We start from the raw sequence: 57402 nt of genomic DNA, 5'->3' as shown, positions 1-57402 counted from the left end.
GCCTTTATCAGAGTCAACCATCGCTAGCTCAGGACGTGTTTTGTAAACGTCTTGAATCGCTTGTTTGATCTCTTCTTGTTTCGCTTCTGGAAGGCTTTGGATCTTGTCGTAAACGCTGCCTAAACCGTTGTTTGGGTTAACGCCGATTTCTTTGAAAAGCTCACCGTATTTTTCGAAAACGTCTTTGTAGAAAACCGTTACCGCATGACCAAATACGATTGGGTGAGAAACTTTCATCATGGTTGCTTTTAAATGCACAGACCACATGACGTTGTCTTCTTTCGCTTCTTGCAATGTTGCTTCAAAGAAGGCGCGAAGCTTTTTGGTGCTGATGTTCATGCTGTCGATGATTTCGCCAGCTAGAAGAGGAAGTGATTTTTTCACTTCTACGGAGCCATCTTTTGCAACGAATTCGATTTTAACTGTTTGAGCAGAATCCATAGTAGTGGACTGCTCAGAAGAGTAAAAATCGCCATCACGCATGTAATCAACGTGAGAAACAGATGTTTTGCTCCATTTGCCCATTGAATGAGGGTTTTTACGAGCGAAACCTTTAACGGCTGCAGGTGCACGACGGTCAGAGTTACCTTGGCGTAGCACTGGGTTTACCGCACTACCAAGTACTTTGGAGTAACGAGCTTGAACGTCTTTTTCTTCGTCTGTTTGTGGGTTTTCTGGGTATTCAGGAAGGCCGTATCCTTCAGCGTTTAATTCTTTGATTGTTGCGTAAAGTTGTGGCAAAGAAGCACTGATATTAGGCAGTTTAACAATGTTTGCTTCTGGGGCTGCTGTTAGATCACCTAGGAATTTTAGGCCGTCTTCAGCCTGTTTGTCTGCCGGAAGTAGGTCTGAAAAAGCAGAAATAACACGACTAGCCAAAGATATGTCTGTCAGTTTTAGTTCGATGTCTGCTTCTTTGGCGAAAGCGCCAAAGATAGGAAGTAGAGACGCGGTTGCCAGAGCTGGCGCCTCATCCGTAAATGTATAGTAAATGGTTTGTTTCGTTGACATGTAATTCCCCTAACATTTCAGGCATTAGCCTATTGAATCGAAGATGACTTTTAGCCGCCATTCCCTAATTTAAACTGCTCTTACAGGTTAACCCGCACAGGTTAAAAATTTGTACGATATACTACATAAAAAACCAACATAGAGATATTGGCTCTCAGATATAGTGGAAATTGATTTCAATTATTCGCTGAGTATTTTGCTAAACAGCTTCAATCATCAACTTCTAATTAAAAGATTATTTATTAGGCATAAAAAAAGCCCTGTCGGACCTTTTAAATATTAGTTACGTGATTCTAAAGCATTCAATAATGCTTTTCTTTTAAAAATCAAATGCCAGCGTTTTCCACCAAGTTGTCGCCATAGCATGGCGGCTCGAATCCCCGACATTAAAATAGCTCTTACTTGGTTAGCAACTTGCGGTTGCTGTAAAAAACGACTGTCGCCATGGACTTGAATGCGAAAGGGTAGCTTGCTCAAGGTGTCCTGATACATGCCAGAAATCGACGCCAGCATGTTTTCGTGTAGAACGCTCTCATAATGGGCTTTTTTCTGCTCGATTTGAGCGATTTTTTGCCCAATGGTTGACAACATTTCTGGTGCTTTAGCTAGTTTGTTCTCAAGGTGAATTATGCTAAGCGCGTATCTAAGCGTATCTGGATTAACACTACTGCGTTCTTTGCCTAAGGCCTGACGAGAGATTTTTCTACCTAAAGCAAGATTGGTTGAGTAATCCCATTGACCGCCGTAAATATCTTCAGTAGAGGCTGCGTTAACCATTAATAAGCTGTCTAGTAATGGTTGTAAGCTGGCATTATCTACCTGACCTGTTTTCGCTAAAATCGACACTAATTCTGCCGCTTGAAATATGGCGGATAGGGCGATAGTTTGCTCTTTTTCTTTGCTACTCACGCTTTCTCTCTCAATGATTACTTGTTGAAGGCGACGTTAATGATGCCGCCACCAAGACAGACTTCGTCTATATAAAACACCACGGATTGGCCTGGTGTGATTGCTCGCTGCGGTTCCACAAAGGATACTTCAACGCGGCCATCGTCTAATTCAGTGATGGTACATTCTTGATCTGGCTGACGATAACGGCATTTTGCTTTGCACGTTAAAGGGAAGGTTGGTTTTTTTCTTGCAACCCAATCGAAGTTGTCCGCAATTAAATGCGTTTTAAACAAAGATTCGTGCTGACCACCTTGTGTCACGATCAATACATTTCGTTCTAAGTCTTTCTCAACCACATACCATGGATCGTCAGAGTATTTGGCTAGACCGCCAATACCCAAACCTTGGCGTTGGCCAATAGTGTGATACATCAAACCATGATGGCGAGCAATTTTGTCCCCCTCAAGGGTTTCTATATCACCAGGTTGAGCGGGTAAATATTGCTCTAAAAAGTCTTTGAAGCGGCGTTCGCCGATGAAGCAAATACCGGTACTGTCTTTTTTGTTGTGAGTGACTAGACCAAACTCTTCAGCCAAGCGGCGCACTTCTGGTTTTTCCAGTTCACCAACAGGGAAAAGTGTCTTTGCGATTTCGTCTTTGCCAACCGCATATAAAAAGTAGCTTTGATCCTTGTTGCCATCTAAGCCTTTTAGCAGTAGTGGCTCACCGTCTTTTTCGCCGCGACGAACATAATGGCCGGTTGCTATGTAATCAGCATTCAATGCCATGGCGTATTCTAAAAATGCTTTAAATTTTATTTCTTTATTACACAAAATATCTGGGTTTGGCGTACGGCCAGCTTTGTATTCGGCAAGGAAGTGTTCGAAGACATTGTCCCAATATTCTGATGCGAAGTTAGCTGTATGGAGCTTGATACCGAGTTTATCCGATACGGCTTGAGCATCCGCTAGGTCGTCTTTCGCGGTGCAGTATTCTGTGCCATCGTCTTCGTCCCAGTTCTTCATGAACAGACCTTCAACCTGATAACCCTGTTGCATCAAGATAAGCGCAGATACAGAGGAGTCGACACCGCCGGACATGCCGACAATGACTTTTTTTGAGCTGTTTGCGTTGTTCGCAATAGGGCTTTCTTTCATGAGCTGTGATTTCTCGACTATTATTTTCGCAAAGCGAAGAGGCGTTGCCTCAAATGAATGTAATGTTGGTTATTGTATCACTTTCTGATTATTGGCATAGGCCGAAGAAATTGATCCGATACAAAAGATAAGGAGATAATGGGGTTATTAAATGAATCTTCAATGCAGGCTTTAATTAATGGGCTGCGATGAGGTAGTGCCATGATTTCTTCGTAAGTTAACCAGTGGCTAGAAACAATATCTTTATCAAGTGGCTCGTTGGTTTCACTAACAGGTTCGCATAAAAAACATAGGCGATGGTAAGTGTCAGCGCCTTCGTATGGTGTAAAAGCATACATGCCAAGTAAGCCGATAGGTTTCACAATCCAGCCTGACTCCTCTTTTGTTTCACGAATCATCGCTTCTATGGCGCTTTCGTTATTTTCTATGTGACCGGCTGGCTGGTTTAGTACTAGGTTTCCGTCTTGCCACTCCTTCACCATGAGGTATTTTGTTTTCTTTGGATCCGAGTTGTCTTTTTTGACCAGTGCTGCGACGGTTAGGTGAGGCAGCCTTTCTCTTTCTTTGCTCTTCAAACTGAGTAACCTCTTTTAGTAAATTGTCGGTTGGTGCTATGTAGTTCCATTGGCCTACTGTTGTGTTTTCTAGAGTATAGGGGCCGATGGCATAACGAATTAACCTGAGTGTTGGGAAGCCTACAGCGGCCGTCATTCGGCGCACTTGTCGATTTTTACCTTCGCGAATCTGTAACGATAGCCAGCTGGTGGGAATAGCTTCTCGATAGCGAACGGGAGGATTTCTTTCCCAGATGTTTGGTTCTGACATACGCTCTGCTTGGGCGGGCTTAGTGAGTCCGTCTTTTAGCTCAACACCTTGTCTGAGTTTTTCTAAAGCTTGGTCTGAAATCTCGCCTTCAACTTGAACCCAGTAGGTTTTGGGGAGCTTAAAATCAGGTGAAGCGATGATGTGTTGTAAAGCACCTTGATTGGTTAAAAGTAAAAGACCTTCAGAATCAAAGTCTAATCTTCCAGCAGGATAAAACTCTGGTGTTTCAATATATTTGGCAAGAGTGGTTTTATCGCCTTCTGCAGAAAATTGGCTAAGTACTCGAAAAGGCTTATTAAATAAAATTAAATTAGAAGGCATGAGCTCAATGTGTGTTTAAAAAGAACGGAAGGAGTAAAAATAGAGTCAAAAAATGACCGTCTTACTCCTCATAATGAGGAGTAAGATAACAAATCCGCTTGAGGATAGCGATGATCTAGCGGTCTATGCTGGCTGAGTTTTTTTAGTGTCTGAATGAGTGTCCTCTTGTATAGCGCCTTGTTTAGTTTCTTCTTTAGATAATGTCGGATTGATTTCAATAGCGTGTAGGCCTCGCTCTCCTGGTTCGACGTCAAATGTTACCGCCTGACCTGCTTTTAGCGTTTTGTAGCCTTCGACATTGATCGCAGAATAATGAATAAATAAATCTTCATTAAAATCTTCCGACACAATAAAACCGTAGCCTTTTGCATTGTTAAACCACTTCACTGATCCGTGATGCATGAGTCACTCCTTATCCACTCAGTCGATATTTGCTTATGTCTCTCAAAATGAGTAATGATGACGGTAAGCGCGTTAAAAAACATAGCTCGGATAGCGCAGATTACTAAATAGGTGCAAATTGTTTATGACGAATCAATGCTAGAATTTCAATTGTAAACATTGATTGCACATTTGGTCACCCCAATAAAGAGCGTAGAAGCCCTTTTGGTATTTGTAAAATCCAAGTGGTAATCTATTACTCATAAAAAGTCGTATATAAGTTGTAATGCGTCACAATATTGGCAAATTACGTAAAAAATTGTAGCCTCAGAGGCATGGGATGATTACAGATCAACAAATTAGACTAGTATCAGAAGATGATGAGCAGCATGGGCATTCTAGTATTGCAATCGCTCCTGAAGAAACAGAATTAAAACCACCATCAATGTATCAGGTGGTGTTGTTTAATGATGACTATACGCCAATGGATTTTGTCGTATTTGTTCTACAGAGGTTTTTTTCTATGGATGGGGAGAAGGCTAATCAGGTAATGTTAGAAGTACATCAAAAAGGGAAAGGCGTTTGCGGTATTTACCCTTTTGATATTGCTGAAACCAAAGTGGCAATGGTACAACAGTTCGTGGAACAAAATGAGCACCCCTTAATGTGCGACCTACAAAAGGTTGACTGATTCAGAGTGAGGGAATAGCAATGTTAGATAAAGAACTAGAACAAACCCTGAATACGGCTTTTAAAGCGGCGCGTGACAAGCGCCATGAATTCATGACGGTTGAGCATTTATTATTAGCTCTTATTGAAAATGGCGCTGCTTCAAGCGTCCTCAAAGCATGTGGTGTGAATTTAGATACCTTAAGTAAGGAGCTTGAGGAATTTGTTGATAGTACAACACCTCTAATCCCTGAAGATGACGATGAACGTGAGGTTCAGCCGACTTTAGGTTTCCAGCGCGTATTACAGCGTGCGGTTTTTCATGTTCAATCTTCTGGTAAGCGTGAAGTAACAGGTGCCAACGTATTGGTGGCTATTTTTAGCGAACAAGAAAGCCAAACCGTTTACCTATTAAAACGACATGGTGTGGCGCGGATTGATGTGGTCAATTATGTTGCTCATGGCATTTCTAAAACGGGTGAAGCGTCTTCTCAAAATATGGATCATGATGACGAAGCAGAAGATACAGCGACTGCGCCGTTACAAAAATTCGCCACAAATCTTAACGAAGAAGCTAAAGCGGGTAAGATCGATAAATTAATCGGTCGTGAATACGAAGTAGAGCGAGTAATACAAACGCTTTCTCGTCGTCGTAAAAATAATCCTTTGTTGGTTGGTGAGTCTGGCGTTGGTAAAACAGCCATTGCTGAAGGTCTAGCACGGCGTATTGTGGATGGACAAGTACCAGACGTTATTGCTGATGGTGTCGTCTATTCCCTAGATCTAGGTGCCTTGCTGGCTGGAACCAAATACCGCGGTGATTTTGAAAAACGACTTAAGCAATTGTTAGGCGAATTGAAAAAGTTACCCAATGCGATTCTTTTTATTGATGAAATCCATACCATCATTGGTGCAGGTGCTGCGTCTGGTGGGGTGATGGATGCCTCTAACTTGCTTAAACCTGTATTGAGTTCTGGTGGCTTGCGTTGTATCGGTTCGACTACATTCCAAGAGTTCCGTGGTGTGTTTGAAAAAGACCATGCCTTGGCACGTCGTTTCCAGAAAATCGATGTAAATGAGCCAAGTGTTGATGATACTTATCAAATCTTGAAAGGCATCATTGGTGCATTTGAAGAGCATCATAAGGTGAAATACGAAGAGTCAGCTTTACTGGCTGCTGCAGAGCTTGCTCAGCGCTATGTGCCAGACCGTCATATGCCAGATAAGGCAATTGATGTGGTGGATGAGGCAGGGGCTTATCAACGCTTGCAGCCAGAAGATAAACGTAAAGCTACCATCACGGTTGCGGATATTGAAGATATTGTCTCTAAGATCGCTCGTGTGCCTGTGAGGGCGGTGAACTCGGATGATAGACAAGTGCTATCCAATCTAGAGCGTAATTTGAAAATGGTGGTCTTCGGTCAAGACAATGCTATTGATGCTTTGTCGGCTGCGATTAAGTTGTCTCGTGCAGGTTTGAAAGCTGAACAGAAACCTATTGGTTCATTCTTGATGGCTGGTCCAACAGGTGTTGGTAAAACGGAGGTTACTAAACAGCTTGCCAAGCAATTGGGACTTGAATTGATTCGCTTTGATATGTCTGAGTACATGGAGCGTCATGCAGTGTCTCGTTTGATTGGTGCGCCGCCGGGCTATGTTGGTTTTGACCAAGGTGGTTTGTTGACCGAGGCTGTTACGAAGAATCCTCATAGTGTCGTGTTATTGGATGAGATAGAAAAAGCTCACCCAGAAGTCTTTAATTTGCTTTTGCAGGTAATGGATCATGGTACTTTGACTGATAATAATGGACGCAAGGCGGATTTCCGTAATGTGATCTTGGTGATGACATCGAATGCGGGGGCTCAAGAACTGGCTCGTCGTTCGATTGGCTTCTCTAGTCAGGATAACTCAACTGATGGTATGGAGGTTATTAATCGAACCTTTACGCCTGAGTTTAGAAACCGCTTAGATGCTGTCATTCAGTTCCAGCAATTGGATGAGCGTATTATCTTTAACGTGGTAGATAAATTCTTGGTAGAGCTGCAAGCTCAGCTTGATCCAAAAGGTGTCTTGCTGGAGGTCTCGGATACCGCTAGAGGCTGGTTGGCCAATAAAGGTTATGATCGTCAAATGGGTGCTCGTCCAATGGCTCGTGTCATTCAGGAGCATCTAAAGAAACCATTAGCGGATCATATCCTCTTTGGTGATCTTCATGATGGTGGTCATGTCAAAGTGGCTTTGGATGAGAAAAGTGACGAGTTGAAATTTGAAGTGATCAAAGAGGCGGTTGTTCATTAAACTGTCACAAAACGAACTCCGTCGATCTTGTAGGTCGTGCTTTAGCGCGTCAAGGTTTTTGGTTTAGTGTTATCGGTCTTTTGACGGCCTAAAGGCCGACCTACAGGTATTAGCGACATAAAAAAACCGGACAATGTCCGGTTTTTTTATGTCATCTATTTAAACTGCCCAGTTATGGGTTGCTTAAATTAACGGGCGCGGTAAACGATACGACCTTTTGAAAGATCGTAAGGTGTTAACTCAACTTTTACCTTGTCGCCAGTCAAAATGCGGATGTAATTTTTACGCATTTTACCAGAGATATGTGCAATTACTACGTGTCCGTTTTCTAATTCGACACGGAACATGGTATTAGGCAACGTATCAATGATAGTGCCCTCCATTTCTAAGCCTTCTTCTTTTGCCACAATATGTGTCCTATGGTGTTAACTTACTATTATTTAGTAGACGCCGACCATACCTAAGAGGAGGTCTGCAGACGAAGAGGGAAGATGTCCCTCTTTGGTCAATTGAGCGCTAAATAGCTTAATCATGATTGTGTATTTAGCGACGCCTGAATTTTGATCGAGCGTATTTTGCCTAAAAACGCAGCGTAAGGCAAACCTAGTTACGTTTTCATTACGTCTATTTTTAGCTTAAATAGGTTGTTTTTCAGCTTTTTTGCCAATATTTATGAGAACTGAGTTCTTTTTTATACTTAGAATGAGTAGCTCTAAGATGTTGCAAAAATCTTTTCTTGGTAGTTTTTTTGCGCCTAGTGATAACAAATGATCGGATTCTACTTGGCAGTCTATCAATTCAATTCCACAGTTTTTGGCTAGTTCGCAGAATGTTTTTAGGGCTATTTTGGAAGCATTTGGCACGAGTGAAAACATCGACTCACCAAAAAACATATTCCCCATCGCTACACCATAAAAACCGCCGACAAGTTTGTTGTCTAGCCATATTTCAATGGAATGCGCGTAACCTAATTTATGTAGCTTTGTATAAGCATTTTTAATGTCTTTCGATATCCAAGTGCCTTCCTTGTCAGCTCTTAGTGCAGAGCAATAGCCTATCACAGACTCAAACTCTTTATTGATTGAAAAAGACCAATTGCCTTTCTTGATGGCTTTTTGAAGTGATTTTGATGCGTGAAAATGGCTAGGTGTTAACACGCACCTTTGTTCAGGGTGCCACCACAAAATAGGATCTGGGTCACTAAACCAAGGAAAAAAACCTTTGCTGTAGAGGTGAAGTAACCGTGTTGAAGAAAGATCTCCGCCAATAGCTGATAAACCTTCCGGATCCTCTAGCGCCTTACTTGGGTCAGGTGTGTCGTATGGTGATTCTGAAAGTAATATGAGTTCGTGATTTTCATCGTTAGCGGAAGCTGACATGAGGTGATTGTATTCCTAGTTTTTTTACAGATCGTTTCTATTTATTGATTATAGTTTTTTTCATCTTAAAAACTATCTTCAAGTGTTTTTTATAAAAAAACTAAAGGAAAAAAACTATTAACCGATAAGTGAAATTAAGGAAGAAAAAACATTCCACTTGCGACTTGTTGACACAATGTTATTCTTATTTCACTTTAATGTGCATGAATAGCTTAAAAAAAATGTAGTTTTGGGTTCTTGTTGGGTGTTTTTTGTCCTAAAAAGGGTGCAAAATGAAAAAAAAAAGAAAAAAAGTGCAAGGAGTGCTTGACCCGTAATGGGAAACTTGGTTTTAATCGATGCAGTCCTAAGCGGTAATTCGAAAAGATAAGTCGAATGCGGTATTCGGAACTACAAGATATTTTGCTTTTTTGATAACTGTCATGAAAGTGAAACTGATAGGTTTTAAGATACACGAATCGTTGATTTAACAACGTTTCTTGGTGAAATGAAAATCGATCGATAGGTCTACAAGACCATATAATATAATATAAAGGGGAATCTTGAATGAAAGCGATTAAACTTGCTTCTGTGTTTGCAGTATCTGCTGTTGCGGCTGCTGTTTCTACTGCTACTTTTGCTGCTGAGACAGTTTTTACAGGTACTGCTGGTCTAGAATATCAGTGGAACCAAACTGGCCAAGATCAGTCTGCTTCTCGTGGTGAAGTAAATATCATTGGTGATACTGGTCTGGTTTACTTTAAAGTTGATATGGAGGGTTCTTCAAATAAAAAAGGTAGTGGTACTACCGAGAATGATCCAAATGAAGATACAACTTTTAGTTTAGATGCTATTTATGTTAAACAAGGCGCAGTGCAATTCGGTGACTTCGATGGTTCTTTGATTGACAAAGCTGCTTTCAGCGCTGGTGTTGAAGAAGATAATGATGATGCTAAGTATGTTCTTGGTAACAAACTGGGTGTTCGTTACGCTGTAAACGATAGTCTAACTATTGCTGTTGAATCTAAAGAAAATGACAATATGGGTACATTGTCTGCCTCTTATAAAACAGAGTTTAGTGGTTTGACGCTTGGTGTATCTGGTGGTTATAAAATGACCAGTGACGATGCTAAAGAAGGTAAAATCCTTACTGTTGGTGTTAGTGCTCCATTAGGTATGGCTACACTAACTACTTTTGTTCAGGCTGGTACTCAAAATGATCTAGATATTTTGAATACAGGTATTGGTCTTGATGTTGCTTTGTCTGAGCAATTGTCACTTGCTGTTCAGTATTATACTGAAGGTGGTGAAGAGCTTGATACAACAACTGGTAACGCTGTAGATCTAGAGGATAAAGGTATTACTGAGGCTACTGTATACTACACTGCTGGCGATGTTACCTACTATGCTTCTTACTTGGCTTACGAAGCAGATGATTCTGACTACTCTGTAGTTGGTGCTAAAGTTTCTTTCTAAGACTTTCTCTAAAGGCATTCTTTGAAAAAGAGGATATCTTTACTAGTTAAAGCGAAAGCCAGCCCTTTGGGCTGGCTTTTTTTATGGTAAGCTTAGCGAACTTATGACTCCGTTATATGGGGCATGTTTTGTTTTGATTAGCATAAGATAGGAAGGCGCGTTTTGTCAGAAAAAATGAGTGAGTCGGTACGATCACCAATTTGGGATATGTTTGCCAAGCAGGCGGCGTTTATTGCAGCTTTGTTATTTTTATTCTTTTTTGGTTTGGCGACCTATACCTATAACCCGGATGATGCTGGTTGGTTTTATTCTGGTAGCGGTGCTGCCACTCAAAACTCTATGGGCCCAATTGGTGCTATTTTAGCCGATTTGGTGTCTGGTTTTTTTGGATCTTTGTTTTATTCTTTACCCCTTCTGTTTTTCTGGGTCGCTATCATTATATGGCGTAACCCTCATTCTTTATTGCCTCTTAATAATGCTTTGTTATGTACTATCGGTAGCATCTTATATTTATCATTTGGTTCTGTGTTGTGCTTTTTGCATACGGTTGGTGATCCTTCACTTCAGTATGGGGCGGGCGGCATCCTAGGGCGTGGTCTTGGCGTCTTGTTATATAGTTTTATTGGCTATGACGGTGCAACCTTGGTCAGTTTAGCCTTAGTGGTTTTGGCTTTTACCTTATTGTCGCAAGTGCATTGGTTGGGTTTAATGGATCGTTTAGGTGAAAGGGTTTACACTTTCACCATGTATGTACGTCAAAAATGGGCTGATAGTCGTGAAGCAAAGGCCAATAAGAAAGCCGACGCAGCTGAACTTCTAGGTATTGATGACGAAGCCGAAGAGCCTGCAATAGTTAGAAAGAGACGAAAGGCAGCAAGTGAGCCGACGAAAGTTGAACCTGCGACTAAAAGTAAGTCCAAAACGAATGTTTTATTTGAGGATTCTATAAGCGAAGACTCTTCTCAAGAGGAAGGTAAAAAATCCAAGTTTAGTTTGTCTTCGCTGTTTTCAAAATCTAAGTCTGCGAAAGCGGATGAAGCCTCCTTTGATTCATCGACTTCTCACAGCGAGCCTGAGTTCGGTGGTTTAGATGATCTGTCTGTTGGTGGTTTATCCTTTGATGATAAAGACGTCAATTTTGGTGATACTCTCTATATTGAAGAGTCTTGGTCAGCACAACGAGATGACATAGCAAAAGAAAGGGTTGCACAACCTAAGCAAACTGTAGCTGCCAAACCTGTTGAATGGGAGGACGAACAAGATATTGCTCCTTCGAGCATTTCTAGAGAGCAGGCTGATGCCATGCTGTTTAATAATGACAAACAGCCTTCAACTATTCCTCCTGCTCATAAACCTGCATTTCGTACTTTGTCAGAAGCTAAACAGCTGGATTCGCTTAGTGGTCCTTATGCAGATGAAGTAGATAGTAATAAAAAGATTGAAGCTTACTCTTTACCGGATCGCTCTGTTCTTACTAAACCAAAACCAAAGCAGGGCGGTTATTCGGAAGATGAACTGTTGGCATTATCTGAATTGTTGGAGCAACGCCTTCAGGACTTTGGCGTAAAAGCGGATGTGGTCGAAGTGAATCCTGGTCCTGTTATTACCCGTTTTGAAATTCAACCCGCGCCAGGTGTTAAAGTCTCTCGAATTACCAATTTGGCCAAAGATCTTGCACGTTCTTTGAGTGTAATGAGTGTGCGAGTGGTCGAAGTTATTGCCGGTAAATCCACTATCGGGATCGAGATTCCTAATCAGGTTCGTGACACCGTGTATTTTTCTGAAGTGATTAATTGCGATGCCTACGATAGATCGTCTTCGCCACTAACTTTATCGCTTGGTCATGATATTTCAGGTGAACCTGTTGTTGTTGATTTAGCAAAAATGCCTCACGTGTTGGTGGCTGGTACGACGGGCTCGGGTAAGTCTGTTGGTGTTAATGCCATGATTTTAAGTATGTTGCTGAAATCGACGCCCGATGAAGTGCGTATGATCATGGTCGACCCCAAAATGCTTGAACTGTCGATTTATGAAGGTATTCCGCATCTTTTGACGCCGGTTATTACCGATATGAAAGATGCTGCCAATGGTTTGCGTTGGTCGGTCGATGAAATGGAGCGCCGCTATAAGCTGATGTCGAAACTAGGTGTGCGTAACATCGCGGGTTACAACAAAAAAGTACGTGATGCTATTGATGCGGGTAAGCCAATTCAAGATCCATTATGGCAACCTGAAATGGCTATGTTCTCGGAAGATGGTGTTGCTCGTACTGTGCCGTATTTAGAGCCTTTGCCTTATATTGTTATCATAGTCGACGAATTTGCTGACATGATGATGATTGTTGGTAAAAAAGTGGAAGAGCTGATCGCTCGTATCGCACAAAAAGCGCGTGCGGCAGGAATTCACTTAATTCTAGCTACGCAACGACCTTCTGTGGACGTTATTACCGGCTTAATCAAAGCAAACATTCCAACTCGTATGGCGTTTCAGGTTTCCTCGAAAATTGACTCGCGAACCATTCTTGATCAAGGCGGCGCCGATCAACTTTTGGGTATGGGGGATATGTTGTATCTACCAGCGGGTTTACCAACGCCAATTCGTGTGCATGGTGCTTTTGTGTCAGATGAAGAAGTGCATGCGGTGGTAGAAGAGTGGAAACAGCGGGGCGAGCCAGATTATATTCAAGATGTTGTTGTTAATCCTGAAGATCTAATGACGGATGGTGGTGGAGAAGATAAAGATGCACTTTATGATGAAGCTGTGAAAATTGTCATTGAAACACGTAAAGCTTCGATCTCCTCTATTCAGCGTCGATTAAAAATAGGTTACAACAGGGCGGCTAACTTGGTTGAATCAATGGAGGCTGCAGGTCTGGTTGGCCCTATGGGAACCAACGGGCAGCGTGATATTTTGATTCCAGAATAAAAAATGATAGTTCGAGAGTTCTTGTTTTCGGAGCTCTTATTTTTAATGTTTTTTTTGGAGATACATTTTGTTAAATAAATTAGTCACTATGGCTATGCTTACAATTGTAACCGTTTTTCAAACAGCGATGGTGCAGGCCGCTGATGCGACCAGCTCGATAGAAAGTTTGTTAGAATTGAACCGCAATATTGAAGGCGAATTTCGTCAGGTGACTTATGACGAAAAAGGTAAGCAGCTGCAAGTAAGTGAAGGTGTTTTTCTTCTTGCGAAGCCTAATCAATTTGTTTGGGATAGTGTGACGCCTTTTGCACAACGTATTATCTCTGATGGTAAATATATTACCGTCTGGGATGTGGATTTAGAGCAAGCGACGAAAAAACCTTTGTCTGGTGCGGTAGGGAATTCCCCAGCAGCACTACTAGGTCAGCCAGCAGCAGAAGTGCTTCCACACTATAATGTCACGACACTGGGCAGCGAAAAGTTCCGTTTAGCGCCGAAAGAAGATCAGGACTTATTTCAAACATTGACTCTGTCTTTCCGCGATAAAGTTATTAGCGCGATGAGTATCTTAGATGCGCTAGGGCAAACGACGGTGATTGAATTTAAAAATGTTGAGACGCATGAAGGCGTGGCGAAAGAAAATTTTATTTTAGACTTGCCAGCTAACGTGGATGTGATCGAAGAAGGTCAGTAATGAAGGATCTTTTTTCGGACATACCAACAGGAGGGTATCAGCCTCTTGCAGCCAGAATGCGGCCCGCTAGTCTTGATGATTATATTGGGCAGTCGCACTTGGTTGGTCCGGGAAAGCCGTTACGTAGAATGGTAGAAACAGGCCACTGCCATTCTTTTATTCTTTGGGGGCCTCCGGGAGTTGGGAAGACTACTTTCGCTCAGCTTCTATCTCATGCGCTAGATGCCCAGTTTATTGAAATCTCAGCTGTCATGTCTGGCGTTAAAGAGATTCGTGCGGCAGTAGATCAAGCAAAACAATTGCGCGCGATGAACGGTACTCAGACCGTTCTATTTGTTGATGAAGTGCATCGTTTCAATAAATCGCAGCAAGACGCTTTTTTGCCTTTCATTGAAGATGGTACCTTTTTGTTTATCGGTGCAACCACAGAAAACCCTGCCTTTGAATTGAATTCTGCTTTGCTGTCGAGAGCACGCGTTTATCGTTTGAAAACGCCGAGTGTAGATGAGGTAAAGCTTGTTCTTATGCGAGCTTTAGGAAATCACGAAAAAGGCATTGCAGCTTACTCTCAAGAAAGTGGCTTTCAAATAGACGATTACTTTTTATCTGTATTGGCTCAAGCGGCTGATGGTGATATTCGTCGAGGCCTTAATTTCTTAGAAATATTATCCGATCTTGTGGAGCCGGGAAGTAAGGTGACGCAAGAGCAGTTGGAGGATGTCTTAGGCGGTAGTGTTCGTCGCTTTGATCGTAAAGGCGATGTGTTTTACGACCAAATCTCAGCGTTTCATAAATCTGTTCGTGGTTCATCGCCTGATGGTGCCTTGTACTGGATGGCGCGAATGCTGGATGGCGGCTGTGATCCTTTGTACATCGCTCGTCGCTTGCTGGCTATCGCATCGGAAGATATTGGTAATGCGGATCCGCGAGCCTTGCAGATTGGCTTAAACGCTTGGGATGTTTTTGAGCGCGTTGGTCCGAGTGAGGGGAATCGTGCTATTGCGCAGGCAGCCGTCTACATGGCGTGCGCACCTAAGAGTAATGCCGTTTATAAAGCCTTTAATCAAGCAATGTCTGATGTCGCGGCGCAACCTAGTTATGAAGTGCCTGTACATTTGCGTAATGCACCAACCTCTTTGGCGAAAAGCATGGGGCACGGCGATGAGTATCGCTATGCTCACAATGAAGAGCATGCTTATGCCGCCGGTGAAAACTATATGCCAGAAGAATTGGCCGATATGCGTTACTATCAGCCGACAGGTCGCGGCCTAGAGAAAAAAATCAATGACAAGCTGGCCTGGTTGTCTGATTTGGATAATCAAAGCCCGTTACAGCGTTATGACTCTTTTTACCAGCCTCAAGGCTTATCTCAAGGGGATGAAGAATGATGTATTTTATGATTGCCATTGGTGGCGCGTTTGGTGCACTGAGTCGTTACGGCATGACAAAATGGATTAATACCTACTGGAATCATCATTTTCCCTTTGCGACTATGGTGATTAATGTTCTAGGCTGTGTGTTGATGGGCGTGGCGTTTGTAGTGATAAGCGAGCGCATGCCATCCCTTGAGCCTTATCGACCTCTGGTTATGGTGGGTTTTTTAGGGGCATTTACCACTTTTTCCACTTTTTCGTTGGAAATTGTCTCTCTTATTAACATGCAGGCTTGGCTAAGTGCAGTAAGCTATTTATTATTGAGCTGTGTTTTGGGGATTGCTGGTTTAGCAGTCGGTATGGCCGTTACTCGTTTTTTTTGATCCCTGTTATTGTTTGAAGACACCCTAATTTATTTATACACACTGATTGAAGGATATTGTTGCCCAGATGTTAGACATTAAAGCATTACGCGCTGACCCGGAAGCCATTGCGGCTCAACTTAAAAAGAAAGGCTACGAGTTGGATGTGGCGACATTTTCTTCCTTAGAAGAGCGTCGTAAAGCCATTCAAGTAGAAACCGAGCAGCTGCAACAAGCCCGAAATTCAGTGTCCAAAGAAATTGGTCAGGCGATGAAGTCTGGCGATAAAGACAAAGCGGCTGAGCTAAAAGCACAAACGGCAACCCTAGGCGATGATCTAGAAGCGGCTAAAACACAGCTGACACAAGTTCAAGAAGAATTGGAAAGCTTGTTAGAAGGCATTCCAAACCTGCCTCATGCTTCTGTTCCAGAAGGTAAGACTGAAGACGACAACATTGAAGTTCGTCGTTGGGGAACACCTAAGCAATTCGACTATGAGCCAAAAGATCATGTGGATCTTGGCGAAGCGATGGAAATGCTGGACTTCGAAGCCGCGGTAAAAATTACTGGTTCTCGTTTTGCTGTTATGCATTCTGATTTAGCGCGTTTACACCGTGCTTTGACTCAATTTATGATCAACACTCATGCTGATTTGCATGGTTACACAGAAGTGTATGTGCCTTACTTGGTAAACGCTCATTCCCTAAAAGGAACGGGTCAGCTACCTAAGTTCGAAGCAGATTTGTTTAAAGTGCCAGTAGATAAAGACAGCGGAAACAATGACCTGTATTTGATCCCAACAGCAGAAGTGCCTGTAACAAACTTGGTACGCGATGAAATTTTAAATGACGCAGATTTGCACAAGAAATTTGTCGCTCATACACCTTGTTTCCGCAGCGAAGCAGGTAGTTATGGTCGTGATACTCGCGGCATGATTCGTCAGCATCAGTTTGAAAAAGTTGAGTTAGTACATGTTTGTCGTCCAGATATTTCTGAGCAAGTGCTTGAAGAGTTGGTTGGTCACGCAGAAGTTATTTTGCAGAAACTGGAGCTTCCATACCGTACGGTGATCTTGTGTGGTGGCGATCTTGGTTTCTCTGCACACAAAACTTACGACATTGAAGTATGGTTGCCGGGTCAAGGTAAATACCGTGAGATTTCTTCTTGCTCTAACATGTGGGACTTCCAAGCTCGTCGCATGCAAGCGCGCTGGCGTAACCCAGAAACAGGTCGTCCTGAATTGGCACACACCTTGAATGGTTCTGGTTTGGCTGTAGGTCGTACGTTAGTTGCTGTACTTGAAAACTATCAAAATGCTGATGGTAGTGTGCGAGTTCCTGATGTATTGGTACCTTATATGGGTGGCAAGACCGTATTGAAAAAAGCGTAAGCTAAATTTTCTAATAAAAAAGCCTCAACGGAGGCTTTTTTTGTATGAATGGATATTGGAAGTTATGACGGGCAAGGTCTATTTGATTGGTGCGGGTCCAGGTGATCCAGAGTTGTTGACGTTAAAAGCATATCGTTTATTAAAAATGGCCGATGTGGTTTTGTACGATCGCTTAGTTGGCAAAGAGATTATTGATCTCATTCCAGAGTCGGCAGAAAAAATGTACGTGGGTAAAGCCAAGTCTTTGCATAGCCTTCCACAAGAAGAGATTAACAGTCTGCTCGCTGCCAAGGCCAAAGAAGGTCACATGGTGGTGCGTTTAAAAGGCGGCGATCCTTTTATCTTCGGGCGCGGTGGTGAAGAACTTGAAGAGTTGATTGAAGAGGGCGTGCCTTTTGAAGTGGTTCCGGGTGTGACTGCAGCCGCAGGTTGTGCAGCTTATGCAGGGATTCCGTTAACGCATCGTGATTACGCTCAGTCGGTTCGATTCTTAACTGGTCATTTGAAAGATGGCACAACAGAATTACCTTGGGAAGAGTTGGTGCATCCAGCGCAAACTTTAGTGATTTATATGGGGTTAACGGGTCTTAAAGACATATCTCAGTCGTTGATTCGCTTTGGTATGAGTCCCTCTATGCCAGTGGCGATTGTTGAAAAAGGCACAACCAACGAGCAACGCGTTTTTACTTCTACTATTCAAGATGTCTATGAAGTGTCCATGGTGAACGAAGCGAAATCCCCTGCGTTATTGATAATTGGTGAGGTGGTGACTTTGCAGAAGAAATTAGAGTGGTACGGAAAGTACTAAATTGCTTAAGGCGTTTGAATAAAAGCGGAGCTTAAATGGCTCCGCTTTTTTTTGTCTCTTTAAGATCTTGAATGTTACAAGCAATTTGCCGGTTTTGGCAGGCCAGCAATTTTTGCGGCTAACTTAGGTGGGCTGCCGGGGAAGAGTGTCATTAAATAAATGCTGCGTCCTTTTTCTGCGCCTAGTTTTTTTGATACGGCTTTTACTAATGGACGCATAGCGGGAGAGACTTCAAATTCTTCATAGAAGTCGCGCAATAAATAAATAATTTCCCAATGAGCATCGCTTAGCTCGATTTCAACGTCTTTCGCCAGTTGATTGGCAAGCTCTGGTGTCCAATCTTGTAGGTTGAGCAAGTAACCTTCTTCGTCTAGAACTGCTGTGTTGTTTGTCATATTGATTACCAACTAATGTTTGCTTCCGCAGTAAAGGTTAAATCGACCCATTCTTCTTCTGAGAGGGCTGTGCCTAATTGTGGTGATAAGCCATAAGCCCTTGCGTCGCTTTGTCGATAATAGATTTCGGCGTGCTTTTCTTTGGCCAGCGTTTGCATTGTGTTGGCGTGCTGAATCAGTCTTAAAAAGCCTTCTTCAATCAGCAGTATTTGGTCGCCAGTTTGCACGCTATTTTGCCACGTTGTTTCTAGTGTTGTTGGGTAATCGAGTTGATTTATTTGGTGAAGTCGCATAATTAAAACCGAAAAACTTGTTGGTATTGTGAAAACATTGTCTGCCACTCGTCATGACTGAGTGCCTGAACGCCTTGCCATGTTGGGTTGTCTTCAAGCCAAGAGCGGTTCTTTTCTATGTAGATGTTTTCAATATCGTAAAACTCTAGCCCAGCGAGCAGCTTGTGTAGGTTTTTGCCTTGCTCTGCTGTTGGAGCTTGATTGTCGGTCAAAAGTGCGAGTGCTGCCCCAGATAGACATAAGTCCACAGGTTGCTCAAAAGTCGCCAGAACCAGAGCAAGATCTAAACCTTCCTTGCAAGCTAAGCTGGAATAGGGGCTGGAGTTTAGGTGAATTAGTGTGTATTTCATAAGATTACCTAAACTGAATGACTTTGTTTGTGGTGTTCATTAGATCAACAAGAGTTCCCAAACCTTCAAGTTGAAAGTGCTCAGCAAGCGTGTGTTGTTCTAACTCATAGCGACGGCTTTCACTTTCGTTAATGACGCCGCGTCTTACCGCTGCTGCAATACACAAATACAAAGGGATGCTGTGTTGCTCTGCTATTTCTTGCCAAGCTTTAGTTAAGTTGATTTCATCTCTTGGCGGCTGTGCTGTTTGGTTGCCAATAAGCACAGCATTCTCATAAAAAAATACGCCCTTGATGCTGTCAGGGTGTTTATTTAGAGCGGCACGGATAAAGCGCAGAGCTGTGTGGCAAGCCTTGCTTTGATATGGAGAGCCTGTAATGAGCAGAGTGTATTGCATCAAAAATAACCTTGGTAAGAGATGTGGCAAATTTTACACATAAAAAAGGCCGCAGTCAGCGGCCTTTTCGTGTTGATTGTAACGGATGATTAATCGCGAGACATACCAAGAAGAGACAATACGCTTAGAAACATGTTGTATAGGGAAACATACAGAGTCACTGTTGCAACTATGTAGTTGGTTTCACCACCACGTACGATTTGGCTCGTTTGCAGCAAAATAACCGCCGCAGAGAAAAGCGCAAAACCAGCAGAGATGAAAATTTGCAATGCAGGCATTTTGATGAAAATACCAGCAATCACAGCGAACAATAGTACAAAGAAACCAACAGTGATGAATCCGTTAAGGAAGCTGAAGTCTTTCTTTGAAACTAGTGCATAAGCAGATAGGCCTAGGAAGGATAGGCCTGTGATGCCTAATGCGCTCATGATTAAGCTACCGCCACCAGGCATATTCATATACATGCTTAATATAGGCCCAAGGGTAATGCCCATAAATCCAGTTAACGCAAACACACAAAGAAGACCTGCAGAGCTATTTTTAAATTTGTGTGTTAGGAAAAGTAAACCATAAAAGCCTACTAGTGTAATAATTAGGCCAGGATGGGGTAAGTTGAAAGCCATGCTCATGCCCGCAGTGAAGGCGCTGAACAATAGGGTAAGCGACAACAGTCCGTAAGTATTGCGGAGCGTTTTGTTTGCCGCTTGTGACGAATGTGTCGAAAGGGCTTCTGTGTAACGCATGAGATTACTCCTTTAAGGTTTAAGACTATCAATAGACTTAATATGCGGCTGAAAGTTCCAAACTTCAAGCTAGATTGTTTATCTAGGCAATAAATACAGAAAAACACCGCAGAATCGCAGTGTTTTTCGAAATAAGTAAGGGACTGTTAAGCGGTTTTAAGTAACTAGTGTGTCGTCACGGATTTGTGATGGGCACTGGATTGTTTGGTTTTGTGTTTATCTATTTGCTTGGCTAATTTATCGACCATGTCATCAATCGCGTGAAATAATCTGTCTTCAGAGGAGGCTGTGGCAAATATTTCTTTGCCTGGAATATGTACTCTTGCTTCCGCTTTTTGGCTCTTGCTATCCTTTAGTAAGGTGACGTTGACTGACGTTATTTGGTCTGTCAGCTTTGATATTTTGCTGAGCTTTTCGTTGATATGGTCTTTTATTGCAGGGGTTACATCGATATGGTGTCCAGAAATTTTGGTAGTGTGCATACTACTTTCCTCCTGAGGGATGTTTGCGGAACCGACAATACAAAATACTCTTTATTAAGCTGACTATTATGGATCTGTCATTACTCTTTCGTTTTTACTTACTAAAGAATCGAATAAAAAAGCATTGTCGTAACTTGAGCATAGGAGTGTTATTTAGCTCTGTCAAAATTGCTTAACAGTTGTTTTGTTAGCGAATAAAATCCCTATATTGCTAAAGTCTAATGGTCAGTGGGAATAGCGAACGTCATTCTGTACCGATAGTAAGGTTACTTTAAGGTTCTCGTGCTAATGGGAACGGCTTTTGATAGACTGTCATGCTAAATGTGTGAAGCGAGATTTATGTTGGATAACGACTATTCATTACCGATATCATTTTCAATGGCAGCCCAGATCGGGTTAGAAGAAACCGTATTATTGACCTTTTTGAAGCAGCAGGCTTATCTCGTTGGCTCCAATGCTTTACGTGTTGAAATGAGCCGACTTAGTGTTCAGTTGCCGTTTTGGACAGTGCCTATGTTGATGCGATTGTTGGCGAATTTACAAATTAGCCAACTATTGAGCTTTCAGCGACAAGAAGAAATACTTGAGGTTCATTTAGCATCATCTCAAAAAGCGGCGCAAACCATTAAGCCAGCTGCAGAAGCGTCTTCTAAAGACGATTCCTTGATGAGCAAAATGGATCGGTTGCACAAAGCGTCTCGGGAGAAAACCGAAGAATTTACACCGCAGCCTAAAAGTTATCCTGCGAAGCAACCTGTTCGACAATACGAAGCACCATCACCGCCAGTAGTAAATGATCGTCGCGGTATCACGGATTTTGACTTGTATCTGGAGCAAAAAGAGCGAGCTCGACAACCAGATCAGTGGCAACCTGAAGAAGCGACGTTAGAGCAAATTGGCCAAGCTGGCATAGCCCGTGAATTCGCTTTGTCTTTGCAAACTGAGTTTTTGCTTAGAATCAAAGAGCAGCGGAAAAACGTCAGAACTTGGAACAGTGAATTTTTTAAATACGTAAAACGTCAGTGGCAATACAAACAATCGGATAGGTCTTCATATGAAGGAACCTCAGGCAGTACAAAATTTAATAAAACCTCTAGAGAGCAGGTTAGCGACGCCCTCAACAACATCCACGACACAGACTGGTGAGTATGGTTCTGGCAATCCTGGGTACAATAACTCGGGATATGCTAACGCTGGTAATACGAGTCGCGAATCGGGCCCAACAGAGGCTGAGCAGCAAACACGTATTTTGGTTAATATGCTGTTCGCCCGTTTTAAAGCCATTTACACTCATAAATTCGCCTCTGCTTACAGCACAACGGATGAGGTTAAGCTAGCTAAGCGCGAATGGGCGATTGCACTGAAAGGCTTCCAAGAGCCGTTGTTGGCTTACGCTGTAGAGCGTACGAAAGAAGAGCACACATGGCCGCCAACCATTGCCGACTTTTTGAAGCTGATTAATACCGCATATAAAGCTTATGGTTTACCTGATCCACGTGCAGCGTATCTTGAAGCCTGTACTTGCCGAACCGATCCTTTGCAATATAAATGGAGTCATAATGCGGTATTTTTTGCAGGCTCTCAGGCGGGTTGGTACAAATTAAAGTCCGAAGAAGAACGAGTAACTTGGCCTTTGTTTGAGCAAAGTTATTTGAAAATCGTTGATCGAGTGATTGCTGGCGAGCGCTTAGTGATCCCCAAAGTCATTATGATCGAAGACAAGCAAACGCTCAGTGTGAAAGATTTGTCTAGTAAAATTGCTAGTGATCTATCTGTAGATGAAGAGCAGATTGCGCCTTTACTCTATTACACCCAAAAAACACATGGGTCTGGCGTGCGAGCTCGTTATCGCGAAATTAGTCAAAAAAAGCTTTTAGAAATGGGATATAAAGAAAAACTGCCAGAATAACGGTGCGTTTCTTCTATTTGTTATATAACATAATTTTTTATTAGCAGGATGCTGTAGGCGCGATTTCATTCTGGGTACGATAGAAATCGACACGATGCGTAGGAAAGTTTTGGTGAGGTTGTTATGTTAAAAGTATTGATTGTTGACGACCATGACGTGGTTAGCCAAGGTATTAGTCGTGTATTACAGGATGTAAAAGGTGTTGAGGTAGTAGGTGTTGTGCACAGCGGCGAAGAGGCCATTATTCAGTCCAAGATATTATTGCCTGATATCATTTTGATGGACGTGCATATGCCGGGAATCGGCGGTTTAGGTGCAACGAAAGAAATAAAGCGCATTTTGCCGAAAACCAAGATCATTGCTTTGTCTGCGCTGGATGACAATTTATACCCAGTGAAACTATTGGAAGCGGGCGCGTCTGGTTATCTGACTAAAGGTACCAACACGTCAGAGCTATTAGAAGCCATTCAAATGGTGTCGAAAGGCGAGCATTATATTTCCAAGAGCATTGCTCAGAAAATGGCGTTGTCTAAGTTTTCAATCGATGGGCAAGGTTCACCATTGGGGCAGTTGTCAGACAGAGAGTTACAAGTGGCTCAAATGATCGTGGATTGCAAAAAATCTAACGAAATTGCCGAGCACTTAAATGTAAGCCCCAAAACCGTGAGTACTTACCGTACTCGTATTTTTACAAAGTTGAACATTGAAAGCGATGTCGAGCTGATTCACTTAGCGGTACGTTACAATGTGCTTGGTATGGGCTAGGCGAAAAACGAGGTTTGTTTGAGCCATTCAGAATTTGATCCGAAGCATTTTGTTAGCAACTTAACCACACGTCCAGGCGTTTATCGCATGTACGATGTAAAAGGTGAGTTGTTGTATGTCGGAAAAGCAAAAAATCTAAAAAATCGTGTCGCGAGTTATTTTCGCGTGACAGGATTAACGACCAAAACCATGGCCTTGGTTAGTCGTATTCACACCATCGAAATTGCTGTCACCAAAAGCGAAACGGAAGCACTGCTTCTAGAACAAACACTTATTAAACAACATCGTCCACCGTACAACATTCTGCTACGTGACGATAAATCTTACCCTTATATTTTATTATCTAATCACCATCATCCAGCTTTGCTGTTTCGTCGCGGTGATAAAACCGATAAAGGCACCTTGTTTGGCCCCTTTCCAAGCGGCAGCGCTGTAAAAGAAAGTTTGAATACCATGCAAAAGGTCTTCAAGGTGCGCCAGTGCGAAGACAGTACTTATTCGAATCGATCTCGACCTTGCCTGCAATATCAAATTAAACGTTGCTCAGGGCCTTGTGTGAACTTAATTAGCGATGAAGAATATGAGTTAGACGTTCGTCACGCCCGCATGTTTTTACAAGGTAAAGATCAAGAACTGACTGCCGAAATTACTACGCAAATGAGCGCCGCTGCCGCAGATATGGAGTTTGAGCGGGCCGCAGAGTTACGCGATCAAATTATTCAGCTCAAACACATCCAAGAGCAACAGCATGTCTATGGGCAAACGGGCGAAGCAGATGTTATTGCTTCTATTATACAGCCTGGCGGTTTGTGTGTTCATGTGATGATGATACGCAAAGGCAAAGTGGTTGGTAGTAAAAGTTACTACCCAAAAATGCCCATCGAAATCACAGAAGGCGAATTATTATCGTCTTTTATCGCTCAATTTTATCTTGGTGGTATTCAAGAGTTACCTAAGACGCTTATCATTAGTCACGAGCTAGAAGATGGCGATGCGCTGGTGGAAGGTATTTTTGAAACCACGCAGAAAAAAATTGAAGTACTTAGCAATGTAAGAGGTCAGCGTGCGCGTTGGCTTGAGCTAGCAAAACTCAACGCAGAGCAAGGCTTACAGGCGCGATTATCGGATAAGCGTAATCACTTTAGTCGTATAACCGCATTGCAAAAGTTGTTAGGCTTCTCTGAACCGCCAATGCACATGGAATGTTTTGATATTAGTCATTCTAGTGGCGAAGCAACTGTAGCGTCTTGTGTGGTGTTTGGGCCTGACGGACCGGATAAAAAACGCTATCGCTCCTTTAACATCGAAGGTGTTGAACCGGGTGATGATTACGGCGCCATGAAACAAGCGCTGACTCGACGTTACAAGCGAGTTAAAAGTGGCGAACTAGAAGCGCCAGACGTGTTGCTTATTGACGGTGGTAAAGGGCAATTAACGCAAGCGGAAGCGGTGTTAAAAGAGCTAGGTCTGGTCAATATCTTTTTATTGGGTGTGGCAAAAGGTGATACTCGTAAACCGGGTCTTGAAACCTTATATATCGGCTCCAAAGAAGATGAAGTAGTGTTGCCGCCAGATTCGGCAGCATTGCATTTGATTCAACATATTCGCGATGAAGCTCATAGGTTTGCGGTCAAGAGTCATCGCCGTAGACGAGACAAGAAACGTCGGCACTCGGTATTGGAAGATATTCCAGGTATCGGGCCAAATCGACGCAAAGAGCTGCTGACAGCCTTTGGCGGGTACCAAGAGTTGCTCTCAGCTAGTCAGGAAGATATTTCAAAGGTCAAAGGGATTAGTGCCAAAAAAGCGGAAGAAATTTATCTCTACCTTCATAAAAATTAAGCTTGGCTAGATGTTGGTGCATTTAGCGTAATAATTAGGAATAAGATGAACATACCAAATATATTAACTTCCGTGCGGATCTTCATGATCCCAATCTTGGTGGTTATTTACTACTTGCCGTGGGAAGGGCGCTATTACACCTGTGCGATTATTTTTGCCTTGGCAGCCATTACCGACTGGCTAGATGGCTACTTGGCAAGAAAGCTTGACCAAAGTACCGCGTTTGGAGCGTTTTTTGATCCAGTGGCCGACAAACTTATGGTATCGATTGCCTTAGTCTTATTAGTAGCAAGCTATTCTAATCCACTGCTGACGTTAGCCAGCGCTGTCATCGTCGGCCGCGAGATCGTTATTTCGGCATTGCGTGAATGGATGGCAGAAATGGGCAAGCGCGCCAGCGTAGCGGTTTCATACATTGGCAAACTGAAAACCACCATGCAGATGCTGGCTATTTTCATCTTGCTAGGAAGTCGACCAGACACCATGGTCGCTCATGTGGGAGAGATGGTACTCATTGCTGCAGCCTTGCTAACCCTTTGGTCTATGTATATTTACTTAAAAGCGGCTTGGCCTGAACTAATGTCCAAAGAGTCGAACAAAAACTAAACAGATTTAAAAAAAGTGCCTAAGTTAGCTATTTATTTGGATTTTTTTCTTGACGTGAAAGCTCAAATACATAGAATAGGCACCGTCTTTTGAGACGCGGGAATAGCTCAGTGGTAGAGCACAACCTTGCCAAGGTTGGGGTCGCGAGTTCGAGCCTCGTTTCCCGCTCCAATCAAAAGATGTATCTGATAGAAGGCCGGATGGCAGAGTGGTCATGCAGCGGACTGCAACTCCGTGAACGCCGGTTCGATTCCGACTCCGGCCTCCAAAATCAGATATGCCCGGGTGGTGAAATTGGTAGACACACAAGACTTAAAATCTTGCGCTGAATAAGCGTACCGGTTCGATTCCGGTCCCGGGCACCATTTATGGTGCCTTTTTTTATGCCTGCACTTTCTTATCTTGCTCAATCCCTTTAAATATCTACTCTCCAGCATTTTCTTAGTGTTGCTTCAAATTGTAAGCTTTTCCGCTTATATGCTATCTTTTCTGAAATTCTGCACCGAAACTGCACCGCACATTGCACCGGAGAATATTCAGTGGCGTCTATTTTTAAAACCGATGATGGATCATGGCGCGCTCAAGTGAGCGTGAAAGGTAAGCGTAAGACGAAGCGTGGCTTCTCTACAAAGCGCGACGCACAAGCGTGGGCGTCTGAATTAGAGCGTGAAGCCAAAGAAAGCACCTCTTCTGATATTCCAGATCGTCCTTTTAGTGAAGCGCTAGAACGCTACCGTGATACGGTCAGTGTGACCAAGCGTGGTCAAAAATTTGAAATCCGAAGAATAGAACGTTGGTTGGGCAAAAACGTCGACGAACCAGCAGACCCGCTTTGCTTTTTTTCCCTTCAAGACCTTCAATCAAAACACTTTGCCGAATGGCGAGACAGACGCCTACAAAAAGTAGCCGTTGGCACTGTGTTACGTGAATGGACCGTGCTTTCTTCTATTTGTAGCCAATGTGCGAAGGAATGGGGCTGGTTGAAAGAAAACCCAATGACAAGGGTGAAGCGTCCCAAAGAACCAGAAGCGAGAACAAGACGGCTGTTGCCTGGCGAATTTGAACAACTGATGATCGCCACACAATACAACATAGACATACCACCAGAATCCAAAAGCGAGCGCATCGGCGCGGCCATCGTCTTTGCCATAGAAACCGCTATGCGTGCCGGTGAAATTTGCGGCATAACATGGGAAGACGTGAATATAGAAAGACGCACTGTTCACCTACCCAAAACAAAGAACGGTAACCCTCGTACCGTGCCGCTATCCACCACAGCGGTGAAAGTGTTGGAAAAGCTCAAAACACTAGATGACTGCAAGCTGAAAGCCTTTAACTTAAAGTCAGATTCGCTTGATGTGAATTTCAGAAAGATACGTAACAAGTGCTTAATAGACGATCTTCACTTTCATGACCTAAGACGGGAAGCATTAACCCGACTAGCCACCAAAGTGGACGTACTTAACCTAGCGAAAATATCAGGCCATACAGACCTAAGAATCCTGCAGCGGGTTTACTACGCACCAGATATGGGTGACATAGCCTTGATGCTGGACTAGTTGGCGCCATCGTGTATGTATTCATAATTATCAAACAATTGCTTATAAGGTTTTTGTAAAGTAATATTTGCACGCTTTTCACTCAGTTCGACAATTGTGGAAGTTTGCCTCATTCAATGCCCAGCCATTGAATTTTAATAAATGGATATTAATATAAAGTAAGTTAGGTATGGCAAAAGCTCCAAAAAAATCATCACAAAAAGTTACTTGGGCTCATGCCTTTAGAGATATCGTTTCGAAAGCAATGGATAGAGGTCAATTATTTCCTCTGTTTTTCTTCATCGGTGCTTTGACTTTAATTTTTAAAATGCCAGAAGAGCATGTATATGATGCCTTTTTAAGTGTTCTTTCAGGATTTAAAGATTTTTCCTTGATCGGTTGGTTAGGAATGGGGCTTGTATCTATACTTTGGGCTGGTCATGCAAGAGCTATGAGAAGAAGTCACAGCTCAGAATACAAAAGAATTGGAATTGAAAAATCAAGACTGCAACAGCAGCAAGTCAACAATGGGCTTGGCTCTAGCGAAAGTCGCTAGAAGACAGTCTATTTAGTAGGGAGAAAGTATTATGCAATATTTAGGGGTTATCGCCTTTATCTTATGTGTAGTGCATTATATATATCAGGCTGTAATTCTACCGAGCTACAGACAATCAGCTCGAGATAGGTTGTTTGTGTTGAGAGATAATCTAAGAGCTCAATACATAAACGTACAGCATACCGAAAACAAAACAACGCTTCGGGCTTTTAAAGAAGTTGATGATGTAATCAATCGTTCATTAAATAGATTGCATCTTTTGACATTTTCAAACTTTGTTAGGGCAATGCTTGATGCCAAGCATAATAATGTTGAATATGAAGAGTCTCTTAGAAGATTTCATGCATTATTAGATAATTCGCACGATAAGACTCCAGGTCTTATTGTGAAAGACGTTAATAACGTTCTTAGAGATGTTTTTATGGTTAACACAATCATGATGTCTCTGTACCTGCTTCCTTTTGTTATTGTTGTGAAGTTAGTAGGGGTTATTTATGACAAGGTTAAGAGAAGAACAAACGAAATGTTAGAGTTTTGTATGGTTGCAAAGCCTTCTGCTATAAATAGTTCGCTGTTTACTGATAAGTCTAGAATTGCTATGTGATCAAAATATTTTGATTCATTAAAAAAACCGCCCAAGTGGCGGTTTTTTTGTGCCTGGCGTTTGGTTCGACTAGCGCAAAAGAGCAAAACAATTTACTGTAAAGGAAATGACAACAATATGAAGCAATCATACACTCAGATTACAGTGCAACTACGCTAGAAAAGCGCAGCATGTCACATCAGTAGTACAAGGGAAGTTATGGCTAACAACAATACAGGACGTGTCTTCGGCCATATTCCTAGTCAAATTTTTAAAGACCGTGCCGAACTTGCAGAAGCCGCCCACATCAAACCACTAGGCCAACCACACAACGGGCCGGATGTAGAAAGTAACATCCTCTGCCTTTGTCCTAATCACCACGTACTGTTTGATAACGGCGGGTTCACTATTGCTGATGATCTAAAGCTAATCGGCTTAGAGGGCAAATTGAAGACAGTAAAAAAGCACACAGTTGATCTAGCGTTCATCCAGTACCACCGAGAGCACTATCAAGTGAAAGAATAATCTATTGATTAATGTATCTAAAATGATTAACAGGTCAGGGTTACGTTTCCTCTGTTCCTATTTATTAAAAATGAGTGATTACATAAATGATTAAAGACACATTAAACTCTTTGAAAGGCGTGCTCTATGAGCGAATCAGTAGCCCGCTTTGGGGGACGTATTTCGTAGCATGGGTTTTATATAATTGGGAGATTGTATTAATTTTTTTTGGCGGGTCATCGATAAAAGGTAATGAGGCTGAATTAATAAAGGCATATTTATATAGTGAGGATGGATTTAATTATAGTGTTGTTTTTTTTCCTTTATGTATGACTGTTACTTTACTTGCACTCGTGCCTATTTTTCAAACATTATATTTTGTTTATTCAGAGTTTATTAAAATGTTAGGTAAGACCCGTAGAGATAGGTTTGAATCGAATACACGTCTTACTATAGAGCAAAGTAATGAGCTAAGAAGAAGAATAATAAATATAAGTGCGTCTAGCCAAGAGATTACATCTTTTCAAGATCAAGAAATCAATAGTCTTAAAGATAGTATAAAGAACCTACAGTCTTCCCTCGACTCAACGGAGCCAAATGAAGAGCTGGAAAGGCTTACGCAGCAATTAAATGAAATGAAAAGAGCGAATGCAGAAATTTCTGCTAATTTAACTGAAATTAAAACACAAGAAATCAAAGATAGAATTGATTATAGCGTTGATGCAGTAGATATTGAGACAGCCTTTGCCCGTATTACTGGTGAAAAAATTGGAGCTAGAGGGCTTTTTCATGATGCCGATGTTTTCAGAGGTGGTAGAGTTTCCGATATATCAAAGGCTTTAGGTGCTGCAATAGAAGCTATCGAAACAAGGGTGGAGGAATTAGCTTGGTCTGAAAATGATAAAAAATCGGGTGAAATCGGAGCTCAAACTCAAGTGGCAATATCACAACTAAAAGCAATTGTTAAGTATATGGAAAATCATGAACGATTGGAGCCTCATGATTATCATTGGTCAATTGTTGCTAGTTTATTTACTATCATTAATGCGTTGTTAACAACAGCTGAAAGACAAAAAAATAAAATGAGAGAGATAAGTTACAAACTTAGTGACGTAATTAGTAAGAGTGAAGCTGATGTGAAAAAGAGATCGAATGTATCTAAAAACCTTGATTCTCTCTACAGGCGTTAGTGGATTGTGTAATTAACTCTTCTATTATTACAACCTAGCAAAAATTTTTACTGTGAAAAAATCAGATTAAAGGAGTAGTCATGGACAGTTCAACACCAAACTACGCACTTGCCAGTAACAAGAAAAAAGCCATCTACTCTTTGAAGGGGATTTTACAAGGGGTGGTTGCTGATACAGCATTGAACACGATGGAGGCGCTTTACCTCAATACTTGGTTGTTGGACTCCAAGCCCTTGCGCAATGATCCAGACGCATTGGACTTGCTTGATTTAATCAGTGACGCTTTGGTGGATGGTCAGTTTTCCAAGGAAGAGTTGGACGACCTAAACGCACTCATTACCGATATCATCGAGTCTCGATCCTATGAAGACGTCACCGCTTCGGACTACCTAAACGAATTTCTAGGGCTAATCAGTGGTATCGTGTCAGATGACCAAATAAATGAAGACGAATTTGCCTACCTCATCGAATGGCTAAATCAGCATGCCGACCTAATCGAAGACGCCACCGTAAAAAGTGTAGTAGAGAAAATGATCGAGTTTTCAAAGCTTGAGCAGATCACGCCATCCGATGAAGAAGCCTTAGTGTCTTTCCTAAAGCAGACGGCGGGTATTCGGTTTTTAGAGACTGGAGCAGTCGACGTACACCCGATGGACCACATCGCAGACAGCATAGAATTCATGAACCACGAGCGTGCGGCCATTTGTTTTACCGGTGTATTCAATACAGGCACCCGCAAAGAAGTAGAAGCGATTGCCATCAAGCTGGGCGCTACGCCTCGCAAAGACCCGAGCAAGTCAATTCATTACGTGGTGATTGGTTCTCAAGTGTCGCCAGATTGGAAACACACCAGCTTTGGCCGCAAGATACAAAAGGCGATAGAGCTAAGAGACGTCGGGCATCCGCTTATTATTTTAACGGAACAAGAATGGGTTAGGTTTATTTAGTCTATTATCAATTGTTAATAAGTCATGCTTGTACAAGGCATTTAATTAGGAGAAGAGCAGAATAATAAATTAAATTGACTTTTATCCCATTCATTATAATGTGTGTATAAGGAATATTATGAGTAATAATGGAATAGCGAAAATTCAGCATTATGTGCCGCAGTTTCTTTTGAAGAACTTCACGCATAAAAAAAATCAAGTTTATGTTTTTGATAAAAAAATGGTCGAATATTTCCTTCTAATACCAAAAATGTTGCAAGTGAAAATGGTTTTTATAATTTCACATTAGAAAATGGTGGTAAATACACATGGGAAGTTGCATTATCAGAATTAGAAGGCAAAGCGTCGCTGATTATAGAAAAAATCATAGATGATAAAAGCTTAAATGGCTTATCCGATGAGCAAAGGTTTTCGTTAGCACTTTTTTTAGCAGTACAGTTCGTTAGGACTAAAGATGTAAGAGAATATTTTAAAGATATGGTGCTTAAAATTTCAGGAGAAATTTCATCTAGATTTGGCGATATGCATAATCTATTTTCTGAGGATTGCATTAAAGATATTGTTTCTGATGAGTCTTTAAAGCGCTATACCGCAGAATCCTTATCTGATGTGAAAGAGACATACTTACCTCACTTTTTAAATAAAATTTGGACGTTGTATGAGGCGCCAAAAGGAGAAAGCTTTTATATTGGAGATAACCCTGTATCAATGTTTAATTTTTTGCCGAGTCACCAATTTGGTGGGAGTAATATTGGTTTGGCTCTTAAAGGGATAGAAATATATTTGCCTATTTCAAGTAAGTATTCTATAGCCTTACTTTGCCCTCAAATGATTTCTGATTTAGCTGGTAAAGTGAAAGTTGCTCGTAGTCAAAATAGTGTTATGTTTGACAGGGAAGAAATTAATAAAAAAGTCTCGGAGACAGAAAAATTGTTATCTAATATATTGTCTGGAAATGCACATAAAATAGACCCTGAGAATGTAACTCATTGTAATAGCCTTCAGGTAATGTATTCGAATTCATATGTATTTAGTTCAATGAAAAATTTTAATTTAGCAATAAAAATGATCAAAGATGATGAAAGATATAAAGAAGGGGGGAGAGGACAAGTTTTTTAGATTTTTTACATGAACTTTTCTATATGTAGAAAATATTTATTATATTTAATAATTGACTGTGTTTAAGTGAGAATATTTGTGTTTTTTTTTTGATTTAATTGAGTCTGTTTATTTTCCATCGGCTATATATATTACTGCTTTTGTTTTTATTATGTGGCTTCCGCGCATGTTATATGTAAGTAGTAATGGGGTGAAAAGAGATATTAAGAAGATGCTGAGAGTTAGTATTGGTGTAAATAAATTAATCTATTCACCAGCTTTTGGTGTGTTTTTCGTTTGTTGTAATATTTTTATATTTTACAAATACGACCTTTTGTTATGGATGATAGGCTTGGGAATTAGTGTAAGCCTTATGATTGTTGGAAAGAAGATAGGACAGCTAGTTTTTATTATATATCGAGGAATGTATTTGGCTTTTGATAATAATAAAACTGCTTATGTTCATTTAAGAGGTAAAACTCTTATGGCTTACAAGTCATTCAATAGAGATAAGTTGTTTAATGTTTTACTTACTTTTCCTGTGGATCGGGTGGTATTTAGTAGCCATTTATTTGTAAATGATGATCGTTTATCTGAGAAGTACAATGAAAAAGCTACCAAACTTAGATCTAAAATTGAAACTCATTTTGAAGAAATTGGAGGGTGGGGAGAGCCTAAATATTTACTCAAAAATATGGGTGTTTTTATAAGAATGGGGTTGTTGTTGGAATCCTTCTGGCGTCGGGGGCTGAATAAAATAACAAAGAAAGATTTGTTTATACCTGAAGTTATTTTGAATAAAGAGTTAGAAATTGTTTTTGAAAAGCTTTGATAAAAAACCGCCCTTTGGCGGTTTTTTTGTGTCTGTTGTAAATCAACTCAATGCGTCATTTTCTGAGCCAGTGCCTAGGACATTACGTCGCTGGCGACCCAACGCCAGTTGGTGTTTTGATATTCAATACGTCTCATTTTCCGAGTGAACCGAAACCGAGGTTGAGCCGTCGAAGGCGGTGTCGATGTTGAAGGTGATCGGGCGGCAGCAGACTTGGCAGTCTTCTATGTATTCTTGGCTTTCATCTAGCACTTCTATCACGACGTCGATGCTTTCGCCGCAGTAGGGGCATGAAATGTCTGTCTCTAGTAGTTCGATCATTTGCACCTCTCATCGCACTTTAAAGCGTTTAAAATTACCTATAATTTAATCATAGGTGATAATTGGTCTGCTAGCTTGCGGGTTGATCCCCTTATTTGTATACCTTTTGTATGAAAATCCACACTTTTATCGATCTGCTTTCACGCTCTTTGTGCAACACTGTTATGATTTGAGCTTCTAAGGTGAGGTGCTGTCATGATCAATTCTATTAAATACTTATCCGTTTTAGCGTTACCTGTGTTGTTGTTTGGTTGTTCTTCTGGGTCTCATGTGGTTACAGGGCAGCAGATGCCAGAGCTTGAAGTAGAGCAAGTAACCATATTCGAACAAGCGCCAGCGTTTGATTATAAAGTGATTGGTACGGTGAGTGCTTCTAGTGATAACGGCTTTACGGAAGATTCTAGAAAAGAAAAAGCCACTCAAGAGTTGAAAGAGCAAGCTGCTAAAATAGGCGCGAATGGGGTGATTTTAGATGAAGTCACGCAGTTGTCTTTTAGGCGTTTAGGAACGGGCGTTGGTGTTAGTGCTGGTAGTGGTGGTGGAATAGGAACGTCTATTGGCTCGAGCTTTTCGTTCCCGACTACCGAGGCGAAAGGAACGGCAATTTATTACGAGACTGAGTTAACAAAATAACTCGGCGTTTATAAATGCTGTCATGAGTTTTTTAAATGCTTGCGATAATATTTTGTTGTTACCCTCTGACTACATAAACAGATACACTTGCTTTTAGTAAGCAGAGAAAATTGATTGAGAGAGCGTTATGTCAGAGTTTGAAGAAAAGGCAAAAGGTCGTCTTACGACTAGGACGGTTGCTATGCCGGGAGATACTAATCCAGCAGGTGATATTTTTGGTGGTTGGGTGGTATCGCAAATGGACATCGCGGCTGGTATATGTGCGGGTCAGCGTGCTCAATCTCGTGTAGTGACGGTTGCCTTGGATGGCATGAGTTTTATTCGCCCCGTAAAAGTTGGTGATATTTTAGGTGTTTATACTAGAGTTGAATCGGTTGGTCGTACGTCTATGAATATTCTAGTGGAAGCTTGGGTGCGTCGTGGCCGTATTGGTCAGCGCGAAAAAGTAACAGAAGGCATGTTCAAGTTTGTTGCGATTGATGAGTCTGGGGCGTCGACACCGATACCGAAAGAAGAAGATCTACCTGATTATGTAATGCATGGATTTGACGATTGATCATTGATTAATTGTTGTTGCATTGCTCGACTTGCTGATGCTTGCTAAAAAATAGATTTTTTTAGTGAGTATTGGTTTGGTTTTGAATGATGTAGAGGGCTTTAATTGCGTTGATTGAAGGGAGTGGAAGCCGAGAGCAAAAAAAAAGCGCTTACCGAAGTAAGCGCTTTTTTAACGTTGGTACCAGTAGGCGGACTCGAACCGCCACACCCGAAGGCAACGGATTTTGAATTCCTCGAGCCAGATAAGATTTAGTCATATCTACAAAGATAGATTACAACTTGATTACCAGTGTAAAAGGTAATTCATCCGACCTTAAAGCCCACATGATACACACATCGAAGTTTGTCCCTGAATGGGTATGACACTATACCAGCCTTAGAGGATGTGAGGAAGCTTATGTGATACTTACCTAGGAAAGCTACGATTAAGGTTTTTGAAGACTGTTTAATTTTTTCTTGCGAAGAGTCGCATATTTATCCCCCCCTTTTTTTTAAACGGGCTAACTTCTATAAGCTCGAATTGTCTTTTATCCAGTAGGTTTAAATTGTATATTGTTCCGGTCAAAATTGGTCGAAATTGGTCAAAATAATCGATTTTAAGGCTTTACATTGAGGTTTTATTAAAATACTATCAATATTGTTCCGGTCAAAAATGAAAAAAAAGGGGGGGGAGTGATTCAATTAACGGCAAGTTATTTGGCAAATGTGCTTGATGCATTAGATAAAAATGCAATTTATACTTATCCAAATGCCAAGACACGTACAGAAATTAGAATCATTGATGTTCGGATGCCAGAAGGGCCAGTTACGATTAAGCGTAGAAACCCTAGTAAAGGTGAGTCTTTTGATGATGCTGCCTCTCAAACTATTTCATCAAAAATGCTATGGAGATTAGCCAGCGCAATAAAAGAAAATCACCCTGTAAATATTGATCGTATTTTTGGTGCGAGTTATAACACTCGGTCGGCTTTGGAATCCCTTTTATTACATACAGAGTGTTTTTATTTATGCTATCCAGGGCGACTTGAAAAAGTAGGGCCAAACACAGAAGTAAAGGCTGGACATAAACATATACTTTTTGATCCAGCGAACCCTCACGATCAAGGAAAAATAATTCTTAAAGAAGTCAACGATATGGTTGTAACAGAAATTGATCGAGAGGTGCGTTTTGATTCGTTATTGTTAAATTCGAGGCCTAGTAAAAAAGTAGACATAGAGCTCAACCGTCGACACGCTCAAATTCAAGTTCTTTTAATAAAAGCGGCGGCATCTATGGGGCTAATTACATGGGTTGCTAGCAATGATCACAGTATACAATATAACGGTCAAAAGTTGATTGAGATGGATGAAGTCTTAAAAAGTATGGAAACTATACCAGCCTTGTTGGGGTATCCAAAAGCTCCCGAAGCTGGAAGGCTTATAGATTGTATCTGGTTTACTAAAGATGGAAAGAAAATACCTGCAATTTTAGAAATTGAGCATAGTACGGGTGTAACATCGGGTCTTACTAGAATGAAGAATTTCATGCTTGAAGCTCCTGATTTACGAGACATGACATATATAATTGTGGCGCCAGATGAAATACGAGAGCAAGTATTTAAAAAAGCTGCTCAGCCTCAGTTCGGTAAAATGAATGTCAAATATCTTTCATATTCAGCTGTCGAAGATTTATACCTTTTATCACAGAGGAAAATACAAGGGATTGATAATATTAAGTTTTTCCATACATTTCTGGAGAGTATTATCTCTCTTGAGTGAACTTGCAATACAAAATTTAATTTTTATAATAAAGGAGAGTATATATGAATTTTGACTCAGATGTTGTGCCACTACTACTTAACTACCAAGGACTAAAGCTCAGAAGTATTTCTGGAACAGCTGACATAACTATAAATGATATAAATTTAGAAAAAAAGGTTATTGCTATCACTTGCTCTAATGACGCACCTTTTAACGAGTCATTTAATAGGATGCGAATCGTATATAACGCATTACTACAAAATGGCTACGCGCATGTAGATGCTGCATTAAAGAATAGTGGTTCTAGACGTAATGTTCCTGAAACATTACTAGCAAATTTACCATTTATTGAGCATGCCCATATTGATGGTAAAAAACACTTGTTTTTATGCAAAAGTTATACGCATCCTTTGGGAACCTTAAAAGAAAAAAATTGATAATAAGGGCACTTTAATGTGTCCTATATAGTTCGGTAGTTCTTATTAAGGCTATCTCACTAAAGGTAATTTTATTGTTCGTTTAGCAGAATGAGAAAGTCATCGATAGTTTTTGCTACGCCTAGGCCCGCTAAATAAGGCACTCCATTACCAATAGTCTTAAACATATTACTTAGTGTCATCGTAGGGGGAAGTACAAAATCAGCAGGAAGGGACTGTATAGCTAATGCCTCTGAAACGCTTAAGCGTCTTGCTTGATAAGGATGCAGGTGAACTTCATTGTTTCCATATGCTGCTGTAGGAGAATACCTCCAGCGATGAAGTCTTTTAAATGACTTTTTACTGGTATCTCCTTCTTCTACTTGATTAAAGCGAGCCGATTTTGGCTTAAAATAGTGATATGCATTGATATGCTTATGCACTTTATTTTTTTTAAACCAATGCTCAATGGTTAGCTCTGCTTTAACTCCCTTCGGTTTAGGTTTTATACTATCTATTATAAAAGGTTCTTTTTCTGGCCAGTCGTTATTAGCAAGCGATTCTTCGCGGGTGAATTTAGTTCGTTTGTGCCAGTTGAAAAGATCTTCATCAATTAACATTGATTTGAGAGAACTTTTATTTAGTATATTTTTCACATGATGCTTCTTGATTCCAAAAAGTAAAATTCTATCTCTATCTTGTGGTGCGCCATATTGAATACAGTTAATAAGGTTTTCTGTTAAAACATAGCCTTCATTTTGGAGTTTAATTTTCATTTCTTCATAAAATTTTCGATGTCTAACCGTTCTCCACAAGCCTTTTACGTTTTCAAATAGGAAAAAATCAGGTTTATGTTGTACAACACAATCTACATATGTTTGGGTAAGTCGGCCATTTTCACCCTCATGACCCTTATTTTTCCCTCCGACAGAAAAGTCCGGACAAGGTGGGCCTCCAATAAAACCAACGAGTTCTCCTCTATTTTGGGACGTACGGACATTGCTTTTTAGTTCTGGTGCTAGTCTTCCATTGCCAACAAAATCTTCGATACTATTTAGGTAGTATCCATACTCAGGCTCCTTAAGTTTAAGGTGCTTACGAGAATACTTATAGGCTTCTAAAAACGGTTCGTGAAATTCATTAACCATTGCTATTTTGAAGCCTGAGTGCTCGAATCCAAGATCTAGAAAGCCTGAACCAGAAAAGAAAGAAAAAATTGTAGCCATGAGTGAACCGTGTAGTGGAGGTAACCAATAATAAAGGAAAATGATTCTAAACAGTCTCGAAGAAGAAGACAAAGAAAAGCGGCATAATTTTAATTGCTCATGATTGACCGTGATCGAGACTCTACCTTCAGATAGCAGGAATCATATTTTTTGCTTATTTAGTCTGTTTGCAGGGCTGGACTTCCCTAATTTTACTAGATACCGATTAACGTTCAGGAGGTATCTTGAGATTGGTCGCATGTTTAGGTTTGTAGTGTGTTAAGTAAGGCAGCTTGAGGTGGTGAGTATTCTACTTCCTTGTAGAACGTATGCTTTATTTCGTTATGAGGTAGTTGAAATAACCTGTCTATTGTTCGCTATAAAATAAGGTTTCAAGCTCGGCATTAGGGAACTTTTTCTGCAATAATTCATAGCACTTTTGGCTTCTTTCTGTTTTAGGCACAGCATGGGCAATTATGGGCTCGCTCTTGGCTTTACGAATTGAGTTAGGGGTTATGTCGTACCCTATCGTCTTTAGCCATTCAGACATTTGTACAGAGTTGAGTTCATAAGCATTAAGGCCTAGCAGTGAGTTGCTGTAGAAGCGTAAGAATACTCGAATCAATAACTCATCAGATTTCTCATCTTGCTTTATGTTTACCCCCTTGCCTGTGGTTGATTTTTTCATGGCTAAGTATTCAGTAAAGTCCTCCACGTCTTGCACTGTCTTCAAGCATCTATCTCTCTTAAACTCTTTAAAAAAAGTGTCTGTTTCTATCATCTCCTGCTGGCTGATAAAGGGCTTTGTTTTGCATCCTACATGTGACCAATCCTGTGCCTTAAAAGTCTTAGGTGAGTGTATTTTTCGTTTACAGTCGTACTCTAGGTTTAACCGCTTGTCCTTCTCTAAAGTCATTACTACTTTTTCATTAAGAAAGATCTGTCTTGTTGGAGTCATTTGGAAAACTTTAGTTGTACTTGTTGGTGTTCGATTTTTGTATAAATCGCCAATAAATTGGTTACGATCCAGACACCCAAAAGGTGCTTGAACCCCCGCTTGTGCGACTATTACAGGTTGGTCTTTCATTGGTATTACTGTAAATTGGCCGCGCGATTTCATACAGACAAGCTGATTAGCGCCGTGTTTTAGCTCAAGTATGATGTCCTTTTTCTCTTCTGGACAGATTAAGTTATGCAATGTTTTGAAGCGCTCACATAAAGGCCCATTCAGTGGTATTTTGTCTAAATTTGCATTCGTAATGAAACCATCAGTCGATACAGAAATGACGTCATATTCACGTGGTATGCCATTTAAAATTTCCCCTACCACGGCTCTTGTCAATCCGGTTACATAAGCTGCATATGCTGGATTGGTAAGTTCACTCATCGGTAACTTCGTACTTTGCTTACTTTGAATATCAAATACATTTTTATCTTTTACACCTTGAGCGAGTTTTCCATATAGTGAGTTACCTATCTCTTTCCATAGACGCTCCATATAACTGCCTTTAAGGGCCTTGTTTCGTTCTTTTTTGACCATTGAGGAGAAAGGCTCAAATATTCTACGGTCATCTTTCCACGGAATATAAAGGCCTTCTTTGACCGTAACTTCTGCATTGAGAGCAATGGCAGCCTCTAACTCATGACCAGTACAAAAGCTTTCACCTGTTAGTGGGAATAATAAGCTGGAGTTTATTCGAACAGGCAAACAGGGGTAGGCTGTATCATCTGGAAAGGCGAACGTCACATAAGCAAAAGCACATTTATCACCTAATAGGTCTGTCATTTGCTTTGATCTGATACTGTTGTCGTAGTCAAGCTCGCGTAGCCCTAGCATTATTGTTGTATAGCAGCTTGGTATGTCAAAGTCGTAATAGTGGCTTATTGGTGTTAACCCTAACCAAAATGCTTCAGTTCGTCCGCCGTGATAGCAGGGCTCTAAGAGAGATTCATTAATACGACGTATGTTTGTCGGGGTTATTTCTCTGACTGTTTGCATTCGACCTGTCTTTTGATTGAATAGCTGAGATTGTCTAACTTCATTTCCAAATATAGGTAAAATATCGACGTTGCCCATAGACTGTTTAAATAGAGTAGTAGATAGCGATGGGATAGTAATTGGTAGTTGATCAATATTTTTATCGACACAAAGCTTGATTGTTTGCTCAAATTCTATCCTTGCTTTATCAGCTTTTCTGATTGCATATTTGATAAATTCTTCCGGTGCTTTTTCTTGATACTCTTTCACATTACCTGCACGCGGTGAACCGACAGTAGGGAGCTCAGGCATTCCCAATAATTCCCCTGCTTCAAGCTCGTTCTTAGTAGTAGGGGCCAGTAATGCCGCATCAATAAGCTTTACACACACCGTTTTTTTATTGCGTGACTTGGTCTGTATATTTAACGTTGTATTGGGGGATTGGCTGTTTTCAATGACTATGTGACTGTTTTTACCACTAGAATAAAGCGATTTGTTAAGGCTTTTAAGTGTCCCATCGAAAGTTTTTTCGGCATTTAAAAAATTGAAAATATTAGATTTCAAGCAAGGTGATACGATAAATAATTTTTTCGGATGAGTGCGTAATATCTTTTTCTCTATCGATTGTTCGATACATAAACCAACAAACTGCTCAAACGTTATTCTCTTTCTATTCGCAGGCAAAGGTATGATGCCTGAATAGTGCTGATTGTTATAAGAAAGAGAGTAAACATATAACAGCACTTCGTTAGCTTCTTTTTCAAAATCAGATTGATATTCAGTACTAAAAGATAAAATTGGTATATCTGATAAATTAGCCCAATCGTTAGCAGCGTTATTAGTATTTCGATTGGTTTTCTTTTTTGCTTTAGTAAGACTAGAGGCACTCTTGCTGATAGGTTTTTTCATGCCAGAAGTCTTTTGATTCGCAATCATAGTTATCATCTAGGCAAGTTAAATGCCTAGCCCCTGTGTTAGGTCAGGGTAGAATGAGTTATCAGGCTCATATAGCTTCCAATCAATGATATTGCTGTGGCTGTTTAAGGCATTGTTGAGCTCTGCATACAGCTGATCGATATTGGCGTATTCATAACTTGATAATGCATAGAGAATCTCGCCTGCATGGTTGACTAATTGCAGAACGCTTTCGTATGGATACTTAATAAATTGAATTTCACTTATGTTGCTCTTTTGTATAAAGCCACCGTTATCTAGAAAGAGATAAAATTTTGAGCGAAGTGATTGGCTTAAATTTAAACATAATTTTATATCTTCAAATATCTGGCCGATATGTGAGTTATGCTCAGTGAATATAAGGCTTCCATCGATATCATATACTTTTATTTTGTCTAAAAAGTAAGTCAAAGAGTGTATTGCACTTAACTCAATTTGACCTGCTTCTGTCTTACTCCACTCAGGCTTACTCATTAAAGTGGAGGTGTTATGAGTAGACATATAATCGTTTTGGTAATGTATTTTATGTTGGTTCATGATGATTCCTTTGGAATGATAGTTAATGTATTGAATAAAAAGTTAGGCTGTCTTACGCTTTTTGCTTAATATTTTCCTCCCATATGTTTATATCCTCTTTTTTAAAGCGAATAAGGTTTCCGATTTTCATGTAGGGAGGCCAATTCTTAGGTTGTCGTTTTAGCCCTGACCTCACTGAGCCAATTTTCAGGTCATAGCGAGAGCAGAAGTCGATGAGTGATAGAAATTCTGAATTCATAAGGTTCACCTTAGCGTGAGTAGTTAAAAGTAGTGTCTAATTGCAGCACTGAGTCATTGATGTGCTGGTTAGACAGGTGTGTATAGCGTTCAGTGACAGCACTACTGCTATGCCCTAACGCAATTTGAGTGACATATAGTGAGCCAGTCGCTTCAATAAGGTTGGTAGCAAAGCTGTGTCGTAAGCTATGTAGCGTTAAGTGTCCGTTTAGTACTCCTTTTTTAGATAGTTGATCGCAGACCCAATTAAGGGCATTACGGGGGTAGGAAATGTGTCCATTAGTGGCATTAGAGAAAAAGACGTAGTCATTCATTCGTAAGGTCTCTAAGTGTTCTAATACCGCTTTAGCAGAGTTATTAAGTTGGACACGGCGAGGTTTTCCTGATTTAGTCAGTGGTAAATCTATATAAGACTTATCAGGTGATAAGTAGCTCCATTTCATCGTTAGGGCTTCCATGGCTCTCATGCCTGTAAACAGCAAGAACAAGAGAGCGCCACCAGCGTAGGGATTTGAATATTTTGATGAAAATATAATAAAGTATTTAAGTTCTTCACCTCTAAGCACACGATCTAGTATGTTAGAAACACGCTCCTTCTTAATCTTAGAGACGGGATTTCTTTCGATTAACTCCATTTCCACGGCTAATCTGAAGATTGCTTGTAAGGCATATCGATATTTATTAAGGGTGTTAGGGGACACACCACGTTTACGAAGGCGTTCGATTAACTGTATGCAATCAAACTTGGTGATTTCGGTAATGGGTCGATCGGCCAATGGTCCGAATGCTGGGGCTATGATTCTTAGTCTAGAAAGCATGCCTTTATGGTCACGGTGATTGATTTCACTGTGGGGTATAAAATACAGAGTAATGAAAGCGCTTAGTGTAAGAGGGGCTGACGTCTCACCTTTAAGGTATGCAACTTCATTATATAGACGCAATAGGCGTTGATTCAGTAAGTCGATAGAATCAGTGATAGCGCCTATTTTTTTGACAATGCGGTTACCTGCTGCTTCGGCTCTGAAAATTAGTGAGATGGCATTTTGGTTTTTTCGTGCATAGAGGTTTGGAAACTCGTTTATGCGGAATTCAGAAGTGACAGGATATTTCGTTGCATGAGATTCTATGTTTTTAACTATTTCGACTGTGAGCTGTTTCATTTTCTAAACTTCTTAAGACTGTTTAATCTATGCTATACCTGCTTTTTGTGTTTGAGAACTCTCTAGTCTCAGGCTCTGAAAGGCTTGAATGGCTAGGCTTTAAAGAAAATTGTAATTATCTAAGTTTATGATATATATGGTTTTTATTGCAGGATTGAAATTTATTTTATAAGTGATAATTTTCTAAAAAAACACTTTTCATCTCTTTGTATTAGTTGCTCCAAAAAAGGGGTAGGAAAGTAGTACATTACTGAATATTTCGATATTGGTATAAAATTAAGATACTTAAAAAAGAAATAGAAACGTATTTATTTAGGAAGGGATACATGTCAGTAACTCTATTGACAAGAAAAGATATAAAAATAATTAACAAGTTGATGTGTCATAAAGGTATTAATAAAAAAGATATTCTTGAAATTATGATGTCTATTTATAGTGATGATATAAGATTTCCTCAATCAACAAAGGAGTGGGGGAAGCTCGTTGAAATTTTCTTAAGGGGAAAGGAATATAAAAAATCTCAATTTATAACTCATGAATTTATTATAGATGGAAATGATAGAGAGTATTATTATATCGTTACTAACATGGGGATATCTTACGTAATTAAATCAGAGCTCACTATTAGTGGACAATATGACTTATTGCGTAATAATAAATCTATTAACTCTTTTTATTGCTTCTATGTTGTTAATGAATTAAATAAAGCTCATATATTGACTGTAAATGATATTTTTATTGAGTTTGATGGGGGTTGGGAAGAATGTCTAAAAAAAATTAAAGGATATAAGTCTGTCGGAAGAAAAAACTCTCAGTTGTATGGTCAAAGTTTTAATGCTGATATTCTTTGGAGTACTAGTGGGAAAAGAAAACTAAACAGAGATATTCTAGAAACACATAACAAAATTGAAAATTCAGTTAAATATATTAGTCATGATGCAAAGGATAGAATGAAGGCGGTTGATAATAATAAATTTGAAAAATGGATTAAAAAAGAAGTAGATGTTAATTGGATTGCAGATGAATATATTAAAAGTATTAGCTCAAATGACATGGACTAATCGGTTAAATGGATGGATTTCACTTCTGAATTATATGCGACATCATAGGAAGTTGTTTTTACTAAAATATTTTTAGTGGATAGATTTATTAGTTTTTTTAATTTCATTTAAAATATTACAAAAAATATCATTTTCGTTTTTTTTTATTTCTCTCCCCCTTTTATCCCCTTTTATCCCCTACGGGAAAGAGGCACACTTCTCAGTAGCCTATGAAATTAAAGGGCTGTAGAGTATTTCTATTTACGAAAACACGTTAAAGAGCGTATTAAATCGTTCATTCAAGCACATATTATTTTCTTGATATTATGATCAAGGACTAAAGTATGCTTAAAAGATTCAAGTTCACAACAGCGCTTCTAAAATCCCTTCCAGCGAATGCCACAGATGCAAGATCAACGGAGTTGGAGTTCTCAGATGTCGAGGTCATTGGGCTCAAGTTACTTAGTGGTAAATCGGGCTCTAAGCGCTTCTTGTTCCGTTATATTTTTAATGGAAGAAAAACTTCATTGGGGATAGGGCGTTTTCCTGATCTCGCGTTATCAGACGCCAGAAAAATTGCACGTCAGTGTAAAAGTCAGATCGCACTGGGTATTGATCCTAAAGCTAGTCGATATGATAAAAGTGCGAGAACCAGAATGCCTACGGTTCATCAATTCTTTCATGACGTTTATCTGCCTGTTGCTCAATCTCGTAAGCGTTCTTGGCGAGATGATAAAGCTCGATTCAACTTGTGTAAGTCTATTCATCTTATTCCTTATGATCAACTAAGGGCACAAGACGTCTTACAGATTCAATTAGATTTGAGTTCAGACAGTGATGATCACCTTTCCTATGCTCCAGCAACCTGTAATAGGGCCATTGCGCTATTAAAGACAATGGGGAAGTTGGCTGAAAATTATCTCGGTGTTGTAAATGTCGCTTTGAAAGTCTCGTTACTGCCTGAAAACAATGTACGAACACGGTACTGCGATATAAAAGAAACACAGCGTATTATCTCTGCTGCTTTGCGGTATCCCTGTCGAAGCAGTGGGGCGTATATCGCGTTATTGTTTCTATCTGGCTGTAGAGCAACCGAGTTACGGTTAAGGCAATGGCATGAAGTGGATCTCAAAGATGGTGTGCTGAATATCCCAAGAACTAAAAATGGTTCATCACATACCATTTACCTTTCTGACTATATGATTGAAATCATGAGTTCTATTCCAAGAGTTAAGGGTAATTCATATATCTTTGCGGGTAAGCGTAAAGGAAAGCCTATTTATCAGCCACGATATGCTTTTAATCAAATTAAGTCTCAAGCAGATATTAAGAATCCAGATGAGGTGGTGTTTCATACAGCAAGGCATTCGGTAGCCTCGAATCTCATTTCAAATGGTTCGGATATTAGTTCCGTTCAAAAACTGCTCAATCACCGCTGTATAGAGTCCACATTACGCTATGCAAAGCTAAGTGTCGCGAAGCAAAGAGAAACCACCCAGAGCCTATCAATAATGATGAAAAAATAGCTATTACGATTCATCTTGTTCATTAAACCCAGAAAGCCTTTACCAAATCCGTAAGGGCTTTTTAGTTTAGGGGAGGCTTCATCGCAATAATATCTGATATTGGGAGTCGTCTAAAAACAGCTCAATTAACTTTGTTTAGGGCCCTTGTAGCGCTATTCAATGTTAAGTGTCTAAAAATAGGAGGAAGAGGCCTAGAGGCTATCAATATTGCTGGAAAAATAACCATTACGTTCATTTCGTTCATTAAGCCCAGAAAGCCCTTACCAAATCGGTAAGGGCTTTTTTGGTCTAAGGAGGGTTTCATGGAAGTTATCCATGATATAGCACAAATCAAAACACGGCTTATGCCTGAGAAAGTAAAAGAAGATGTTATTAATTTCATACTAGAAAGCTTTGCATCAGAAGAAGATGCAATTGTCTTTTGGCATGAGTTTGGGTGCTTTCTTATTCTGATTGAAGAGGGTGACAGTCATGATGAATTAGAACTCTTTGATCAATCGAATCATTCTCGACTCGACTTCATATCCTGTTATCCAGAGCACATCGCCTTAATTGGAGATAACAATAGTCATTTTATAGCTTTATCGATCATCAACGACATTGGATCAGGAGGCTATTTATTAGCTCCTGTTAATCATTCATCTCGTTTTATTACTGCACTTAATGTACATAACTAGGAGTACCATCATGTCTCAGAAAACCAAAACCATTGAAGTAAAAGAATCAATAGTAGAAAGCGTTGTTGAGTTAAATGATATTCAAACAAACGTGTCGAATACAGAGCCAGAAATGATCATTTTGCTTGATGAAGGGAAAGCCTTAAAACTTAGTCCAAAAACACAGAGCCATGTATTTTACCAATTGGGTGAGGATGATGAAGGAAAGCGCCATATTCGCATGTCTGGAAACGAAGGGGGTGGCTTACATACAAAAATATGGATAGAGCTTGATACTATTTTTAGCCTGTTAGAAAAGCAATCAGATAAGTCCTTCAAAAGTACAGTGTTTAAGCCTGTCTTCAAAAGTGGCAGTTCAAATAATTGTGGCTTTTTGGCGGCCATTCTTCGCAGTAAAGAACTAGGGCTAATGGTTCAGTCTGAGCAAAGTATTTTTGTCCATAAAGTTAGTAAGGACTACAACGATAATAAGCAAAGGTTGCTCATATCAACTTCATTTGCATCAGCATAATCCGTTTCATACAAAACCTTAAGAACAATCCATTACGCTTAAAAAATTAAAGGAATCATTATGGCGCTCATATTAAACCCTGAGGGTGTGACTGTGCCTATCAGTCAACGGCTTATTCAGCTTATTAACAATAAGGTAAATGATATTGCGGAAAATTCAGTTTCAGAGGGTTTTACAGTAAGTTTTAAGGATACTCATTATCACCCTGATCATGGCGGTTATCATCCGGTAGAGATTGGTATCTTAAAAGGAAGTGATGGAAAGCTGAGTCTGCACTACATAACCGATTTTTCTTATGCTGGACATCCTTATCCAGAGCTTGTTAAGGAAATCGATTTCGAATTTCAAGATCACAAACTAAGTGGTTATTTAATGGGTCTCCTTCTGAACGAAGGCGATAGCAAAGACTTGTTCCAGCTTTGGGAAGGTAACTTTCTCGATTACGTTGAGATGGGTTGCTTTGACGAAATCGAAGTCAACATCGTTTCTTAATGCTGTTTGAAAAGGCAGGAGGTGGACAGGAGGTGGTCGTGTTCCTTAATGGTAATGACCATTTCCAATATCCTCGTCTTGAACAGCAAAGGATAATGAAGAATGAGAAGTCAACAGGTTCAGAACTGCGAAGAATACTGCACCCGTGGTCTAAAAATAACGAAAAGTGAATGAGGTTGTACATGTTAGAGGCAGAACAGAATATCATTAGTGTGATTGAAAAAATCGATAACAAGCCAGTAGATACCTATAAGAATTTAAGAGCAGCCATTAAAGGTGCCGCTACGGGGGCATTAATTGGCTCTCGGTTTGGGCCAATAGGTATTGCTGTTGGAACAGGTATTGGTGGTGTCGTGGGTTATGTAGTTGCAGAAAGCTGAGAGGCTGATGAAAATGCAATTAGGAGTGAGGTTAGCTCTAAGGTTTCACTATGTTTTGTCCTTAGTAGAAACGGTAAAGAGGCGCCTAATGCTCTAATTGAGTTTGAGAAAAGCATATAGCTATAAGTTACTAAGTTTTAAGGATTGGTATGTTGTATAAGAAAGAGTTCGGTGTCGACTTCGAATTAGGCTTTGAGCTATCTGATTTTTTAATTTTGATCGACCGAAGTTGGAAGAATGATACTTGTCCAAGTTTCTATTTTAAGGTAAATGAGGCTTACTATATTTTGTGGGTGGATTATGCAGATTTAAAAGATCGTGAAAACCCAAACGCTCGATATTTAGTGCAAGAAGCTGTTAATTATGGTGATGATGAATCGCCCGAAATATACGGTGATGAAGGTAGTATTATTTTTGAGTCAGAAGAACTTACAGATCTAAAAAAATTTCTAGACCTGTCTCAACAGCTACATTAATAGGCTCTAGCGGTGAGTCAATGTAAATGGGGGATTGGTGGTGTTGTGGGTTATGTAATTGGCGACTGTTAAATTGAAATAAGCATATAATACAGTCTAATTAAAATGGAGCTTAAATTTAAAATGATAATGAAAATACGTTTTTTGATAATGGTTTTTCTAATACTTATATCAAACTCAGCCAGTGCTTTTACAAAAGAAATTGGTAAAGGGTATTGTACGATTAGGCATCCCCTAGAGGCGATGACCTCAAGTAGGGTAACTTGTGAGTCTCAACATGTCATACAACAGCAAGCAGATGGGGGAAACAAAGCCAACACTATATGGATAAACACAACTGAACATGATTATTTAGATAGATCCTCTGATGCCCCTTGGGAGAAAGAGAGGCCTTGGATAAGCTGGGGTGACGAAAATTTAGAGCGTGCTTATATGATGGGAACCTACGCTACGGGTTATCACTTTATTCTTTATGATCACCATGGTTCAGGGAGCATAACATTGTTTTCTTGGGATGGTATGTCTCATTTAACATATATGATTGCAAGTGTGACAAATTTTATAACTAAAGAAATGACTTATATTGGGTATCAAATGGATAGAGGCAGCAAAGGGCAAACTACTCAATATATTGATGCAATAATCGGTATTTTTATCGACCTCATTGAGGTGGCACTGGGTATAATTTACGGAATTGTTGGGTTGTTTATAGGTACTTTTCTAAACCCTATTGATACTTTAATGAATATTCCTGGTGGTGTTGCTTTATCAATAGAAGCTATAGTTGAAGGTGTAGCTAATACGGTGAGTGATATTATTTCATTATTTACATTTGGTTTTATTGAGCTTTAGAGGGTGTTATTAAGACTTAAGGTGATTCGCTAAATCCTAATCACAATGTTGCTTATATTGAAATTACACTTTAAAAAATGTTCAGGTGTGATAATTGAGTATATAAAAAAATGAAAGTAGCCTAGTGCTACTTTTTTTTTCAAAGTGACAAGAGGGGGTCAGGAGAAAGTTGTTTGAGCTTACCTACTATGTTGGACTTAAAGTGGCGTTTGTGAGGTGTTGTTGGTATTACTAAGGATTAGCGTTGCCACTGCTTCCACACGTAAGAGGCAGGATATAGACCAGAAAATCAATGGCTAAAACATAGATATTGGACGTAATTTTTGAATATACAGGAGATTGACTAGATGGTGTTAAAAGGCACAGTTTATAAGGCTAGAAACAACAAAGCCCTAGCTAAAAATAGCTAGGGCTTCATCTAAATGGTACCAGTAGGCGGACTCGAACCGCCACACCCGAAGGCAACGGATTTTGAATCCGTCGTGTCTACCAATTCCACCATACTGGCCTTGAAAAAGGTGAAACGCATTCTATATTTTTTTGTATAGGTGTCAATCGTTTAACGAAAAAAAATGCATTTAATTTAATTAATCGACTGCATAACTTCTTCAGACCACAACATTGCATCTAAAAACGCTCTATTTAAGATGGTTCTTTCACCTGGGCCCATCTTTTGAATTCTATTCCAGTCTTGTTCTTCGCAATACAGTGTTTGCTTTAAGTAGGCTCCAAGCTCCCCAGCCTGATTGATGATGGCGTCTAAGGCATTTTTGTCTAGGGCTATTTGCTCTAGTACGACCGATTTTTTAACGTTAAAAACTGCGTCTATGCCGGACATCAGTCCAACCATAAATGCAGAGTCTGCCATAGCTGACTTTTTACTCTCAGCAAGCAGCTGGCAGCAGCGGCCACGCGTTAATAACACTTTTAGCAAGGAGCTGGGTTGGTTCGTTGATGAGGTCAGTGTAATCAGTAGAGCCCATTTCTTTAATTGCACCAATCCAAGAAAAATGACCGCTTCTTTTATCGATACAACGGTTTTAGCAACTCCACAGACTGGGCTATTAAGAATTCGCAGTAGTTGGTAAGACAGCTTTGGATTTTTGGTCACTAGGTCTGCTATGGCTTCAATGCTGATGTCTCTATTTTGCAAAGCGTTGACCAGTTCAATGGCACCATGTGTTGCAGAGTCAATTTTTTTGCCTTTGATGAGCTCTGGGCGTTGCAAAAAGTACCCTTGGAATAAATCAAAGCCGAGACTTTTGCAAAGTTCGAACATGGCTAAATCTTCAACCTTTTCGGCAAGCAAGATTAAACCGCGCGATTTAAGTTCGGCGATTTGTATCGCGTGCTGTTCTGGTGGTGTGATCAATACATCTATTTTGACAATGGATACCCACGGCAATAGCGCTTGGTAGTCCGCATCAAATTGATAGTCGTCTAAGGCAAATCGATAGCCAGCAGAACGCCATTTTTGTAATGCGGTAAAAAATTCTGGTGTCAGCCTTTGGTTTTCGAGAATTTCTATGTAGACGGTGTCTGGATCGATGGGAAAGAAAGCATCGGACAACATGAGATCTGTTGTCATGTTAATAAAAAAAGGTTTTCTTAGCTGAGATTCTAATTTGGTAATCCCAATGCATAAGTTGACTAGTACTTGGCTGGTAGCGGCTTCGCCATCAGAAATATTCGCATTTAGGGCATCCTTTCCACGGAATAAAAGCTCATACCCAAAAATTTCTTTTGTCCTTTTGAGTATTGGTTGCTGAGCCATCATTAGATCATCTAACACCGTTGGAAATTCGATCATTATGGTTCTCTTATTATTAAGGCTTATTGCGGTACTGCTTTGTATTGTTAAAACAAAGATTTATCAAAACATAGGTAGGTTTAACATAACAACTCTTTAAGTGTTAGATTTTGTTGTTTGGACTGTTTAAAAATACTTTCTATGATTTGCAAAAAGGTTGACACGGTGGGGAAGCGCCCATAGAATTCTTGCCTGTTTTTTGGGGCCTTAGCTCAGCTGGGAGAGCGGTTCGCTGGCAGCGAACAGGTCAGCGGTTCGATCCCGCTAGGCTCCACCAATTATTCTGAAATAAAGCATAATTGGAAAACACTATTCTCAGGACATTCTGTCCACATGCGCTAAGCGCTTTGTGGGGCTATAGCTCAGCTGGGAGAGCGGTTCGCTGGCAGCGAACAGGTCAGCGGTTCGATCCCGCTTAGCTCCACCAATTCACTTCATTCTATTTCATTTTTTCTCATTCATACTTCTAGATTGGTATTACTCATTGATTGCAATTAATTGATTTATGCGCCTATATTTTCAGGTGATTAATACCTAATAGCGAAAAATAGGAAGGGCAATGTCTATATTTGACAAATATAGACAACGGGTGACAGCTTGAAATGAGAGGATTATGAGGTCTATATAGTATGAATATCAGTTTTACCGATACGCAAGAAGCTTATATTGCGGCCCAAGTAAAAGGCGGCGATTTTCAGAATGCCAGCGAGGTAGTGCGAGACGCATTACGCCTGCATCAAATCTACCGTCATCGCATAATAGAAGACTTGCGCGCAGAGATAGCGAAAGGTTGGGACGGTGAAGCGAGTCCAAATAAAGTACAGGATATTCTTAATTCCAAGCTGGAAGAAAGACGCGCTTAATGGCTTCTTCTACTGCAAGCTATGAGCTGGCTCCAGAAGCAGAACAAGACTTGAGCAATATTTTTGATTATACCGAAAAGGAATTTGGTCTCGATCAGGCTGTGCAGTATTTAAAAGATCTAGAGCGCTGCTTTATCCAGCTCTGTAACAATCCTAATACCGGGCGTGAACGCACCGAAATTCTCAATGTGCGCTTAAGAGTTGTTCGCGTTCTGCATGGTAGCCGAGATCTACCTAAGCATTTTTGAATAAAGATTTTTAGTAAAGCATCCTTAAGTATCTCTTTCCAATGCGCTAGAGCCAGGATGAATTCGTATTCACTTTTTAAATTATTCAGTTCTTCTTTTTTATCGCTTCCAAGGTTAGGCTTATTAGTCTTTTATTAAGCTGCTTTCTAACGCGTAGGATTCTTGCATGTTTCAACTTTATACAGGTAACCGTCTAGAGGATTTAGCCGTGTTGCTTGCGAAGATTCTGGCTGTTTCACCGCCAGAAAATCCGTTTGATGATGAATCTATCTTGGTGCAAAACCCCGGTATGGCACAGTGGCTGAAGATGTTTTTGGCCGAGTCGCATTCTATTGCTGCGGGATTGGTGTTTCCTCTGCCTTCTACCTTTGTTTGGCAAACCTTTGCGCAAACCCTAGACGATATTCCCGCGCAAAGTGAATTTAACAAGCCTTTCCTAGTATGGCGTTTAATGCGTTTGCTCGACTCTCGTCTTGGTGAACCAGAGTTTCAGGCATTAAGTTGGTATCTTGAAGAAGACGATACACAAATCCGCCGCTTCCAGTTATGCAGCAGCATTGCCGATATTTATGACCAATATCTGGTTTATCGACCTGATTGGATCAAATCTTGGGAAGGTGGCGAAGCACAAGACCCCAAGCTAAAAGCCATCTTTGAGCAGCAACCTTGGCAGGCTATTTTGTGGCGAGATTTGGTCGCTGATGTCAGCCAGCAGGGCACGTCGCTTTATCATCGCGGCAATCTTATTGAGGCCTTGCATGACAAGACTCAATCCTCTGCTCGACCTGTTGGCGTTCCTGAACGAATTTTTATTTTTGGCGTGTCTTCCTTGCCGCCAAATACGCTGGAATCTCTTCGCGTGTTGGCCGCTTCTGGTTGGATTGATGTGCATTTGTTTTTGCAGAACCCTTGTCGTTTTTACTGGGGGGATGTGGTCGACAAGCATTATTTAGGTCGAGAAATAAAACGCCAAACCCTCAAGCCTGGATTGAGTACCGATACTTTGCATCTTGATGCCAATCCTCTACTGGCAAGCTGGGGGCGCCTAGGTCGAGACTACATTGCTCAGCTACAAGAAATGGCCGACAACGAACTAGAAGTCTTTGAAGACTATCAGAGCGAGCAAGCCAGTGGTTTGCTGCAATGGATTCAACAAGATGTGCTGACCTTAGAAAACCACGGTTCGCAACAAGAGCGAGACGCCAGCATTACCAATGCTGAGTATCGCCATTCGATTACTGCTGATGATCAAAGTATTCGTGTGCACCTTTGTCACAGTCCATTGCGGGAAGTGGAAGTGTTACACGACCAGCTTTTGCAAATGTTCGAGAGCGATCCGAGTTTGACGCCAAAAGACGTCATCGTCATGTTGCCCGATGTAAACACCTACAGCCCGTTCGTGAAAGCCGTCTTTGGTGCTGAAAAAAAGAGCGGACAAGCTCAAGTCAGAAAACACATTCCCTTTGCCTTGATTGACCAATCTGGTGGTATGGAAAATCCGATTGTTGATGCCTATTTGTATTTACTTGGCTTGGGTGAAAGTCGTTTTACCTTGTCAGAATTGATCAGCGTGTTGGAAGTGCCCGCTGTGTTGGCGCGTTTTGAATTAACAGCCGACGAATTGGAGCGTATTCGCCAATGGTCAACAGAAGTGGGCATTCGCTGGGGATTGGATGGCAAAACCGCTCAGCAGCATGATTTACCGATGCAAGAGTCTCATACTTGGCTGAATGGTGTGCGCCGCATGTTATTGGGTTATGCCATGGGACATGACCATATTTGGGAAGGCACGTTAAGTTACGGCGATGTGGAAGGTTTGGAAGCCTCTGTGGCCGGTAAGCTCGCTGAGTTTTTGGTCTCCATTAATGACGCACAAGCGAAATTGATGGAATCTCTCGCGCCGAAAGAATGGATTTCGACCCTGTATTATTTAGCGGAGCGTTTCTTCTTGTTGGAAGAAGACGATGCCTTCCAGGTGTTACTGACTAAGCAACTGGATGCGCTGACATTGCAATGGCAGCAAGCGCATTTTGACGCCCTGTTGGATCAGCAAGTTATCCGCCAGCTGTTATCGCCTTTGTTGCAAGAATCCCAAGGCGGTCAACGCTTCCTAGCGGGACGAGTGAATTTTTGTACCTTGATGCCCATGCGTTCTGTGCCCTTTAAGGTTATCTGTGTATTGGGATTAAACGAAGGTGACTATCCGCGTAGCGTTGCGCCCATGGGCTTTGATTTGATGGTTGGGCAATATCGCAGCGGCGACCGAAGCCGACGGGAAGACGATAAATATTTATTCCTTGAAGCCTTAATGTCAGCACGAGATTGTTTCTACATCAGTTATGTGGGTCGCAGTATTCAAGACAACAGTGAGAAAAATCCGTCTATCTTGGTGAGTGAGCTGTTGGAATACATAGGTCAAAGTTGTGTGTTTGAAGACGATCAAACATTAGCGCCAGACGAGGCGCAGAAAGCCTTGTTAGATAAACTGATTCTCGAACATCCTTTGCAGCCATTTAATGCAGCCTATTACTTTCAACCGCAAGGCTCGTCGCACGAATCTACTACGCAGTTTGATAAGCGCTTGTACAGCTATGACGAACAATGGTTGCCAGCCTTGCTTAGTATTCCAGTGGACGATAAGTATTCTGAGTTTTCACCCTTGGATGGCTTGGAGCAGCCAAGATTGGATCTTGCTCTGGACGAGTTGTCACGCTTTATTGGTCATCCAACGCGGTACTTTACTCAGCGTCGATTGAAAGCTTATTTGAGTATGCAAGAAGAGGAAGAGAAAGAAGATGAGCCGTTCGCACTGGATGGCTTGGCGGGTTATCAGCTGCGCGAAGGTTTGTTGCAAGCCATGCTAAAAGGCGATGAAGATCAGTTTATTGAACGTTTGTCTCTTATGGGCGCTTTGCCTTATGGCGCGCTGGGTCGATTGTCTTTGCAGCAGAGCCGTGGCCAATGTCAGCAGCTGTTGTCTGTTCTGCAAGGTTATGCGCTGGAAGAATGCGAACCGATTGAAGTGAACTTGACCCTTGGTAGTATTGTGCTGCAAGCGTGGTTGGATTTACCGACGGCAACGACGCGTTTGTCTTATCGCATTGGTGATTTGTCTGCCCATCAAAAAATGCAGGCGTGGATTGAGCATTTGGCCTTGTGTGCGCAAGGAACGCCAAAACAGCATCATCTTATTAATCTGACCAAAACCGGCAAGTTGCTTCAGCACAGTTTTATTATCATTCCTCCAAACGATGCCCAGGAGTATTTAAACGCTATGCTGGCTTTGTTGCAGCAAGGCTTGTGTCAGCCGATTGCCTTGCCAGCCAAAAGTGCCGACGCATGGTGCAAAAGTTATTGTTCGAGCAAAACGCAAGAAGACGCGGATATCGCTTGGGAGCAAGCATTGAAACTGTATCAAGACAACAGCAGTGCCTTTACTCGCAGTGAGGTGGACGACGCTTATTGGCAGCGTTATTTCCCCGATTTAAATCGCCAAAAGGAACAATTTGTCGCCTTGTGTGAGCAAATCTGGTTGCCCATGCATCGTCATTTGGAGGTGATGGAATGAGTCTTTCTTCCGAGTCTGTTTCCGTTAATGAGCTTTCTGCTAATGCAGAAGCCTTAAACATGATTCCTGAGCCGCTAAACGCCTTAACCTTTCCATTGTTTGGCAAACGCCTAATCGAAGCCAGCGCAGGCACAGGGAAAACCTACACCATTGCCAACCTGTATTTGCGCTTGCTGGTGCCAACGGGACAGGCTTTATCTGGAAATAACGGAGATTTGGATAAACCGCTGACGGTTGATCAGATCTTGGTGGTGACCTTTACGGAAGCCGCTACTGCCGAGCTAAAAGCGCGGATTCGTAATCGTATTCGAGCAGCGAGAAAAGCCTTATTACAAGGCGAAAGCAGAGATGTTTTTCTGGCGGATTGGATGGCGCAAATGTCAGACGAGCAAAGTGCGGGCGCCATAGAAAAACTTCTGTATGCCGAAAAGCAAATGGACGAGGCGGCGGTATTTACTATTCATGGTTTTTGTCAGCGTATGCTGAGTCAAAACGCCTTTGAAAGTCGCATGTTGTTCCAACAAACCATTGAGACCGACGAGTTAGCGCCATTGTCTATGGCGGTGAAAGACGTTTGGCGCAGTGTGTTTTATCCAATGGACGACACCAAAGCCGCTTTGATTCAGCCAATTTGGTCGAATCCAGATGCTTTGTTGAAAGACTTATATTTATTGAATAACCAGCCTGACGCCAAAATCGCCGTGCCAGATTATGATTGGGAAAGCGCGTTAAGTCAGGCGCAACAAACCATGGCTGCGGTTCGTGCTATGTGGCTTGATCAATCGCGAGACATCATTGACGCCCTTGAGCGCAGCGGCATTAAACGAACCTTTTGGCGCAAAGATCCGTCGAAAGACATTCAAGCTATCACGCAATGGGCGAACTCGACGCGTTTTGAACTAGACAAGAGCCTAGAAAAATTTGATACCAATGAACACGCCAGCCGATTGAGCAAAGGCGGTGATCTGCCTGCTCACGAATTCTTTGGCTTGGTGCAGTCTTTGCGTGAAAGCTTTCCCGATGCGGGGCGATTAAAAGCGGTCTTGCTGACTCAATTGTGGCAGCAAACTCAAGAGCGCATGAAACGCTGGAAGCGCAGTACTCAATCGCTGACTTTCACCGATTTGCTTACTTCCCTTGATGTGGCGCTGACGCAAGACGAAGCAGGTAAATTAGCGGAACGTATTCGTCACCTTTATCCCATTGCCTTGATCGATGAATTCCAAGACACCGATGCGGTTCAGTATCGAATTTTCTCCACCATTTATGCGCCAGCGCAAGTGGATCAAAACGCCTTAGGTTTGATCATGATCGGCGATCCTAAACAGGCAATTTATGCCTTTCGTGGTGCGGATATTTATACCTATTTGGCGGCGAAAAAGCGTGTCGATAGCGTGTATTCTTTGGCAACCAATTATCGTTCTTCGGCGGCGATGATTCAGTCAGTGAACGGACTTTTTACCACGCAAGCAGAACCCTTTCGTGTCACTGGGATTCCTTTTGTTGAAGTGCAAGATCGTGGCGTTGCAGGTGGCTTTTCTCGACAAGGTCAAACCCAAGCCGCGCTGCAGTTTTTGTATCAACGCAGTGATGAGCCAGTTTCCGCCAAAGAGTATCGTCAAACCATGGCGGAATCTTGTGCGGCGCACCTTCATGAGTTGTTGCTAGAAGGGCAGCAAGGCTCTGCGCTTATAGATGGCAAAGGTGTACGACCAAAAGATGTTGCCTTGTTGGTGACTAACTTTAGTCAAGCCAATGCTTTGAAAGACGCCTTGCGTCAGCGTGGTATTTCCAGTGTGTATTTGAGTGACAAAGGCTCGGTGTTTGAAACGGTTGAGGCACGAGAATTATTGATCGTGCTGACGGCGATCTTATCTAATGGACAAGAAAGCAAACTGCGCTCAGCCTTAGCAACCAGTTTAGTCGATTGGTCATTAGAAGATTTGGATACGCTGAATCACGACGATGTCGTGTACGAAAAATGGGGACAAGCCTTTCGTGATTATCTAGATATCTGGGATAAGCAAGGCTTGTTGCCTATGTTGCGTGAATTTATGCAGGACGTATCGCTAGCGGCAAACATGCTTAGCCATACTGACGGCGAACGTCGCTTGACGGACTTTTTGCATTTGACCGAAAAGCTCCAGCAGAAGTCTCTTGAGTTGGATTCTAAAGAAGGTGTTTTACGCTATCTCAGGTTGGCGATTCAAAACCCCAATGGCAACAGCGACGAGCAAAAGATTCGCCTTGA

Annotated in this window: 57 protein-coding genes, 6 tRNA genes and 1 pseudogene (2 of these 64 only partly in view); 43 read left to right on the top strand and 21 right to left on the bottom strand. The window is 41.1% G+C overall.

Features of this window, described 5'->3' with window-relative positions:
* From CYL31_RS15160 to CYL31_RS15135, 6 genes are all read right to left on the bottom strand, one after another.
* Positions 1–1011, bottom strand: the 5' portion of a protein-coding gene (locus CYL31_RS15160; RefSeq protein WP_212916016.1) for an NADP-dependent isocitrate dehydrogenase. It extends 1212 nt beyond the left edge of the window; the window shows 1011 of its 2223 coding nt (coding positions 1–1011); its start codon is at positions 1009–1011; its stop codon lies beyond the left edge, outside the window.
* Between the two features lie 279 nt (positions 1012–1290).
* A complete protein-coding gene (hflD, locus tag CYL31_RS15155; RefSeq protein ID WP_212916015.1) occupies positions 1291–1920 on the bottom strand; it encodes a high frequency lysogenization protein HflD in 630 nt (209 codons plus the stop codon).
* A 17-nt stretch (positions 1921–1937) separates the two neighbouring features.
* On the bottom strand, positions 1938–3059 hold the full coding sequence (mnmA, locus tag CYL31_RS15150; RefSeq protein ID WP_212916014.1) for a tRNA 2-thiouridine(34) synthase MnmA: 1122 nt from the start codon (positions 3057–3059) through the stop codon (positions 1938–1940).
* A gap of 77 nt (positions 3060–3136) precedes the next feature.
* A complete protein-coding gene (locus CYL31_RS15145; RefSeq protein ID WP_212916013.1) occupies positions 3137–3541 on the bottom strand; it encodes an NUDIX domain-containing protein in 405 nt (134 codons plus the stop codon).
* Complete coding sequence (locus tag CYL31_RS15140; RefSeq protein WP_212916012.1) at positions 3477–4205, bottom strand: pseudouridine synthase; 729 nt, start codon at positions 4203–4205, stop codon at positions 3477–3479. The genes CYL31_RS15145 and CYL31_RS15140 overlap by 65 nt, the downstream gene beginning before the upstream one ends.
* A 123-nt stretch (positions 4206–4328) precedes the next feature.
* Complete coding sequence (locus CYL31_RS15135) at positions 4329–4607, bottom strand: cold shock domain-containing protein (RefSeq protein ID WP_212916011.1); 279 nt, start codon at positions 4605–4607, stop codon at positions 4329–4331.
* A 319-nt stretch (positions 4608–4926) separates the two neighbouring features.
* Here CYL31_RS15135 and clpS point away from each other — a divergent pair, with 319 nt between their 5' ends.
* Positions 4927–5277 (top strand): ATP-dependent Clp protease adapter ClpS, encoded by a 351-nt coding sequence (gene clpS, locus CYL31_RS15130; RefSeq protein ID WP_012070938.1) that lies wholly within the window; start codon positions 4927–4929, stop codon positions 5275–5277.
* A 20-nt stretch (positions 5278–5297) separates the two neighbouring features.
* A complete protein-coding gene (clpA, locus tag CYL31_RS15125; protein ID WP_212916010.1) occupies positions 5298–7553 on the top strand; it encodes an ATP-dependent Clp protease ATP-binding subunit ClpA in 2256 nt (751 codons plus the stop codon).
* Positions 7554–7741: 188 nt separating this feature from the next.
* Here clpA and infA read toward each other — a convergent pair whose 3' ends face one another.
* Both infA and aat read right to left on the bottom strand, forming a co-directional pair.
* Positions 7742–7960, bottom strand: coding sequence for a translation initiation factor IF-1 (infA, locus tag CYL31_RS15120; RefSeq protein ID WP_012070936.1), 219 nt, complete (start codon positions 7958–7960; stop codon positions 7742–7744).
* Positions 7961–8188: 228 nt separating this feature from the next.
* The gene (gene aat / locus CYL31_RS15115; RefSeq protein WP_212916009.1) at positions 8189–8932 is read right to left on the bottom strand and encodes a leucyl/phenylalanyl-tRNA--protein transferase; all 744 of its coding nucleotides are present in this window, start codon (positions 8930–8932) and stop codon (positions 8189–8191) included.
* Positions 8933–9478: 546 nt separating this feature from the next.
* Here aat and CYL31_RS15110 point away from each other — a divergent pair.
* From CYL31_RS15110 to cobA, 7 genes are all read left to right on the top strand, one after another.
* Positions 9479–10387, top strand: a complete 909-nt coding sequence (locus CYL31_RS15110) for a hypothetical protein (RefSeq protein ID WP_212916008.1) — start codon at positions 9479–9481, stop codon at positions 10385–10387.
* A gap of 162 nt (positions 10388–10549) precedes the next feature.
* On the top strand, positions 10550–13312 hold the full coding sequence (locus tag CYL31_RS15105; protein ID WP_502845432.1) for a DNA translocase FtsK: 2763 nt from the start codon (positions 10550–10552) through the stop codon (positions 13310–13312).
* A 67-nt stretch (positions 13313–13379) separates the two neighbouring features.
* Positions 13380–14006 (top strand): outer membrane lipoprotein periplasmic chaperone LolA, encoded by a 627-nt coding sequence (lolA, locus tag CYL31_RS15100; RefSeq protein WP_249411603.1) that lies wholly within the window; start codon positions 13380–13382, stop codon positions 14004–14006.
* Positions 14006–15394: a replication-associated recombination protein A gene (locus CYL31_RS15095; protein WP_212916007.1), complete on the top strand. Its 1389-nt coding sequence runs from the start codon at positions 14006–14008 to the stop codon at positions 15392–15394. The genes lolA and CYL31_RS15095 overlap by 1 nt, the downstream gene beginning before the upstream one ends.
* Entirely contained in the window at positions 15391–15762 is a 372-nt protein-coding gene (gene crcB / locus CYL31_RS15090; RefSeq protein WP_212916006.1) for a fluoride efflux transporter CrcB, read from the top strand. Before CYL31_RS15095 ends, crcB begins: the two co-directional genes overlap by 4 nt.
* Before the next feature lie 67 nt (positions 15763–15829).
* Positions 15830–17131 carry a serine--tRNA ligase gene (serS, locus tag CYL31_RS15085; protein WP_212916005.1) on the top strand — a complete coding sequence of 434 codons (1302 nt, stop codon included), beginning with the start codon at positions 15830–15832 and terminating at the stop codon, positions 17129–17131.
* A 64-nt stretch (positions 17132–17195) separates the two neighbouring features.
* Positions 17196–17939, top strand: coding sequence for a uroporphyrinogen-III C-methyltransferase (gene cobA / locus CYL31_RS15080; RefSeq protein WP_212916004.1), 744 nt, complete (start codon positions 17196–17198; stop codon positions 17937–17939).
* 74 nt (positions 17940–18013) lie between these two features.
* Here the strand turns inward: cobA and CYL31_RS15075 are convergent, their stop codons facing one another.
* The 6 genes from CYL31_RS15075 to hpf all read right to left on the bottom strand — a co-directional run bounded on the left by CYL31_RS15075 (position 18014) and on the right by hpf (position 20599).
* Positions 18014–18334 (bottom strand): TusE/DsrC/DsvC family sulfur relay protein, encoded by a 321-nt coding sequence (locus CYL31_RS15075; RefSeq protein ID WP_212916003.1) that lies wholly within the window; start codon positions 18332–18334, stop codon positions 18014–18016.
* A gap of 5 nt (positions 18335–18339) precedes the next feature.
* The gene (locus CYL31_RS15070) at positions 18340–18627 is read right to left on the bottom strand and encodes a DsrH/TusB family sulfur metabolism protein (protein ID WP_212916002.1); all 288 of its coding nucleotides are present in this window, start codon (positions 18625–18627) and stop codon (positions 18340–18342) included.
* 2 nt (positions 18628–18629) lie between these two features.
* Positions 18630–18977 (bottom strand): DsrE family protein, encoded by a 348-nt coding sequence (locus CYL31_RS15065; protein WP_212916001.1) that lies wholly within the window; start codon positions 18975–18977, stop codon positions 18630–18632.
* A 4-nt stretch (positions 18978–18981) separates the two neighbouring features.
* On the bottom strand, positions 18982–19374 hold the full coding sequence (tusD, locus tag CYL31_RS15060; protein WP_212916000.1) for a sulfurtransferase complex subunit TusD: 393 nt from the start codon (positions 19372–19374) through the stop codon (positions 18982–18984).
* A gap of 89 nt (positions 19375–19463) precedes the next feature.
* Positions 19464–20117 (bottom strand): Bax inhibitor-1/YccA family protein, encoded by a 654-nt coding sequence (locus CYL31_RS15055; RefSeq protein WP_212915999.1) that lies wholly within the window; start codon positions 20115–20117, stop codon positions 19464–19466.
* A gap of 164 nt (positions 20118–20281) precedes the next feature.
* Positions 20282–20599, bottom strand: a complete 318-nt coding sequence (gene hpf / locus CYL31_RS15050) for a ribosome hibernation-promoting factor, HPF/YfiA family (RefSeq protein ID WP_212915998.1) — start codon at positions 20597–20599, stop codon at positions 20282–20284.
* Positions 20600–20938: 339 nt separating this feature from the next.
* Between hpf and CYL31_RS15045 the strand changes: the two genes are divergently transcribed.
* The 16 genes and pseudogenes from CYL31_RS15045 to CYL31_RS14965 all read left to right on the top strand — a co-directional run bounded on the left by CYL31_RS15045 (position 20939) and on the right by CYL31_RS14965 (position 32969).
* Complete coding sequence (locus CYL31_RS15045; RefSeq protein WP_212915997.1) at positions 20939–21745, top strand: DnaT-like ssDNA-binding domain-containing protein; 807 nt, start codon at positions 20939–20941, stop codon at positions 21743–21745.
* Positions 21654–22508 carry a replication protein P gene (locus tag CYL31_RS15040; RefSeq protein ID WP_249411602.1) on the top strand — a complete coding sequence of 285 codons (855 nt, stop codon included), beginning with the start codon at positions 21654–21656 and terminating at the stop codon, positions 22506–22508. The genes CYL31_RS15045 and CYL31_RS15040 overlap by 92 nt, the downstream gene beginning before the upstream one ends.
* 123 nt (positions 22509–22631) lie before the next feature.
* Positions 22632–23273 (top strand): response regulator, encoded by a 642-nt coding sequence (locus CYL31_RS15035; RefSeq protein ID WP_212915996.1) that lies wholly within the window; start codon positions 22632–22634, stop codon positions 23271–23273.
* A gap of 18 nt (positions 23274–23291) precedes the next feature.
* The gene (gene uvrC, locus CYL31_RS15030; protein WP_212915995.1) at positions 23292–25115 is read left to right on the top strand and encodes an excinuclease ABC subunit UvrC; all 1824 of its coding nucleotides are present in this window, start codon (positions 23292–23294) and stop codon (positions 25113–25115) included.
* A gap of 45 nt (positions 25116–25160) precedes the next feature.
* Positions 25161–25721, top strand: coding sequence for a CDP-diacylglycerol--glycerol-3-phosphate 3-phosphatidyltransferase (gene pgsA, locus CYL31_RS15025; protein WP_212915994.1), 561 nt, complete (start codon positions 25161–25163; stop codon positions 25719–25721).
* Between the two features lie 96 nt (positions 25722–25817).
* Positions 25818–25892: transfer RNA gene (locus tag CYL31_RS15020), tRNA-Gly, on the top strand.
* A 23-nt stretch (positions 25893–25915) separates the two neighbouring features.
* Positions 25916–25989 (top strand) — tRNA-Cys (locus CYL31_RS15015).
* Positions 25990–26000: 11 nt separating this feature from the next.
* A tRNA-Leu gene (locus CYL31_RS15010) sits at positions 26001–26086 on the top strand.
* Between the two features lie 174 nt (positions 26087–26260).
* The gene (locus tag CYL31_RS15005) at positions 26261–27280 is read left to right on the top strand and encodes a tyrosine-type recombinase/integrase (RefSeq protein WP_212915993.1); all 1020 of its coding nucleotides are present in this window, start codon (positions 26261–26263) and stop codon (positions 27278–27280) included.
* Between the two features lie 169 nt (positions 27281–27449).
* Entirely contained in the window at positions 27450–27815 is a 366-nt protein-coding gene (locus CYL31_RS15000; protein WP_212915992.1) for a hypothetical protein, read from the top strand.
* Positions 27816–27846: 31 nt separating this feature from the next.
* The gene (locus tag CYL31_RS14995) at positions 27847–28419 is read left to right on the top strand and encodes a hypothetical protein (RefSeq protein WP_212915991.1); all 573 of its coding nucleotides are present in this window, start codon (positions 27847–27849) and stop codon (positions 28417–28419) included.
* Between the two features lie 198 nt (positions 28420–28617).
* Positions 28618–28923, top strand: coding sequence for an HNH endonuclease (locus CYL31_RS14990; protein WP_212915990.1), 306 nt, complete (start codon positions 28618–28620; stop codon positions 28921–28923).
* 86 nt (positions 28924–29009) lie between these two features.
* Positions 29010–30092 (top strand): hypothetical protein, encoded by a 1083-nt coding sequence (locus CYL31_RS14985; RefSeq protein WP_212915989.1) that lies wholly within the window; start codon positions 29010–29012, stop codon positions 30090–30092.
* Between the two features lie 80 nt (positions 30093–30172).
* Positions 30173–31039 (top strand): BRCT domain-containing protein, encoded by an 867-nt coding sequence (locus tag CYL31_RS14980; RefSeq protein WP_212915988.1) that lies wholly within the window; start codon positions 30173–30175, stop codon positions 31037–31039.
* A gap of 118 nt (positions 31040–31157) precedes the next feature.
* Positions 31158–32158, top strand: a pseudogene (locus CYL31_RS14970) (DUF4238 domain-containing protein).
* A 166-nt stretch (positions 32159–32324) separates the two neighbouring features.
* On the top strand, positions 32325–32969 hold the full coding sequence (locus tag CYL31_RS14965) for a hypothetical protein (RefSeq protein WP_212915986.1): 645 nt from the start codon (positions 32325–32327) through the stop codon (positions 32967–32969).
* Between the two features lie 123 nt (positions 32970–33092).
* Here the strand turns inward: CYL31_RS14965 and CYL31_RS14960 are convergent, their stop codons facing one another.
* Entirely contained in the window at positions 33093–33290 is a 198-nt protein-coding gene (locus CYL31_RS14960) for a CPXCG motif-containing cysteine-rich protein (protein WP_212915985.1), read from the bottom strand.
* A 195-nt stretch (positions 33291–33485) separates the two neighbouring features.
* Between CYL31_RS14960 and CYL31_RS14955 the strand changes: the two genes are divergently transcribed.
* From CYL31_RS14955 to CYL31_RS14940, 4 genes are all read left to right on the top strand, one after another.
* The gene (locus CYL31_RS14955; protein ID WP_212915984.1) at positions 33486–33923 is read left to right on the top strand and encodes a DUF4156 domain-containing protein; all 438 of its coding nucleotides are present in this window, start codon (positions 33486–33488) and stop codon (positions 33921–33923) included.
* 127 nt (positions 33924–34050) lie between these two features.
* A complete protein-coding gene (locus tag CYL31_RS14950; protein WP_113916532.1) occupies positions 34051–34479 on the top strand; it encodes an acyl-CoA thioesterase in 429 nt (142 codons plus the stop codon).
* Between the two features lie 674 nt (positions 34480–35153).
* Complete coding sequence (locus tag CYL31_RS14945) at positions 35154–36239, top strand: type II restriction enzyme NmeDI-related protein (protein ID WP_212915983.1); 1086 nt, start codon at positions 35154–35156, stop codon at positions 36237–36239.
* Between the two features lie 44 nt (positions 36240–36283).
* Entirely contained in the window at positions 36284–36658 is a 375-nt protein-coding gene (locus CYL31_RS14940; RefSeq protein ID WP_212915982.1) for a hypothetical protein, read from the top strand.
* A 71-nt stretch (positions 36659–36729) separates the two neighbouring features.
* Here the strand turns inward: CYL31_RS14940 and CYL31_RS14935 are convergent, their stop codons facing one another.
* The 4 genes from CYL31_RS14935 to CYL31_RS14920 form a co-directional block, all read right to left on the bottom strand.
* Positions 36730–37863 (bottom strand): DNA cytosine methyltransferase, encoded by a 1134-nt coding sequence (locus tag CYL31_RS14935; protein ID WP_212915981.1) that lies wholly within the window; start codon positions 37861–37863, stop codon positions 36730–36732.
* Positions 37864–38209: 346 nt separating this feature from the next.
* Positions 38210–40729, bottom strand: a complete 2520-nt coding sequence (locus tag CYL31_RS14930) for a DNA polymerase (protein WP_212915980.1) — start codon at positions 40727–40729, stop codon at positions 38210–38212.
* Positions 40730–40774: 45 nt separating this feature from the next.
* Positions 40775–41311: a hypothetical protein gene (locus CYL31_RS14925; protein WP_212915979.1), complete on the bottom strand. Its 537-nt coding sequence runs from the start codon at positions 41309–41311 to the stop codon at positions 40775–40777.
* Positions 41312–41559: 248 nt separating this feature from the next.
* Positions 41560–42708: a tyrosine-type recombinase/integrase gene (locus tag CYL31_RS14920; protein ID WP_212915978.1), complete on the bottom strand. Its 1149-nt coding sequence runs from the start codon at positions 42706–42708 to the stop codon at positions 41560–41562.
* A 326-nt stretch (positions 42709–43034) separates the two neighbouring features.
* Between CYL31_RS14920 and CYL31_RS14915 the strand changes: the two genes are divergently transcribed.
* The 8 genes from CYL31_RS14915 (at position 43035) to CYL31_RS14880 (ending at position 48662) form a co-directional block, all read left to right on the top strand.
* On the top strand, positions 43035–43769 hold the full coding sequence (locus CYL31_RS14915; RefSeq protein WP_212915977.1) for a hypothetical protein: 735 nt from the start codon (positions 43035–43037) through the stop codon (positions 43767–43769).
* A gap of 323 nt (positions 43770–44092) precedes the next feature.
* A complete protein-coding gene (locus CYL31_RS14910) occupies positions 44093–45274 on the top strand; it encodes a site-specific integrase (RefSeq protein ID WP_212915976.1) in 1182 nt (393 codons plus the stop codon).
* A 302-nt stretch (positions 45275–45576) separates the two neighbouring features.
* Positions 45577–45951: a hypothetical protein gene (locus CYL31_RS14905; protein WP_212915975.1), complete on the top strand. Its 375-nt coding sequence runs from the start codon at positions 45577–45579 to the stop codon at positions 45949–45951.
* Between the two features lie 10 nt (positions 45952–45961).
* Positions 45962–46462, top strand: a complete 501-nt coding sequence (locus tag CYL31_RS14900) for a hypothetical protein (RefSeq protein WP_212915974.1) — start codon at positions 45962–45964, stop codon at positions 46460–46462.
* Between the two features lie 60 nt (positions 46463–46522).
* The gene (locus CYL31_RS14895) at positions 46523–46954 is read left to right on the top strand and encodes a DUF2787 family protein (protein ID WP_212915973.1); all 432 of its coding nucleotides are present in this window, start codon (positions 46523–46525) and stop codon (positions 46952–46954) included.
* Between the two features lie 182 nt (positions 46955–47136).
* Positions 47137–47334, top strand: coding sequence for a hypothetical protein (locus tag CYL31_RS14890; RefSeq protein ID WP_212915972.1), 198 nt, complete (start codon positions 47137–47139; stop codon positions 47332–47334).
* 149 nt (positions 47335–47483) lie between these two features.
* Positions 47484–47810, top strand: a complete 327-nt coding sequence (locus tag CYL31_RS14885) for a hypothetical protein (protein WP_212915971.1) — start codon at positions 47484–47486, stop codon at positions 47808–47810.
* A gap of 123 nt (positions 47811–47933) precedes the next feature.
* Positions 47934–48662, top strand: a complete 729-nt coding sequence (locus CYL31_RS14880; RefSeq protein ID WP_212915970.1) for a hypothetical protein — start codon at positions 47934–47936, stop codon at positions 48660–48662.
* A gap of 423 nt (positions 48663–49085) precedes the next feature.
* Here the strand turns inward: CYL31_RS14880 and CYL31_RS14875 are convergent.
* Together CYL31_RS14875 and CYL31_RS14870 are read right to left on the bottom strand one after the other, a co-directional pair.
* Positions 49086–49170 (bottom strand) — tRNA-Leu (locus CYL31_RS14875).
* 75 nt (positions 49171–49245) lie between these two features.
* Positions 49246–50472 carry an EAL and HDOD domain-containing protein gene (locus tag CYL31_RS14870; RefSeq protein WP_212915969.1) on the bottom strand — a complete coding sequence of 409 codons (1227 nt, stop codon included), beginning with the start codon at positions 50470–50472 and terminating at the stop codon, positions 49246–49248.
* A gap of 201 nt (positions 50473–50673) precedes the next feature.
* Between CYL31_RS14870 and CYL31_RS14865 the strand changes: the two genes are divergently transcribed.
* The 6 genes from CYL31_RS14865 to recB all read left to right on the top strand — a co-directional run.
* A tRNA-Ala gene (locus CYL31_RS14865) sits at positions 50674–50749 on the top strand.
* 74 nt (positions 50750–50823) lie between these two features.
* Positions 50824–50899 (top strand) — tRNA-Ala (locus CYL31_RS14860).
* A gap of 202 nt (positions 50900–51101) precedes the next feature.
* Positions 51102–51335 carry a type II toxin-antitoxin system ParD family antitoxin gene (locus tag CYL31_RS14855; protein WP_212915968.1) on the top strand — a complete coding sequence of 78 codons (234 nt, stop codon included), beginning with the start codon at positions 51102–51104 and terminating at the stop codon, positions 51333–51335.
* Positions 51335–51583, top strand: coding sequence for a type II toxin-antitoxin system RelE/ParE family toxin (locus tag CYL31_RS14850; protein ID WP_212915967.1), 249 nt, complete (start codon positions 51335–51337; stop codon positions 51581–51583). Before CYL31_RS14855 ends, CYL31_RS14850 begins: the two co-directional genes overlap by 1 nt.
* 166 nt (positions 51584–51749) lie before the next feature.
* Positions 51750–55151, top strand: coding sequence for an exodeoxyribonuclease V subunit gamma (gene recC / locus CYL31_RS14845; RefSeq protein WP_212915966.1), 3402 nt, complete (start codon positions 51750–51752; stop codon positions 55149–55151).
* Positions 55148–57402, top strand: partial view of an exodeoxyribonuclease V subunit beta gene (gene recB / locus CYL31_RS14840; protein WP_212915965.1) — the 5' portion only. It continues 1459 nt past the right edge of the window; the window shows 2255 of its 3714 coding nt (coding positions 1–2255); its start codon is at positions 55148–55150; its stop codon lies beyond the right edge, outside the window. The genes recC and recB overlap by 4 nt, the downstream gene beginning before the upstream one ends.

This window comes from Marinomonas sp. A3A, from assembly GCF_018336955.1.
Lineage (GTDB): Bacteria > Pseudomonadota > Gammaproteobacteria > Pseudomonadales > Marinomonadaceae > Marinomonas > Marinomonas lutimaris.
The sequence above is the reverse complement of the archived record's forward strand: the minus strand, read 5'-3'. Positions and strand labels throughout refer to the sequence as shown.

Bases quoted from the DNA above. Each gene is read 5' to 3' on its own strand.
- clpA (WP_212916010.1), top strand. From the start codon at position 5,298: ATGTTAGATAAAGAACTAGAACAAACCCTGAATACGGCTTTTAAAGCG.
- CYL31_RS14985 (WP_212915989.1), top strand. From the start codon at position 29,010: ATGATTAAAGACACATTAAACTCTTTGAAAGGCGTGCTCTATGAGCGA.
- CYL31_RS15065 (WP_212916001.1), bottom strand. From the start codon at position 18,977: ATGAAATACACACTAATTCACCTAAACTCCAGCCCCTATTCCAGCTTA.
- tusD (WP_212916000.1), bottom strand. From the start codon at position 19,374: ATGCAATACACTCTGCTCATTACAGGCTCTCCATATCAAAGCAAGGCT.
- pgsA (WP_212915994.1), top strand. From the start codon at position 25,161: ATGAACATACCAAATATATTAACTTCCGTGCGGATCTTCATGATCCCA.
- CYL31_RS14855 (WP_212915968.1), top strand. From the start codon at position 51,102: ATGAATATCAGTTTTACCGATACGCAAGAAGCTTATATTGCGGCCCAA.
- clpS (WP_012070938.1), top strand. From the start codon at position 4,927: ATGATTACAGATCAACAAATTAGACTAGTATCAGAAGATGATGAGCAG.
- CYL31_RS15110 (WP_212916008.1), top strand. From the start codon at position 9,479: ATGAAAGCGATTAAACTTGCTTCTGTGTTTGCAGTATCTGCTGTTGCG.
- CYL31_RS14885 (WP_212915971.1), top strand. From the start codon at position 47,484: ATGTTGTATAAGAAAGAGTTCGGTGTCGACTTCGAATTAGGCTTTGAG.
- CYL31_RS15135 (WP_212916011.1), bottom strand. From the start codon at position 4,607: ATGCATCACGGATCAGTGAAGTGGTTTAACAATGCAAAAGGCTACGGT.
- CYL31_RS14935 (WP_212915981.1), bottom strand. From the start codon at position 37,863: ATGGCTACAATTTTTTCTTTCTTTTCTGGTTCAGGCTTTCTAGATCTT.
- CYL31_RS14910 (WP_212915976.1), top strand. From the start codon at position 44,093: ATGCTTAAAAGATTCAAGTTCACAACAGCGCTTCTAAAATCCCTTCCA.
- CYL31_RS14880 (WP_212915970.1), top strand. From the start codon at position 47,934: ATGATAATGAAAATACGTTTTTTGATAATGGTTTTTCTAATACTTATA.
- CYL31_RS15055 (WP_212915999.1), bottom strand. From the start codon at position 20,117: ATGCGTTACACAGAAGCCCTTTCGACACATTCGTCACAAGCGGCAAAC.
- CYL31_RS14915 (WP_212915977.1), top strand. From the start codon at position 43,035: ATGTCAGTAACTCTATTGACAAGAAAAGATATAAAAATAATTAACAAG.
- recC (WP_212915966.1), top strand. From the start codon at position 51,750: ATGTTTCAACTTTATACAGGTAACCGTCTAGAGGATTTAGCCGTGTTG.
- CYL31_RS14990 (WP_212915990.1), top strand. From the start codon at position 28,618: ATGGCTAACAACAATACAGGACGTGTCTTCGGCCATATTCCTAGTCAA.
- aat (WP_212916009.1), bottom strand. From the start codon at position 8,932: ATGTCAGCTTCCGCTAACGATGAAAATCACGAACTCATATTACTTTCA.
- CYL31_RS15140 (WP_212916012.1), bottom strand. From the start codon at position 4,205: ATGCCTTCTAATTTAATTTTATTTAATAAGCCTTTTCGAGTACTTAGC.
- CYL31_RS14980 (WP_212915988.1), top strand. From the start codon at position 30,173: ATGGACAGTTCAACACCAAACTACGCACTTGCCAGTAACAAGAAAAAA.
- CYL31_RS14925 (WP_212915979.1), bottom strand. From the start codon at position 41,311: ATGAACCAACATAAAATACATTACCAAAACGATTATATGTCTACTCAT.
- CYL31_RS14890 (WP_212915972.1), top strand. From the start codon at position 47,137: ATGTTAGAGGCAGAACAGAATATCATTAGTGTGATTGAAAAAATCGAT.
- CYL31_RS14850 (WP_212915967.1), top strand. From the start codon at position 51,335: ATGGCTTCTTCTACTGCAAGCTATGAGCTGGCTCCAGAAGCAGAACAA.
- CYL31_RS14995 (WP_212915991.1), top strand. From the start codon at position 27,847: ATGCAATATTTAGGGGTTATCGCCTTTATCTTATGTGTAGTGCATTAT.
- CYL31_RS14930 (WP_212915980.1), bottom strand. From the start codon at position 40,729: ATGAAAAAACCTATCAGCAAGAGTGCCTCTAGTCTTACTAAAGCAAAA.
- CYL31_RS14940 (WP_212915982.1), top strand. From the start codon at position 36,284: ATGAATTTTGACTCAGATGTTGTGCCACTACTACTTAACTACCAAGGA.
- CYL31_RS15000 (WP_212915992.1), top strand. From the start codon at position 27,450: ATGGCAAAAGCTCCAAAAAAATCATCACAAAAAGTTACTTGGGCTCAT.
- CYL31_RS15075 (WP_212916003.1), bottom strand. From the start codon at position 18,334: ATGACAAACAACACAGCAGTTCTAGACGAAGAAGGTTACTTGCTCAAC.
- CYL31_RS15095 (WP_212916007.1), top strand. From the start codon at position 14,006: ATGAAGGATCTTTTTTCGGACATACCAACAGGAGGGTATCAGCCTCTT.
- CYL31_RS14920 (WP_212915978.1), bottom strand. From the start codon at position 42,708: ATGAAACAGCTCACAGTCGAAATAGTTAAAAACATAGAATCTCATGCA.
- CYL31_RS14905 (WP_212915975.1), top strand. From the start codon at position 45,577: ATGGAAGTTATCCATGATATAGCACAAATCAAAACACGGCTTATGCCT.
- CYL31_RS14960 (WP_212915985.1), bottom strand. From the start codon at position 33,290: ATGATCGAACTACTAGAGACAGACATTTCATGCCCCTACTGCGGCGAA.
- CYL31_RS14895 (WP_212915973.1), top strand. From the start codon at position 46,523: ATGGCGCTCATATTAAACCCTGAGGGTGTGACTGTGCCTATCAGTCAA.
- CYL31_RS14955 (WP_212915984.1), top strand. From the start codon at position 33,486: ATGATCAATTCTATTAAATACTTATCCGTTTTAGCGTTACCTGTGTTG.
- CYL31_RS14950 (WP_113916532.1), top strand. From the start codon at position 34,051: ATGTCAGAGTTTGAAGAAAAGGCAAAAGGTCGTCTTACGACTAGGACG.
- cobA (WP_212916004.1), top strand. From the start codon at position 17,196: ATGACGGGCAAGGTCTATTTGATTGGTGCGGGTCCAGGTGATCCAGAG.
- CYL31_RS15070 (WP_212916002.1), bottom strand. From the start codon at position 18,627: ATGCGACTTCACCAAATAAATCAACTCGATTACCCAACAACACTAGAA.
- CYL31_RS14965 (WP_212915986.1), top strand. From the start codon at position 32,325: ATGTTATATGTAAGTAGTAATGGGGTGAAAAGAGATATTAAGAAGATG.
- mnmA (WP_212916014.1), bottom strand. From the start codon at position 3,059: ATGAAAGAAAGCCCTATTGCGAACAACGCAAACAGCTCAAAAAAAGTC.
- CYL31_RS14870 (WP_212915969.1), bottom strand. From the start codon at position 50,472: ATGATCGAATTTCCAACGGTGTTAGATGATCTAATGATGGCTCAGCAA.
- CYL31_RS15045 (WP_212915997.1), top strand. From the start codon at position 20,939: ATGTTGGATAACGACTATTCATTACCGATATCATTTTCAATGGCAGCC.
- serS (WP_212916005.1), top strand. From the start codon at position 15,830: ATGTTAGACATTAAAGCATTACGCGCTGACCCGGAAGCCATTGCGGCT.
- CYL31_RS15040 (WP_249411602.1), top strand. From the start codon at position 21,654: ATGAAGGAACCTCAGGCAGTACAAAATTTAATAAAACCTCTAGAGAGC.
- CYL31_RS15145 (WP_212916013.1), bottom strand. From the start codon at position 3,541: ATGGTGAAGGAGTGGCAAGACGGAAACCTAGTACTAAACCAGCCAGCC.
- CYL31_RS14900 (WP_212915974.1), top strand. From the start codon at position 45,962: ATGTCTCAGAAAACCAAAACCATTGAAGTAAAAGAATCAATAGTAGAA.
- CYL31_RS15035 (WP_212915996.1), top strand. From the start codon at position 22,632: ATGTTAAAAGTATTGATTGTTGACGACCATGACGTGGTTAGCCAAGGT.
- crcB (WP_212916006.1), top strand. From the start codon at position 15,391: ATGATGTATTTTATGATTGCCATTGGTGGCGCGTTTGGTGCACTGAGT.
- hpf (WP_212915998.1), bottom strand. From the start codon at position 20,599: ATGCACACTACCAAAATTTCTGGACACCATATCGATGTAACCCCTGCA.